Annotated in this window: 45 protein-coding genes (1 of these 45 running past the window's edge); 27 read left to right on the plus strand and 18 right to left on the minus strand. The window is 38.9% G+C overall.

The genetic code is table 11. The annotated features are described in order from the left end of the window. Nucleotides 1-30: 30 nt before the first annotated feature. The 3 genes from IQ215_RS10085 to radC form a co-directional block, all read right to left on the minus strand. The gene (locus tag IQ215_RS10085) at nt 31-2,508 is read right to left on the minus strand and encodes a TonB-dependent receptor (protein WP_193801187.1); all 2,478 of its coding nucleotides are present in this window, start codon (nt 2,506-2,508) and stop codon (nt 31-33) included. Nucleotides 2,509-2,635: 127 nt separating this feature from the next. Next, on the minus strand, nt 2,636-3,637 hold the full coding sequence (locus IQ215_RS10090; RefSeq protein WP_193801188.1) for a helix-turn-helix transcriptional regulator: 1,002 nt from the start codon (nt 3,635-3,637) through the stop codon (nt 2,636-2,638). Nucleotides 3,638-3,738: 101 nt separating this feature from the next. After that, the gene (gene radC / locus IQ215_RS10095) at nt 3,739-4,458 is read right to left on the minus strand and encodes a RadC family protein (protein WP_193801189.1); all 720 of its coding nucleotides are present in this window, start codon (nt 4,456-4,458) and stop codon (nt 3,739-3,741) included. A gap of 288 nt (nt 4,459-4,746) precedes the next feature. Between radC and rpsT the strand changes: the two genes are divergently transcribed. The 5 genes from rpsT to IQ215_RS10120 all read left to right on the plus strand — a co-directional run bounded on the left by rpsT (nt 4,747) and on the right by IQ215_RS10120 (nt 14,564). Then, on the plus strand, nt 4,747-5,043 hold the full coding sequence (rpsT, locus tag IQ215_RS10100; RefSeq protein WP_193801190.1) for a 30S ribosomal protein S20: 297 nt from the start codon (nt 4,747-4,749) through the stop codon (nt 5,041-5,043). 163 nt (nt 5,044-5,206) lie between these two features. Beyond that, nucleotides 5,207-5,983 (plus strand): TatD family hydrolase, encoded by a 777-nt coding sequence (locus IQ215_RS10105; RefSeq protein ID WP_193801191.1) that lies wholly within the window; start codon nt 5,207-5,209, stop codon nt 5,981-5,983. A 142-nt stretch (nt 5,984-6,125) separates the two neighbouring features. After that, on the plus strand, nt 6,126-9,389 hold the full coding sequence (rpoB, locus tag IQ215_RS10110; RefSeq protein WP_193801192.1) for a DNA-directed RNA polymerase subunit beta: 3,264 nt from the start codon (nt 6,126-6,128) through the stop codon (nt 9,387-9,389). Nucleotides 9,390-9,541: 152 nt separating this feature from the next. Continuing rightward, nucleotides 9,542-13,408, plus strand: coding sequence for a DNA-directed RNA polymerase subunit beta' (locus IQ215_RS10115; RefSeq protein WP_193801227.1), 3,867 nt, complete (start codon nt 9,542-9,544; stop codon nt 13,406-13,408). A gap of 130 nt (nt 13,409-13,538) precedes the next feature. Next, nucleotides 13,539-14,564 carry an ABC transporter ATP-binding protein gene (locus IQ215_RS10120; protein WP_193801193.1) on the plus strand — a complete coding sequence of 342 codons (1,026 nt, stop codon included), beginning with the start codon at nt 13,539-13,541 and terminating at the stop codon, nt 14,562-14,564. Nucleotides 14,565-14,934: 370 nt separating this feature from the next. On the opposite strand, the gene IQ215_RS10125 is transcribed toward IQ215_RS10120, so the two are convergent. Beyond that, nucleotides 14,935-15,591: an SIMPL domain-containing protein gene (locus IQ215_RS10125; protein WP_241735301.1), complete on the minus strand. Its 657-nt coding sequence runs from the start codon at nt 15,589-15,591 to the stop codon at nt 14,935-14,937. A gap of 244 nt (nt 15,592-15,835) precedes the next feature. Then, the gene (locus tag IQ215_RS10130; RefSeq protein WP_193801195.1) at nt 15,836-16,228 is read right to left on the minus strand and encodes a gamma-glutamylcyclotransferase family protein; all 393 of its coding nucleotides are present in this window, start codon (nt 16,226-16,228) and stop codon (nt 15,836-15,838) included. Nucleotides 16,229-16,380: 152 nt separating this feature from the next. Between IQ215_RS10130 and IQ215_RS10135 the strand changes: the two genes are divergently transcribed. After that, nucleotides 16,381-17,166, plus strand: coding sequence for an ABC transporter ATP-binding protein (locus tag IQ215_RS10135; RefSeq protein ID WP_193801196.1), 786 nt, complete (start codon nt 16,381-16,383; stop codon nt 17,164-17,166). Nucleotides 17,167-17,221: 55 nt separating this feature from the next. Here the strand turns inward: IQ215_RS10135 and ybeY are convergent, their stop codons facing one another. Then, complete coding sequence (gene ybeY, locus IQ215_RS10140; RefSeq protein WP_193801197.1) at nt 17,222-17,743, minus strand: rRNA maturation RNase YbeY; 522 nt, start codon at nt 17,741-17,743, stop codon at nt 17,222-17,224. A gap of 74 nt (nt 17,744-17,817) precedes the next feature. Beyond that, complete coding sequence (locus tag IQ215_RS10145) at nt 17,818-19,578, minus strand: S8 family peptidase (protein WP_193801198.1); 1,761 nt, start codon at nt 19,576-19,578, stop codon at nt 17,818-17,820. Nucleotides 19,579-19,839: 261 nt separating this feature from the next. Here IQ215_RS10145 and ndhI point away from each other — a divergent pair, with 261 nt between their 5' ends. The 5 genes from ndhI (at nt 19,840) to bioU (ending at nt 24,723) form a co-directional block, all read left to right on the plus strand. Beyond that, a complete protein-coding gene (ndhI, locus tag IQ215_RS10150) occupies nt 19,840-20,376 on the plus strand; it encodes an NAD(P)H-quinone oxidoreductase subunit I (RefSeq protein WP_193801199.1) in 537 nt (178 codons plus the stop codon). Nucleotides 20,377-20,438: 62 nt separating this feature from the next. Further along, on the plus strand, nt 20,439-21,044 hold the full coding sequence (locus IQ215_RS10155; RefSeq protein WP_193801200.1) for an NADH-quinone oxidoreductase subunit J: 606 nt from the start codon (nt 20,439-20,441) through the stop codon (nt 21,042-21,044). A gap of 25 nt (nt 21,045-21,069) precedes the next feature. Further along, nucleotides 21,070-21,381 carry an NADH-quinone oxidoreductase subunit NuoK gene (gene nuoK / locus IQ215_RS10160; protein WP_193801201.1) on the plus strand — a complete coding sequence of 104 codons (312 nt, stop codon included), beginning with the start codon at nt 21,070-21,072 and terminating at the stop codon, nt 21,379-21,381. Nucleotides 21,382-21,459: 78 nt separating this feature from the next. Continuing rightward, nucleotides 21,460-23,463: a DNA sulfur modification protein DndD gene (gene dndD / locus IQ215_RS10165; protein ID WP_193801202.1), complete on the plus strand. Its 2,004-nt coding sequence runs from the start codon at nt 21,460-21,462 to the stop codon at nt 23,461-23,463. A gap of 273 nt (nt 23,464-23,736) precedes the next feature. Further along, a complete protein-coding gene (bioU, locus tag IQ215_RS10170) occupies nt 23,737-24,723 on the plus strand; it encodes a (S)-8-amino-7-oxononanoate synthase BioU (protein ID WP_193801203.1) in 987 nt (328 codons plus the stop codon). A gap of 41 nt (nt 24,724-24,764) precedes the next feature. Here the strand turns inward: bioU and IQ215_RS10175 are convergent, their stop codons facing one another. Further along, entirely contained in the window at nt 24,765-25,424 is a 660-nt protein-coding gene (locus IQ215_RS10175; RefSeq protein ID WP_193801204.1) for a hypothetical protein, read from the minus strand. 134 nt (nt 25,425-25,558) lie between these two features. Between IQ215_RS10175 and IQ215_RS10180 the strand changes: the two genes are divergently transcribed. Beyond that, complete coding sequence (locus IQ215_RS10180; protein ID WP_193801205.1) at nt 25,559-27,643, plus strand: M3 family metallopeptidase; 2,085 nt, start codon at nt 25,559-25,561, stop codon at nt 27,641-27,643. A gap of 72 nt (nt 27,644-27,715) precedes the next feature. Then, nucleotides 27,716-28,285, plus strand: a complete 570-nt coding sequence (locus IQ215_RS10185; RefSeq protein WP_193801206.1) for a Uma2 family endonuclease — start codon at nt 27,716-27,718, stop codon at nt 28,283-28,285. Between the two features lie 204 nt (nt 28,286-28,489). Here the strand turns inward: IQ215_RS10185 and IQ215_RS10190 are convergent, their stop codons facing one another. Continuing rightward, on the minus strand, nt 28,490-29,449 hold the full coding sequence (locus IQ215_RS10190; protein WP_193801207.1) for an orange carotenoid-binding protein: 960 nt from the start codon (nt 29,447-29,449) through the stop codon (nt 28,490-28,492). Between the two features lie 187 nt (nt 29,450-29,636). Here IQ215_RS10190 and rpiA point away from each other — a divergent pair, with 187 nt between their 5' ends. The 5 genes from rpiA to IQ215_RS10215 all read left to right on the plus strand — a co-directional run bounded on the left by rpiA (nt 29,637) and on the right by IQ215_RS10215 (nt 33,939). Continuing rightward, the gene (rpiA, locus tag IQ215_RS10195) at nt 29,637-30,347 is read left to right on the plus strand and encodes a ribose-5-phosphate isomerase RpiA (RefSeq protein ID WP_193801228.1); all 711 of its coding nucleotides are present in this window, start codon (nt 29,637-29,639) and stop codon (nt 30,345-30,347) included. A gap of 51 nt (nt 30,348-30,398) precedes the next feature. Then, nucleotides 30,399-30,752, plus strand: a complete 354-nt coding sequence (locus IQ215_RS10200; RefSeq protein WP_241735302.1) for a hypothetical protein — start codon at nt 30,399-30,401, stop codon at nt 30,750-30,752. 87 nt (nt 30,753-30,839) lie between these two features. After that, nucleotides 30,840-31,853, plus strand: coding sequence for an L-histidine N(alpha)-methyltransferase (gene egtD / locus IQ215_RS10205; protein WP_193801208.1), 1,014 nt, complete (start codon nt 30,840-30,842; stop codon nt 31,851-31,853). A gap of 359 nt (nt 31,854-32,212) precedes the next feature. Beyond that, the gene (psbB, locus tag IQ215_RS10210; protein WP_193801209.1) at nt 32,213-33,754 is read left to right on the plus strand and encodes a photosystem II chlorophyll-binding protein CP47; all 1,542 of its coding nucleotides are present in this window, start codon (nt 32,213-32,215) and stop codon (nt 33,752-33,754) included. A gap of 89 nt (nt 33,755-33,843) precedes the next feature. Further along, entirely contained in the window at nt 33,844-33,939 is a 96-nt protein-coding gene (locus IQ215_RS10215) for a photosystem II reaction center protein T (RefSeq protein ID WP_015222195.1), read from the plus strand. A 59-nt stretch (nt 33,940-33,998) separates the two neighbouring features. Here IQ215_RS10215 and IQ215_RS10220 read toward each other — a convergent pair whose 3' ends face one another. Both IQ215_RS10220 and IQ215_RS10225 read right to left on the minus strand, forming a co-directional pair. Further along, nucleotides 33,999-35,345: a GTP-binding protein gene (locus IQ215_RS10220; RefSeq protein WP_193801210.1), complete on the minus strand. Its 1,347-nt coding sequence runs from the start codon at nt 35,343-35,345 to the stop codon at nt 33,999-34,001. 211 nt (nt 35,346-35,556) lie between these two features. Next, entirely contained in the window at nt 35,557-36,309 is a 753-nt protein-coding gene (locus tag IQ215_RS10225; protein ID WP_193801211.1) for an LmeA family phospholipid-binding protein, read from the minus strand. A gap of 173 nt (nt 36,310-36,482) precedes the next feature. On the opposite strand from IQ215_RS10225, the gene IQ215_RS10230 reads away from it, so the two are divergent. The 4 genes from IQ215_RS10230 (at nt 36,483) to IQ215_RS10245 (ending at nt 39,227) form a co-directional block, all read left to right on the plus strand. Continuing rightward, nucleotides 36,483-37,034, plus strand: a complete 552-nt coding sequence (locus IQ215_RS10230) for a DUF192 domain-containing protein (protein ID WP_241735303.1) — start codon at nt 36,483-36,485, stop codon at nt 37,032-37,034. Between the two features lie 679 nt (nt 37,035-37,713). Further along, on the plus strand, nt 37,714-37,905 hold the full coding sequence (locus IQ215_RS10235; RefSeq protein ID WP_193801212.1) for a DUF2949 domain-containing protein: 192 nt from the start codon (nt 37,714-37,716) through the stop codon (nt 37,903-37,905). Between the two features lie 70 nt (nt 37,906-37,975). Further along, nucleotides 37,976-38,719: a DUF561 domain-containing protein gene (locus IQ215_RS10240; protein WP_193801213.1), complete on the plus strand. Its 744-nt coding sequence runs from the start codon at nt 37,976-37,978 to the stop codon at nt 38,717-38,719. Between the two features lie 151 nt (nt 38,720-38,870). After that, complete coding sequence (locus IQ215_RS10245) at nt 38,871-39,227, plus strand: iron-sulfur cluster assembly accessory protein (RefSeq protein ID WP_193801214.1); 357 nt, start codon at nt 38,871-38,873, stop codon at nt 39,225-39,227. A gap of 74 nt (nt 39,228-39,301) precedes the next feature. On the opposite strand, the gene IQ215_RS10250 is transcribed toward IQ215_RS10245, so the two are convergent. Together IQ215_RS10250 and psbA are read right to left on the minus strand one after the other, a co-directional pair. Beyond that, nucleotides 39,302-40,282, minus strand: a complete 981-nt coding sequence (locus IQ215_RS10250) for a hypothetical protein (RefSeq protein ID WP_206688573.1) — start codon at nt 40,280-40,282, stop codon at nt 39,302-39,304. Nucleotides 40,283-40,696: 414 nt separating this feature from the next. After that, entirely contained in the window at nt 40,697-41,764 is a 1,068-nt protein-coding gene (gene psbA / locus IQ215_RS10255; protein WP_193801215.1) for a photosystem II q(b) protein, read from the minus strand. Between the two features lie 325 nt (nt 41,765-42,089). Between psbA and serA the strand changes: the two genes are divergently transcribed. Beyond that, the gene (serA, locus tag IQ215_RS10260; protein WP_193801216.1) at nt 42,090-43,670 is read left to right on the plus strand and encodes a phosphoglycerate dehydrogenase; all 1,581 of its coding nucleotides are present in this window, start codon (nt 42,090-42,092) and stop codon (nt 43,668-43,670) included. Nucleotides 43,671-43,972: 302 nt separating this feature from the next. Beyond that, nucleotides 43,973-44,854 (plus strand): 50S ribosomal protein L11 methyltransferase, encoded by an 882-nt coding sequence (prmA, locus tag IQ215_RS10265; protein WP_193801217.1) that lies wholly within the window; start codon nt 43,973-43,975, stop codon nt 44,852-44,854. Nucleotides 44,855-44,867: 13 nt separating this feature from the next. On the opposite strand, the gene IQ215_RS10270 is transcribed toward prmA, so the two are convergent. The 4 genes from IQ215_RS10270 to IQ215_RS10285 all read right to left on the minus strand — a co-directional run bounded on the left by IQ215_RS10270 (nt 44,868) and on the right by IQ215_RS10285 (nt 50,623). Further along, the gene (locus tag IQ215_RS10270; RefSeq protein ID WP_193801218.1) at nt 44,868-45,587 is read right to left on the minus strand and encodes an ABC transporter ATP-binding protein; all 720 of its coding nucleotides are present in this window, start codon (nt 45,585-45,587) and stop codon (nt 44,868-44,870) included. A gap of 192 nt (nt 45,588-45,779) precedes the next feature. After that, nucleotides 45,780-48,179, minus strand: coding sequence for a BamA/TamA family outer membrane protein (locus IQ215_RS10275; RefSeq protein WP_206688574.1), 2,400 nt, complete (start codon nt 48,177-48,179; stop codon nt 45,780-45,782). Nucleotides 48,180-48,241: 62 nt separating this feature from the next. After that, nucleotides 48,242-48,985: a phosphoribosylaminoimidazolesuccinocarboxamide synthase gene (gene purC, locus IQ215_RS10280; RefSeq protein WP_193801220.1), complete on the minus strand. Its 744-nt coding sequence runs from the start codon at nt 48,983-48,985 to the stop codon at nt 48,242-48,244. A gap of 378 nt (nt 48,986-49,363) precedes the next feature. Then, nucleotides 49,364-50,623, minus strand: coding sequence for a dihydroorotase (locus IQ215_RS10285; RefSeq protein WP_193801221.1), 1,260 nt, complete (start codon nt 50,621-50,623; stop codon nt 49,364-49,366). Between the two features lie 198 nt (nt 50,624-50,821). On the opposite strand from IQ215_RS10285, the gene IQ215_RS10290 reads away from it, so the two are divergent. The 3 genes from IQ215_RS10290 to IQ215_RS10300 all read left to right on the plus strand — a co-directional run bounded on the left by IQ215_RS10290 (nt 50,822) and on the right by IQ215_RS10300 (nt 56,964). Beyond that, nucleotides 50,822-51,022, plus strand: a complete 201-nt coding sequence (locus IQ215_RS10290) for a hypothetical protein (RefSeq protein WP_193801222.1) — start codon at nt 50,822-50,824, stop codon at nt 51,020-51,022. 174 nt (nt 51,023-51,196) lie between these two features. After that, a complete protein-coding gene (gene cysS, locus IQ215_RS10295) occupies nt 51,197-52,642 on the plus strand; it encodes a cysteine--tRNA ligase (RefSeq protein ID WP_193801223.1) in 1,446 nt (481 codons plus the stop codon). 95 nt (nt 52,643-52,737) lie between these two features. After that, entirely contained in the window at nt 52,738-56,964 is a 4,227-nt protein-coding gene (locus tag IQ215_RS10300) for a response regulator (RefSeq protein ID WP_193801224.1), read from the plus strand. Here IQ215_RS10300 and IQ215_RS10305 read toward each other — a convergent pair. Further along, nucleotides 56,961-57,671, minus strand: the 3' portion of a protein-coding gene (locus IQ215_RS10305) for an ABC transporter ATP-binding protein (protein WP_193801225.1). It continues 24 nt past the right edge of the window; 711 of the gene's 735 nt are visible here — the last part of the coding sequence; its start codon lies off the right edge, out of view — the gene reads right to left on this strand; its stop codon occupies nt 56,961-56,963. The two genes, IQ215_RS10300 and IQ215_RS10305, sit on opposite strands and share 4 nt — an antisense overlap.

The raw sequence follows: 57,671 nt of genomic DNA on the forward strand, positions 1-57,671 counted from the left end.
TCATCCCCCCATCTCCCCATCCCATCATCTCTACCAAGAAATGGAATATTTTAAACTAACAGTACGTCCACTTCCTGCACTGTTAAAAGTTTCCGAAAATCCTTTAGTCCTTTGGGCATAGGCAGGAAAATAAAAGGTATCCAGGAGATTTTCAACACCTATTTGTAATGTACCCTGTCCGATTTTTACACTACTGATGAAATCAAGAACAATATAACTATTGATAGGGCTAGGATCTACCCCTTCATTAAATGCCGAAGTGCGATCGCCTATAAACATTGCCTGAAGTCGATTCGTCCAATTAGGAGTCGTTTGATTTTGTACATAGGCAGTTAATTTTATAGGACTAATACGGGCGCTACTTAGGGCAACATAATTGCCATCATTTCCTAAATCTGCCTCCCCATCAGACCAACTTAAAGACCCCCCCACAGCCCATAAATCATTGATTTGAGCATCTATCGTACCTTCAATACCGTAAACCCTTTCAGGAGCTCTGACAATGTCAAATAACCCCGTATCATTATTAAAATCAAAAGCCGAACCAAAATCAGAAAAATTATAAAAACCCGTCAAACTAGCTTGAATATTAGCCCAATTTCCCCTAACTCCCAACTCAAACTCATTCACCTTTTGGGGTTGAGTAATATCCACATCCTGCCCCACGGAAAAACCCGGATCTGGAAAACCAAACACAATACCAAAATCAGGTACAGAAAAACCCTGAGAAAAATTGGTAAATAAAGTTATCTCCTCACTAGCCCGATAACTAGCACCAATATTGAAAAGGAAATCATCAAAAGAATCGTCACCCCCTTCAATAAAATCACCAAAGAAAGTAGTATAGTCTCCCACCGATACATCAATATTTTCGTAGCGTAACCCACCGTTAAGGGTCAAATTTTCCGTGGCATTCCACTGTAATTGTGCCAATAACCCTAAACTACTTAAATCATAGGAAGGCACTAAAATTCTTTCTTCTATGAGAGTATTTACCCGACCATTACTAGCATCAAAATCATCAGGATCAAATAAATTGAAAGTATTAGAGGTAGTTTCTTTATCATAATCCAAACCCCATAACACCCTTAATTGAGGATTTATCGGAGTATCAAGACTCAAACGCCCTCCCCAATTTTGAGAGTTTAAATTGCCCTGAAAAATACCAAAAGCACGGGGGCGGCGATCGCGCGGATCTGTACGACTGACATTATCTCGGTAGTAAATCTGACTATTCAAGACATTTCCCCCCAAATCTTGATGGGAATAACTGACATTAAACAAAAAATTCTCGTCTAACTGAGGCCCTCCCCCCGCAGGAAATTCCAACTCTCCCACTTCCAAAGCCCTCGCCTTTTGTACTCCCGGAATCTCATCCACAATGGGATCAGCAATAAAAGCACTTTCACGGCGATCATAAAAATAATTAGCCGTTAATTGCAACCTCTGATTTTCGTCCAACTGCACCCCCAATTTACCCAAAATATTGTAGGTATCACTTTCATCATTACCTTGAATAGTTGGGATGCGATCGCCCTGTGCATCAAAAGAAGCCCCCGAATCATCCCGAGAAAAATCAACCACAAAATCCACATTGTCTTGCTTACCCGATACCCCGTAGCGGATAAAATTACCAAAACTATCTCCCTCCAAACCACCTAAAGCCGCATCTATCCCCACTTCAAAATTAGAAACAACCCGATCTTCCTCTCCACGGCGAGTAATAATATTGATAATACCCCCCGTCGCCTCACCACCATAAAGCGCAGAAGGCCCCCTCACCACCTCAATTCGCTCCACCGCATTAGGAGAAATAGTTTGTAACTCCCGATCAAAATCTCGGTTATTAACATTCAAAGGCACTCCATCAATCAAAATAGAAGCCCCTCTACCCCGCAAAGAAGAAGCCGTAAAAGCCCTTTCCGAAGCAGGGCCAAACCCCGGTACCAACTTCCCTAAAATTTGTCCAAAATCACTCGTTAACGCCGTCTGTTGTTGAATTGTATCTCGATCAATCACCGTCACAGAACGAGAAACACGGGTAATATCCTCCTCCCGACGATTCGCCGTCACAATCAAATCAATGGTATCTACTTCCCCCGTCGATGCCACAGGAAAAGCACTAATCATTAATGCCCCCTCAACATCTTCCACAAATACACTAGGGGGATTCTCTTTACCTGTAATTCTTATCTGTACGCTATTATCTCCCCTTACCACGTCCACCGAATCAATTAGCCCATCAGAAATAGAGCGATTTAAACTATTCTCATTCGCTTCATCAAAATTAACCCCAAGAATTTCAATAACTGTAGTATTACCCTCGATATATTCTCGTAAATCAAGAGATTCATCCGTTAAAGTCTGAAAACGAATCTCTACACCCGTTACCGTTTCTTGAATTTGAATATCAAAAATTAGATTATTCTGAGCTTGAACAGGTTGTATCACTACCACAGAAGCCAAAGCACCCAACAACAACCTACCATTATTAAAATTTTGATTCATTTCCTTCACACCACTAATTGAAAAGATTTCCTAAAAAGATTCAATTTTCTATGGTAGGGCAGGGATTGGAATAATATTTATCGAAAACGGATTTTTTTTTCTTTCAAACGGATTTAATCACCTCCACTCAACCATGACATTGTTGTTGATAACTCTTTGGAGAAATGCCAAATTCAGCTTTAAAGGCAGAAGAAAAACTACCCAAACTTTTATAACCCACTTCCAACGCTACCCTACCAATGGAAAAATCATATTCTCGAATTAGTTTTTGAGCTTCCAATAAACGATAATATCGAAGATAACCAAATACAGTCATCTGAAAACACTGTAAAAAACCTTTTTTTAACTTATAATCATTTAATCCCACTTTTCTAGCTAAATCTATCAAAGAAGGAGGATTTTTATAATGACTAATTAAAATATCTTTGGCGTGATAAATTCTTTCTATATCATCTTTAATTAATTTACTATTTTTCAAGTTATTTGTATTGGTTATTTGTTCAAATTGTAAAGTTATAAGTTCTAATATTTTACTTTCCCAATACATTTGAGCAAAACAACCTTGATAGGGACAATTGATAATTTGTCTGAGTAATTTTTCTATATTAATATCTGTCTGACAACTATATAAAAAAGATGATATATCTTCTCCTTGTACCCATTTTTGTAACTGTTTAGCCAAGTGATGGTCAAAGTCAAAACAAATATTATGAAGAAATTTTTCACTAATAATTAACTTAATTGCCAAAATATTTTTATGGGCAGGAAGTTCATCTTTTTCCACAGAATTTTTGATTAAAAATAGATGATTATTTTGAGGGGTTATTTGTCGAGATGAATGAAGACAATTTACACAGGAAGTATAAGAACCAGCTAAATAAAAACTAGATACTAATTGATTATGATCATCCCCCTCATCTAGTTCAATCATTGGTTGATGATAATAATAATCTTGGATCAGAATATTGAGTCCATTTCTTAAAGCTATTTCTCGCCAAAAACCCTCCCCCCATTGGGGAGGAAATTCGGTAATGGTTTCTATATTATTGGAGTATTTTTTTATTTTTCCTTGATTTATTTTTTCTTGCCATAGGGCATAAAAATCTTTGCTGGAAATAGAAATAGTCATTTTCTACTTTTATTCCTACATACTTATTGATAATATTTATTATTATCATACATATCCTATGGATTGTCTCTACTATCTATTTGGATTAATGGGCTTCAGTGTCAGAGATTATCCCAAAGATTACTATTTTCCCTCATGCTGAAATGATCACCATTACCAATAATTAAATGGTCTAGGATAGGAATACCAATAATGGTAGAAGATTCTAATAACTTTTCAGTCAAAGAAATATCCTCCGTAGAAGGCTCAAGATTACCAGAAGGATGGTTGTGAGCGATAATAATATTAGTAGCTGATTGACGAATGGCTTCCCTGAAAACCTCTCGAGGATGGGCTAGGGTTTCATTGGCAATGCCAATGGTAATAATATGATTTGCAATCAAACTATTTTTACTATCCAATAGTAACACCGCAAAACGTTCTTGAGATTGCCACATTAATTCATGGCTAAAAGCTGAGGCGGCTGCCTGAGGGCTATCAATGATGGCCCTGGCATTAGGGCGAAATTGAAACGTCCTTTTACCTAATTCTACCCCTGCAAGGATTGTGGTCGCTTTTGCTGGCCCTACCCCAGGAATTGTCATTAACTCTACGGGGGAAATATCTCTTAAAACATCTAAGGGGTCTCTTTGGTATAAACTCAATTGATTAAGGATATATTGCCCTAGCCCTACGGCTGATAATTTTCCTTTACCTTGCCCCGTACCTAACAAAATAGCTATTAATTCCGCTGTAGAAAGATTCTTTGCTCCGCTTTCCATTAATCTTTCCCGGGGGCGCTCGCTCAGGGGAAGATCTGCTATCCTAAGATGGTAAACCATTGTAATGATTAGATTAACTGAAAATATTTATTTTTGCTATTAATCTTATGAGTTAATCAAGTATTTTTTATCTTTTAGCATCAATTTTTAACATATCATCTACATTTACTCTTGAAAAATAACACTACCGCAAAGATGTGTTAAGTTATTGTTCATTGTCAATTGTCAATTGTCAATTGTTACCCCCTTGTCAAGAAATAACTTGTACGGTTACAATAGATAGTCTGAGTGTATAGGAAAGAATCCTAAGTTAAACTATTTAAAGTAAATCATTATAAGTATAAGATAGTGGCCAATTCTAAATCAGCAATCAAAAGAATTCAAATCAATGAGCGTAACCGTATGCGTAATAAGACTTATAAGTCTGCGGTTAGAACCTTAATGAAAAAATACTTCCAAGCCGTGGAAGTCTATTCTGTCAATCCTAACGAAGATCAAAAGAAAGTAGTGGATGCTTCTATGTCTGCGGCCTACAGTAAAATTGATAAGGCTGTGAAAAGAGGAGTATTCCATAAAAATAATGGAGCTAGAAAAAAAGCTAGACTAGCAAAAGCTCTAAAAAATGCTCTCCCTCAATCAGCCTAAATTATTAATAGAAAAATTTTCCCGAAGATGAAGGGGTGGTCTAATGGTGTTTTTTGTCTGCCAGTATCATAACAAAGTGACAAGTTACGCCCGATCGCCCTTATATTGTGGTGTAAAATTATAGAGATAGTTAGTTCAATCCCTGAAGTAAATAAGCAAGGTTATGCAATTAATAGATACCCATGTCCATGTAAACTTTGATCGATTCCAAGGGGATTTAGAAGAGGTTTCCCATCGTTGGCGGGAAAAAGGAGTTAGCAAATTAGTTCATTCCTGTGTTCATCCCGACGAATTTGAGACCATTAAAAAATTATCTTTACAGTTTCCAGAGCTATATTGTGCCGTAGGTTTGCATCCCCTAGATACCCAACGCTGGGAGGGAGAAAAAACAGCTCAAAAAATCCTCCACTTTGCCCAATCCTTCTCCAAAGTAGTAGCTATCGGGGAAATGGGCTTAGACTTTTATAAGGATGATAATAGCTCAGTGCAAGAGGAAGTATGTTGGCGACAACTAGAAATTGCCCATCAACTCGATAAACCAGTGATCATTCACTGTCGAGATGCTGCCAAGGCAATGGTTAAACTACTCCAAGATTTTTTTAAGAGCAAAGGAAAAGTAAACGGCGTAATGCACTGTTGGACAGGAAATCCGGAAGAAACCCAGTGGTTTTTAGAACTCGGAATGTATGTAAGTTTTAGCGGAGTGGTTACCTTCAAAAACGCCCATAGCGTCCATGAGAGTGCCAAAATAGTACCTTCTGAGCGTCTTTTGATTGAAACCGACTGCCCCTTTCTTGCCCCTGCCCCCTACCGAGGTAAACGCAATGAACCTGCCTACGTCCTCCATGTGGCCGAAAAACTAGCCGAGCTTAGAAAAGAAGCCTTAGAGGCGATCGCCTCTACCACCACCGCCAACGCCCACAAACTGTTTAAACTATAAATCTTTTTCCCCATGGGAGAAAAAAAGGGCTAAGGGAAACCTGCCGAATCAGCTTAAAAAAAGGCAAAATAAGCGTTATGATGAATAGACGCTGTTTTATTGCCCCATCGAAATACCAGAATCAAAAACCTGAAACCGACTTATGAGAACCCAAGAACTGTTACCCGATTTAATCGAAATTCAACGCTCTAGCTACAAATGGTTTTTAGAGCATGGCATTATTGAAGAACTCAACAGTTTTAGCCCCATTACCGACTATGCAGGAAAATTAGAACTACAGTTTATCGGTGAAAAATATCGCCTCAAAGAGCCAAAATATAACATCGAAGAAGCAAAAAAAAGAGAAGCCAGTTACGAAGTTCAAATCTACGTCCCCACCCGTTTAATGAACAAAGAAACAGGGGATATTAAAGAACAAGAAGTATTTATCGGACAACTACCCCTCATGACAGACAGGGGAACATTCCTCATTAACGGTGCAGAAAGAGTCATCGTTAACCAAATAGTGCGATCGCCAGGGGTTTACTTCAAATCAGAACTAGATAAAAACGGTAAAAGAACCTACTCCGCCTCCGTCATTCCCAACCGAGGAGCATGGTTAAAATTTGAAACCGACAAAAACGGAGTCGTCTGGGTAAGAATCGACAAAACCCGTAAAATTACCGCCCAAGTGCTACTCAAAGCCATGGGCTTGAGCGATCGTGAAATATTAGACCGCTTCCGTCATGCCGACTTCTACCAAAAAACCATGGAAAAAGAAGGCAATCCCAGCACAGACGAAGCCCTAATGGAGCTATACCGCAAACTAAGGCCTGGTGAACCCCCCACCGTAAGTGGCGGTCAAGCCCTCCTAGAAACCCGTTTCTTTGACCCCAAACGTTATGACTTGGGCAAAGTAGGACGCTACAAAATGAACAAAAAGCTACGGTTGAGCGTTCCCGAAAACATGAGAGTATTAACCATCGACGATATTCTTTCCACCGTCGATTATCTCATTAACCTTGAATTTGACATCGGTAGCACCGACGACATCGATCACCTTGGTAACCGTAGGGTAAGAAGCGTGGGCGAACTTCTACAAAACCAAATCAGAGTCGGGTTATCTCGCCTCGAGCGCATCATCAAAGAAAGAATGACCGTAGGCGATCCCAACACCCTCAGCCCCACCGCCCTGGTGAACCCCAAACCCTTAGCCGCCGCCATCAAAGAATTTTTTGGCTCATCTCAGTTATCCCAATTCATGGATCAAACCAACCCCCTAGCGGAATTGACCCATAAACGTCGTATCTCCGCCCTAGGACCTGGAGGTTTAAGCCGTGACAGAGCAGGGTTTGCCGTGCGAGATATTCACCCTAGCCACTACGGTCGTATTTGTCCTGTGGAAACCCCAGAAGGCCCCAACGCAGGTTTAATTGGTTCTTTGGCTACCTATGCTCGGGTTAACGAATATGGCTTTATTGCCACCCCTTACTATAAAGTTGAAAATGGTAAGGTGCGCTGGGATTTAGCTCCCGAATACCTCACCGCCGACGAAGAAGACGATAAAAGAGTCGCCCCAGGAGACCTTTCCACCGATGAAGAAGGATATATCCTAGGAGAAAGTGTACCTATTCGTTACCGTCAGGAGTTTTCCACCACCAGCCCCGATCAGGTGGACTATGTAGCCGTATCCCCCGTACAAATCGTTTCCGTGGCTACCTCCATGATTCCCTTCCTAGAACATGATGACGCCAACCGTGCGCTGATGGGATCTAACATGCAACGTCAGGCAGTCCCCCTTCTTCGATCCGAGCGCCCCTTAGTGGGTACAGGATTAGAAGGACAAGCCGCCCGAGACTCAGGAATGGTAATTGTATCCAGAGATCATGGCACTATTAGTTATGTGGACTCCAAAACCATCAAATTAGTCACCAAGGAAGGGGTAGAGATTGTTTACAACCTTCAAAAATACGAACGCTCTAACCAAGACACTTGCTTAAACCAGCGCCCCTTAGTGGATGAAGGAGAAGAAGTAGTACCGGGTCAAGTATTAGCCGATGGTTCAGCCACCGAAGGGGGAGAACTCGCCCTCGGTCAAAATATTACCGTAGCTTATATGCCCTGGGAGGGTTACAACTACGAGGATGCTATTCTAATCAGTGAAAGATTAGTCCAAGAGGATGTTTACACCACCATCCACGTGGAAAAACACGACATCGAATCCCGTCAAACCAAATTAGGGCCAGAAGAAATTACCCGAGAAATTCCCAACGTCGGTGAAGATGCCCTTCTCAACCTCGATGAAAACGGTATTATCCGTGTGGGTGCATGGGTAGAAGCAGGGGATATTTTAGTAGGTAAAGTTACCCCTAAAGGAGAATCCGATCAACCCCCCGAAGAAAAACTCCTACGCGCCATTTTCGGCGAAAAAGCCAGAGATGTAAGGGATAACTCCCTTCGTTTACCCAACGGGGAAAGAGGTAGAGTAGTTTATGTTCGTGTTTTCACCCGTGAACAAGGAGACGAATTGCCCCCCAACACCAATATGATTGTCAGGGTATATATCGCCGAAAAACGGAAAATACAAGTGGGAGATAAAATGGCAGGGCGCCACGGAAACAAAGGAATTGTATCCCGTATCCTACCTCGGGAAGATATGCCTTACTTACCCGATGGAAGCCCCGTGGACATCGTTCTTAACCCCCTTGGGGTACCTTCTCGGATGAACGTGGGACAGGTATTTGAGTGTCTGTTAGGATGGGCAGGAGAACACCTCGGTTATCGTTTCAAAATGACTCCCTTTGACGAGATGTATGGGGAAGAAGCCTCCCGTAATACCGTTAATGGTTTACTCCGTGATGCAGCGAAAAAACAGGGTAAAGATTGGGTATTTAATGAAAATCACCCCGGTAAAATTCAGGTCTATGACGGACGCACAGGAGAGCCTTTTGATAACCCTGTGACCATTGGTAAAGCCTATATGTTGAAACTGGTTCACCTTGTCCAGCATAAGATTCACGCCCGTTCTACCGGTCCTTACTCCCTCGTTACCCAACAACCCTTGGGCGGAAAAGCTCAACATGGTGGGCAAAGATTTGGGGAAATGGAAGTATGGGCTTTGGAAGCCTATGGCGCCGCCTATACCCTCCAAGAGTTGTTAACGGTCAAATCCGATGATATGCAAGGACGTAATGAGGCGCTAAATGCGATCGTTAAGGGTAAATCTATTCCTCACCCCGGCACTCCTGAATCGTTTAAAGTGTTACTCCGTGAGTTACAATCCCTCGGCTTAGATGTATCGGTTCATAAGGTAATTGATGGTAGTGAACACGTGGAAATTGACTTAATGGATACCACCCAAAGAGCCCCTAAACGTCCTACCTATGAAAATTTAGCTAGTCTTGGTCAAGAGGATGACGAATATTAAATACCTTGATAGTTAACTAATTTTTGGGGTGAGTACAATTTTTTGGAGGAAGAATGATTATCAATGAATATATTGACGGTTTTTCCTTCACCCTAATTCCCCTTCTAAAAGGTAAATCATAGCCAATACCCATTACCAACTAATAAAAGATGATGTCTCAAAATAAAGAACAAAGCAAAAAACCCCAAGTCTTCTACAACAGAATTATTGATAAAGGGGCTTTAAAAAAACTGATTGCCAAAACCTTCACCGAATATGGCTCGGCTCGTTGTGCCGCAGTGTGTGATCAGTTAAAAACCATGGGTTTCCATTACGCAACCCAAGCCGCAGTATCCATCAGTGTGGAAGATTTGAAAGTACCTGAAGCCAAAAAGAATATGTTGGCCGAGGCAGAAAGCACCATAAAAACCACCATGAATCGTTATGCCAATGGGGAAATTACTGAGGTAGAACGTTTCCAAAAGGTAATTGATACTTGGAATGATACTTCTGAGTCTCTTAAAGATGAAGTGGTGCGTAACTTCCGTCAATCTGATCCCCTTAACTCGGTTTATATGATGGCATTTTCTGGGGCTAGGGGTAACATTAGTCAAGTTCGTCAGTTAGTGGGTATGCGGGGTTTGATGGCCGATCCTCAAGGGGAAATCATTGACTTACCCATTAAAACTAATTTCCGTGAGGGTTTGACGGTAACAGAATATATTATTTCTTCCTACGGAGCCAGAAAAGGTTTGGTAGATACCGCCCTAAGAACCGCTGACTCTGGTTATCTTACCCGTCGTTTGGTGGATGTGTCGCAGGATGTAATTATCCGTGAAACCGATTGTGGTACCCATAAAGGGGTCTGGATTGAACCGATGAAAGATGGCGATCGCACCTTAATTCCCTTAGGAGATCGTCTCTTAGGTCGTGTGTTAGCCGATGATGTGGTACATCCTATTACAGGGGAAGTGATTGCCGAGCGCAACCAGGCCATCGATCAAGACTTAGCCAAAATTATTGGTAAAACCGTCGAAAAAGTAAAAGTAAGATCCCCCCTCACCTGTGAAACCGCCCGATCTGTATGTCAAAAATGTTACGGTTGGTCATTGGCCCATGGGGAATGGGTAAACATGGGAGAAGCCATTGGTATTATCGCAGCCCAGTCCATCGGTGAACCAGGTACTCAGCTTACCATGCGTACTTTCCACACAGGGGGTGTATTCACAGGGGAAGTAGCCCAGCGTATTATCAGCCCCGTAGATGGATTAGTTAAATTTGATAAAAAATTAAAAGTAAGGGAAAACCGTACCCGCCATGGAGATCAAAAACTATTGGTAGAGGTAAACGGTAATATCATCGTGGGTGATAAAAAAGTTCCCGTTCCCGTAAACAGCTTACTAGCCATCCGAGAAGGAGACGAAGTAACTAAAGATCAACTTCTTGCCGAAGTAATGCCCCAGAAAACCCGTTCCACCGAAAGGGTTACCAAAGATGTCCCCTCCGATTTAGCAGGGGAAGTTATTTTCCAAGACGTAGATCCCCTTACCACCACCGACAGACAGGGTAACAGCACCATCACAGCCTCCCGTAACGGTCTGATTTGGGTACTTTCTGGACAGGTTTATAACCTACCCCCCAACGCTGAACCCGTGGTTAAAAACGGCGAGAAAATCAAACAAGGATCAGTCCTTGCCGAAAGTAAGTTAAAAACAAAAAGTGGCGGGGTATGCCGTTTTGAAGAAGGTAGCAGGGAAATTGAAATTATTACCGCTTCTGTATCCCTAGATCAAGCCGATATTTTCCTCGAACACCACGGCAACCAGCAACAATACGTTATCCATACTCCTAAGGGCGCTCGTTTTGCCCTCAAAGTTAGCCCAGGTACCAAAGTACAAAATAATCAAATTGTCGCCGAATTAATTGACGATACCTTCACCACAGAAACAGGGGGTATCATGCGTTATGCAGGGCTAGAAACTGGACGTGGTAATAAAAAACAAGGATATGAAGTAACCACCGAAGGAACTTTAATTTGGATTCCCGAAGAAAGCCACGAAATTAACAAAGACATCTCCCTATTGATGGTAGAAGATGGACAGTATGTAGAAGCAGGAACAGAAGTTGTTAAAGATGTATTCTGCCAATCTAGCGGTGTGGTCGAAATCATCCAAAAGAACGACATCTTAAGGGAAATTATCATCAAGCCAGGTAAGCTATACATGGATTTAGATCCTGAGCATATGGCAACCCTAGAAGATGGCACTATTCTTTCCCCGGGTACCGAAATCATGGCAGGTATCACTACCGAACATGAGTGCATTAGCGAATTTGTTGATACCAACGAGGGTGTCGGTTTATTACTACGCCCCATGAAACAGTATGAAGTCATTAACACCACCCAATCACCTTCCCAAGAGTCTTTAAATAGTGCAGGGGGTAAAATTAACCTTCGCCCCGTATTACGTACTTTCTTTAAAGATGGTGAAAGGGTGAAAAGTGTTGAAGGGGTACAGTTAGTTACCACTCAATTAGTTCTCGAAACCAGCGAAGGTATGAGCGCTGACATCGAATTAATTGAAGATGAAAATCATGAAGACTGTTTTCGCTTACAAATTGTGGTTCTTGAGTCGGTAATGTTACGCCGTGAAATAGAAACCGAACCTAATATTGTTACCACCGTCACCGTCACCGATGGCCAAGAAATTATGCCAGGGGATGTGGTAGCCACCACTCAAATTCTCTGTCAAGAAAACGGTATCATCCGTGGTATCCGTGAAGGGGTTGAAGCTATTCGTCGTATCTTGGTAGTCAGGGAAAATGACATCTTGGAAATAGAGACGAAGGGTAATTTACTCAAAAAAGAAGGAGATTTTGTTACTCAGGGAGAATTAATCGCTGAAGGTGTTAGCGCCCCTGACTCTGGTTATGTGATGGAAACCCAAGGTAATACAGTTAGTTTGCGTAATGCTCGTCCTTACCGTGTATCTACGGGAGCTATTTTACATATTGAACAGGGTGACCTAGTGCAACGGGGTGATAACCTTGTACTATTGGTATTTGAAAGGGCAAAAACTGGGGATATTGTTCAAGGTTTACCGAGAATTGAAGAATTATTGGAAGCCCGTAAGCCCAAAGAACCTGCTATCCTTGCCCGTCGTCCTGGGGTGTGTCAGGTAGAGTATAAGGATGACGAGGCGATCGATGTGAAGGTAATTGAGGATGATGGCACTATCTCTGAATATTCTTTAGGTCCTAACCAAAATATCATTGTGGGTGATAATCAAAGGGTGAATACGGGAGATTCTCTTTCCGATGGTTTAGTTAGTCCCCACGAACTTTTGGAAGTCTTTTATGATTATAATAAGGAGCATATGGGAGCTTATGAAGCTGCTTTAGGTGCGATGCAAAAGGCTCAGTTATTCTTAGTTAATCAAATCCAAGGGGTTTATCAATCTCAGGGTATTGATATTTCTGATAAACATATTGAAGTAATCGTACGTCAGATGACTTCTAAGGTTCACATCGATGATGGGGGCGATAGTATTCGTTTACCAGGGGAGTTGGTAGAGTTGCGCGACATCGAGAAGGATAATGAAACTTTGTCTTTAACCGGTGGCGCTCCTATCGAATATACTCCTAAGTTGATGGGTATTACGAAATCTAGTTTGAATACTGATAGTTTCATCTCGGCGGCTAGTTTCCAAGAAACCACGAGGGTATTAACAGAAGCAGCCATTGAAGGTAAGTCTGACTGGTTAAGGGGTTTGAAGGAAAACGTAATTATTGGTCGTTTAATTCCTGCGGGTACAGGGTTTAATGCCTATGATGAAAATCTTGACTGGGAAGATACCGAAGTGGGTGCGGGTAATTCTAATTATCTTGGCATCGGCGATGTTAGTGAGGAGTATGAGGAACAAAATTATATTCTTCCTGATTCGGAGGATGTGATTATTGATGATAAGACTGCTCGGGCTTTATCTCCAGAGGATGCGGCTATTATGGATGATGATTTGATTGATGATAATTATCAGAGTTAGTATCTTATTGTTTACTTTGAGATCGTAAAGAGTCATAGGGCTTGGATATAATGGGAGGGGGCTTTTAAAGAACTTAAAAGGTTCGGCAAAAGCTCCTTGTCTGTTGTATGAGCAAAAATCATTAACTGTCATGAAAAATATAGTCGAAATTAAAAAACTGCAAAAAAGCTATGGCAAAATAGAGGCTGTTAAAGATATTTCTTTTTCGGTGCAAAGTGGGGAAATTTTCGGCTTGTTAGGACCTAATGGGGCGGGAAAAACTACGACTATCCGTTGTCTGACTACCCTTGCTCAGCCTGATGGGGGAGAAATTTGGGTGGATGGGGTATGTGCAATGAAACAACCTAAGCAGGTGCGACAGAAGTTGGGTTATGTGGCCCAAGAAGTGGCTATTGATAAGATGTTGACGGGTAGGGAGTTGTTAGAGTTACAGTCGGCTTTGTATCATATTCCCCCGAAAATTGCTTCTCAACGTATTGAGCAGTTGTTGGATTTGTTGGATTTAGAGGAATATGGCGATCGCAAAAGTGGCACTTATTCGGGGGGCATTCGTAAAAGGTTGGATTTGGCTTCTGGGTTATTGCATCAACCACAAGTGTTGATTTTGGATGAGCCTTCGGTGGGTTTAGATATTGAGAGTCGGATGATTGTTTGGGAGTTTTTGAAGGAGTTGAAAAAGGCTGGTACTACGGTGTTAATTACTAGCCATTATTTGGAGGAAATTGATGCTCTTGCCGATCGCCTTGCTATTATTGATAAAGGGGTAGTTATTGCGGAGGGTACGCCTTCTAGTTTAAAAGATAGGATCGGGGGCGATCGCATCACACTCCGTATTAAGGAATTTTTACCCACCCCAGAGGCCGAAGATAGTAAAGTCAAATTAGCTGAACTTCCTTTTGTTAAGGAAATTATAATTAATCAAGCTCAAGGTAATTCTCTTAATTTGGTGGTTACCCCCAATAGTAACCCCATTAGTCAAATTGAAAATACCCTCAAGGAAATGGGTTTACCTTTATTTAGTATTAGTCAATCACGACCTAGCCTTGATGATGTTTATCTTGCCGCCACGGGGCGTACCCTCCTTGATGCGGAAATGGAAGCTGTTACAAAAAGGGATTTGAAAGCGGAGAAAAAACAGGCGATGAAAAGTAAGTAGGGATGATGGGGAGTAACGGTGTTAGGTATCGGGTTAAGGAATTTGCAAAAACTGTATTTTATATCGAGTTCGCTAAATTCGTTATCAATAGATTATATCTTCGTAGCCCCACCGTTTAATGAATTATATCAAGTTCGGATAATTTGTAATCAATAGATTTTATGTTCGCAGCTGCCCCACCGTGTAATGAATTACACGGCTAATGGTAGTTCGTTCAATAAATTGAACTAAAGTATTAATACTGCTAATTTATAAGTGATCAAGGGGACTTGATATTAATTAATTTTCTGGTATTTAGTGGGGTGATGGGGAGTAAAGGTGATGAGGAGTAGGGATGATAATAGTTTAATTATCAATGGTTAATTGTTTTTTAATATCTAATCTGTAAGGTAACAGATGCTCTCACATCCTGTTCTCCTCCAACCACAGGGGTAGAGGCGATATTCGATGATAAGGCGCGATCGCTCATACTTTCCATCATCAAAGGGCGAGGGGTATTAGCTCCATTTACATTAATGGTAATCACTTCTTGGGGGGTGAGGTTTAATGCCCTTAACACCGCTTGAGCTTGTCTTTGGGCATCATTGGTGGCTTTTTCTAAGGCTCGGCTTTGGGCTTGACTGATAGCCATTTCCGTGGCACTGAAACTAACGCTATCGATACGGGTAGCGCCCACATTTACAGTTTCATCTAAAATACTACCCACTTGCTCAATATCTGTTTCAAAGCTAACTATGTTTGTAGCGGTATAGTTAACTAATTGACGACGATTATCATTGTATGAATAATTAGGTCGTAGTTGAATTCCTGTGGTTTGTAATTTATTCACATTATTGGAACGTAATATTTCTAGTAGGGCGGTGGTGCGCTCGGCTACTTCTTGTTGAATTTGGGCAGGATTTTGTCCTTCTATTTCCACTCCTAATTGCACTGTGGCGATGGTGGTGGCAATGGATTCGATGCCTTGCCCTGTCACAGTGATAGTTTTTACTACTTGTTCTTGTGCTATCACTGGAGATGCTAACATTAGGGTTGAAATACTAAGGGGTAATAAGGTTTGAACGGGTTTGATGAAAAACATTATTTTGTGATTTTTTGATAATTTATCTTCAGATTAAGGGGCGCTGGTTTAGGTTTAAAATCCTAGAAGTCCATAGATATGAAATTGAGATATTTATACATTAAAAGTTTGATTAATTTTCAATGATCATCAATTATCCTTTTGTTTTCTATTCAACCTGATGGACTATTCCAGCGCACCTTACACCAGTTTAATGGCTTTTCCACTCTCCTGATGAAATTAATATTCCTTGATAAAAGTTAATCTTCTCTTGAGTCATAAAATAAGTCCATGCCTCATCGATCGCCCTGTTATCATAATCATATACCATTACTTTTTCCCTCTGATAATCATTAAGATGAGGTTCTCTATTTTCCTGATAACCTTCTAATTGATCAATTTTTTCTAAGGCAGATGAATCGGGGAAAGTGAGTAAATATCCTTGTACCTTATTTTGACTTTTGAGCATAGCAGGATAACCAAGAGATAGAGAATAAATATCTCCATAAGTCCAACATTTTTGCTCATAAATGGTTTTTTGAGCGCAGTATAAATAGTAATTCACTTCTTGGGGTTTGAGAGTGCCATAAACAAAAATTTTCATTGCCGAAGATTAATTTATTTGCTCATTTTTTCCTCATCACATATTACCCAAGGATTTCTCAAAACCACACCGAGAAAGTAAAAAAAATATCTAAATCAACAGATGGTTTGCTATATAATAATTACCTACTGATTTGCAAAAGGAATTTTTTCATGAGTCAAGGGCAGATAGTGAGCCAATCTGATTATATTTTAGAGGCAACAAATTTATCTAAGAGTTTTGGTGGACTTAAAGCTGTTGACAATGCCAGTATTAGGGTTGATAAGGGTGCTATTACAGGATTGATAGGGCCCAATGGCGCTGGAAAAAGCACCTTATTTAATCTGCTTTCTAATTTTTTAGTGGCAGATGAAGGAAAAGTTATTTTTGACGGAGAAATAATTAATGATGTTTCCCCCCATCGTATTGCAAGGAAAGGATTTATTCGTACTTTTCAAGTGGCGAGGGTTTTATCTCGTTTAACCGTATTAGAAAATATGTTGTTGGCCACTCAAACTCAGACAGGGGAAAATTTGCTACGGGTATTTTTACAACCCCATAAAATTAGAAAAGAGGAAAAAGAAAATAAGGAAAGGGCGATCGCAATTTTAGAATCTGTCGGATTACTTGAAAAAGCCCATGACTATGCGGGGGCATTATCTGGAGGGCAAAGAAAATTACTAGAAATGGCTCGAACCTTAATGACTAACCCTAAGTTAATTCTACTCGATGAACCTGCGGCGGGGGTTAATCCCACATTGATTAATCAAATTTGTGAACATATTGTCACATGGAATAAACAGGGGATTTCTTTTCTAATTATCGAACATAATATGGATGTGATTATGTCTTTGTGTAATCATGTTTGGGTATTAGCCGAAGGCTCTAATCTTGCCGATGGCACTCCTGAATTTATCCAATCCAATGAGCAAGTTTTGGAGGCTTATTTAGGAGGATAGGATTATGATATGCCAAAACTATGGATATTTCTTATTTATCAACCATTAAAACTGATCAAAAAACTTTCAGAAAATCCAGACTAATTTTATCAATACCCACACTATCAAGGAGTTTTTGTTGCTCTGCTAACATTTCTGTTAATAAATCATCGTTAGGATGATCCCACCCTAAAAGATGTAAAAAACCATGGGATGCTAACCAAGCTAGTTCATTTTTAAGGGAATGATTTTGTTCTTGTGCTTGTTTTTGGGCAGTTTCAATGGAAATAATTATATCGCCCAAAGAGATAGTATCAACCATGGGCAAAGGAGCAAATTCATCATCAACACTAGCAAAGGATAAAACATCGGTAGCTTGATTTTTTTGCCTAAACTGACTATTTAGTTGTTTAATTTCTTCATCGTTGGTGAATATTAAACTAATTTCATAGTTTTCGTTCTCATCAAAATCATGGTCTGTAATTTCTAACCAAGTGGCAAACCACGATCGCCATTTATCCTCCATGATAGGGCAAGATTGATTATTAAGCTCAAAAAAATTATCCTCAAAATAGAGATCGATATTATATTTATTCATCAAAATTAATGGGTTTGAAACCTCGTCCGTGACTGACGGCTTTATATTATCAATTATCCATTCTCAATTTTCCATTAAGTTACTACTTGATCATTTTTACTGGCTAAATATGCCAACCCAAAACAGATAAGAGCATTAATAACTAGAAAGCCTTGAGCCATCATACCCGTACCCAAACCCCAAACATGGGGATGAGAAAAAGCAGAAATCCCTAAACAAGAGGCAACCCCCAAACAAGAGCCAATAGCCACCCATTTAAGGGTATTATGTCCTAAAAATAGGGCAATGAGAATAAAGGGAATTAAAGCACTAGCAAAGATGGGATTAAGGCTATTAGTACCCATAACTACGTTACCTAATTCGGGGAGGGAACTACCCATTAAACGCAACGGCCATTGGGGTAAATCAAAGATATATAATCCTTGTAAGATAAATAATCCTGAACTACCAAACACCATGCCACTAGCAAGACTCATGTTAAATACAAGGTAATTGCGGATAAACCAAGCAAGGAGATATGAACCAACTACCATACCTAGTTTGGGTAAAAGCATAATCGTGCCACCATCAATCCAAAATCCAGGGTTAAGATAACCGCTATCCCGCAACCAGCGCAAAAAGTCTTTGACAGTAATTTTACCTTTAAGGGCGAGTTGTACCGCTCCCCCTGCATCTAAACGTCCTGCACCGTAATGGTTAAAAGGGTCTTCAGCTACTTCACGGGCCGACTCGATCAAGATTTGTCGTACTTCCTCGGGATCTTTTATGCCTGTGGCTTTGATGAGGGCTGCTACCCCTGCCACGTGGGGGGCGGCCATACTTGTACCTTGAAAGCCTTCAAAGGAGGGTTGTTGATTATTTCCTGTGATGGTTTCTTGGATGATTAAACCCTTTTCGCTTCCCCCTGGGGCGCTGATGTCAATTCCTGCTCCAAAGTTTGAATAGGGCGCTTTTTCGCCGATCGCATCTAGGGCAGAAACACTAATTACCTTAGGATAACGGGCGGGATAACTGGCGGAATTGTCATTTTCATTTCCCGCCGCCGCAATAATAACAACTCCTTTTTTGTGGGCATAATCGATGGCATCACGCATCAAATGGCTATCACCTCCACCCCCTAAACTCATATTAATCACATCAGCCCCATTATCGGCCGCAAAGCGTATGGCTTCCGCAATGTCGGCCACCGTACCACCACCAAAACCCAATACCTTGAGGGGCATTATTTTCGCCTTATAAGCAATTCCTGCTACCCCATAGTTATTATTAGTAGATTGAGCGATTGTACCTGCTACATGGGTGCCATGGCCCACATCATCAAGGGCTTCGGTGCGATCGTTAACAAAATCATAGCCTTCCACAAACTCAGTTTGTTCCAAATCAGGTACACGGCTTACCCCCGTATCAATAACCGCAACGGTAACCCCTTCCCCTTTACTATCAGCCCACGCCCTCTCAAGGTTAATCGCCCTTAAATTCCACTGTTTACTATAATCAGGATCATTGGGGATGTCGAGGGTATGATAAATATAGTTTGGTTCAATATATTCTATTTTTTCTCGAAGCCCAGACCTTCTCAATGTTTTTAAGGTTTCTTTATTTCCCTCCAATACATATACATTTCTATCCCCAGAAAACGAACTATTAAGGGTAGGGGTATCATTAACTTTGAGAGAAATTTGATTTAAACTTTCTTCTAGTTGAGTAAGGGCAATATCATCTTTAAAATTAACGATAATAGATTGATATTCACCCCCCATGTTAAATATTTTGAAGGTAAAAACTGCTAACCACAGCCCCACCAAAAATGCTGAGAACAAAAATAATTTTTTCATGGGCTTTTATTTCAGTTAGTAAAGGGGTATGAAAGTTATTATAACAAGATCTATTTCCTCTCGATTTATTCTTAAAGCCAGAGGTTTTTAATTAAATGAATTCTTATACAGTATAGGAAAAAGCACCATTGACGATAACATTTTTTTCTCGATGCTCCAAGACTTTGAGGAGAATGGATTATAATTCAACTTTGATTATCTGACCGTAAACGACAAACTATAAGATAAAATATACCCAAATAGCACTTATAGCAACAGACTATGTTTAAATTTCTCAAACAAGTAACCGATTACGCCAAAGGAAGTGTTGAAGCCGCCAAATATATCGGGCAAGGATTTGCCGTCACCTTCGATCACATGAAAAGGCGCCCCGTCACCGTACAATATCCCTATGAAAAACTTATCCCCTCTGAAAGATATAGAGGTAGAATTCACTTTGAATTTGATAAATGTATCGCCTGTGAAGTCTGTGTGCGAGTTTGCCCCATCAATCTTCCTGTAGTAGATTGGGAATTTAACAAAGAAGTTAAGAAAAAAGAATTAAAACATTATAGTATCGACTTTGGTGTATGTATCTTTTGCGGTAACTGCGTCGAATATTGTCCTACCAATTGTCTATCCATGACAGAGGAATACGAACTAGCTTCCTATGACCGTCATGAATTAAACTACGATAACGTAGCCCTTGGACGTTTACCGACAAAAGTGACTGAAGATCCCATGGTAACACCTCTCAAGGAATTAGGATACTTACCTAAGGGAGTAACTGATCCCCATGATGTGGTTAAAAAGAAATAAACCATAGACAACCATCAATAGTATTTTAACCATACCCATAAAAAAAGGAGAAATAAAAAACAGTGGAAATATCACAAGGAGTTCAATTTGTTACCTTCGCCATTCTGGGGGTAATGATGATAGCATCAGCCCTAGGAGTAGTTTTATTAGAAAATATTGTTTATTCTGCTTTCTTGTTAGGGGGAGTATTTATCAGCATTTCAGGATTATATTTACTCTTAAACGCAGATTTCGTCGCCGCCGCTCAAATTCTTATCTATGTTGGTGCTATTAATGTATTGATTCTTTTTGCCATTATGTTGGTGAATAAAACCGAGAATTTTGCCCAAATCAAAGGCAGATGGATTCGTAAGGTGTCCACGGCGATCGTTTGTACTGGACTTTTTGCTTTACTCAGCACCATGATTTTATCCACATCTTGGGATATATCAACCATTTCTGCCGCTGTGATAGAAAACACTAGCATTGAATTAGGAAAGCATTTATTTAGTGACTTTTTACTTCCCTTTGAAATAGCTTCCGTATTACTACTCATCGCTATGGTGGGGGCTATTATCCTTGCAAGAAGAGATTTTATTCCTTCTGCTACTAAAACCAATGAAGGTTTTACCACTTCTTTAACCCTTCCTGAACAACCTAGGGAGTTGGTTTCTGCTGAAGATAAATAAAATTATAAAGATTAATTTAACAATTATGGAACTACAATTACAGTATTTTTTATTATTGGCCGCTGCTTTATTTTGTATTGGTATTTATGGCTTGATTACCAGTCGTAATGCCGTCCGAGTATTAATGTCCATTGAATTGTTACTCAATTCGGTTAATATTAACTTGATGGGATTTTCTAATTATTTAGATCCTGATAACATTAGAGGTCAAGTATTTACTATATTTGTACTAACCATTGCGGCCGCAGAAGCAGCCGTCGGTTTGGCTATTATTCTCGCCATTTATCGTAATCGTGATACCATCGATATGGAAAAATTCAATTTACTTAAATGGTAAATGTTCGTTGACCCAATAATAATTATATTGGATGTCATGATGATGGTGGGTTCTGCCCACCTTTGCTATTATTAAACAATGATTTTTAAAGAGTTAATTTTAGAAAATTTTGGTCCTTATCAAGGAAGAAATATTATTGATCTGACTCCTGACACTGAGCAAAATGGCGCTTCAATAATTTTAATTGGTGGCATGAATGGAGGGGGAAAAACTACCATTATTGATAGTATTAAATTAGCTTTGTATGGGCGTAGAGCGGAGTGTTCTAATCGTCAAAGTTTGAGCTACAATGACTTTTTATTGGAGTGTGTTAATCGTGGATCAAAAATCACTGATGTTACTAAAATAGAACTAACTTTTGAGCATCTTATCAATGAACAATGGATTGAGTTAAAAGTTATTCGTCATTGGCAGGGTAGTGTGAGAGATGGTAAGGATAATTTGGTTATTTTTGAGGGAGAATTTCCCGATCTTAGTTTAACGGAAAATTGGGATGAGTATATAGAAGATATTTTACCTTTAGGTATTTCTAATTTATTTCTTTTTGATGGTGAGCAGGTAAAGGAATTGGCTGAACAAGATATTCCTAATCCTTCTGTGGTAGATGCGATGAGGGTTTTATTAGGGTTGGAGTTGGCTGATAAATTAGCTAGTGATTTACAAATTTTAGTTAGTCGTAAAAAAAAGAGTTTAGAGAATACTAAGGAACAAAAAGAGTTATTAAATATTGAAGAAGAATTGAGGTTATTAGAAAAAGATAAGTCTTTTATTTTACATGATTTGCAGGGAGTAGAAAAGAAGTTAAAAATTGCTTCTAAAAACTATCGTTTGGCTGCTGATATTTTACGTATTGAGGAAAAAAAAGTATCTGATCAACAATATCAATTGAAGCAGAAAGTTGATTCTTTAAGTATCGAAATAGATAGGGTTCGTCATAATTTAAATAATGTTTTTTCTCAATATTTACCTTTAAGTTTAGTTCAGCATTATTTATGTTCTATTAAGGTTCAATTAATACAGGAAATTAGGGTAAATAAGATTCAAAGTTCCTATGATATTATCAGAAAAAAAGATCAGGAATTATTAGATTTTTTAGCTACTTTATCTATGGATGATATTAATTATCAAAAAATCAATGGTTTTTTAGAATCTGCCAATGAGCGTTTAGAAGGAGAAATTAATGATGTTAATATTTATTTGCATGGGCAGGAAAAGAATTTAATTGATTTGGAAAATATTCTTGATAATTTTTTGCCGAATCAACAGGCAATGGCTGGAGAATATGTGGCGAGATTAAGGGCTCTCGAGGAAGATTTGATTAATGCTGAGGTGATGGCGGCTAATGTTGAGGTGTCGAAAAGGTATGAAACCTTGGAGGAGGATTATCAACAAAAACAGCAAGGGGTTATTGATTGTAAGGCGGAGGTGACGAGGTTACAAAAGATGTTGGAGTCGGTGGAAAGAGATATACAGTCTAAGTTAAAACAGTTGGGGAAATATAGCGATCGCACCATAGAAGATTTACAGGGAGATCATTTATTAAATGCGATGCCAAAAGTAGAAAAAACCCTAATTCTTTTTAAAGAAAAACTAACTCTTAGGAAGTTAAACAGGTTAGAAAATGAGGTAACAAGCTGTTTTCGTTATCTTTTACATAAGTCTAATTTTGTGGGAAAAGTCATTATTAATACTGATAATTTTGCCCTCAATTTATACGATAATTTAGGTAATTTAATTACTAAAAATAGATTATCAGCAGGGGAAAAACAGCTATTGGCGATCGCACTTTTATGGGCATTGGCAAGGGTATCGGGAAGACAATTACCTGTCGTGATTGACACTCCTTTAGGGAGGTTAGATTCTTCCCACCGTAATAATTTATTAGAGCGTTATTTTCCCACCGCTTCCCATCAAGTGATTTTATTATCCACCGATACAGAAATCGGAGAAGCGGAAGTAGAATTGCTTCGTCAACAAAATGTTATTGCTAAAGAATATTTACTAGACTACAATTCTCCCCAAAATCAAACTACTATTAAATCTGGATACTTTACCGACACTCTCAGACAGATGGGCAGATAGTTAATTAACTTGAGTTCGGAATAAAATGTATAATCTTTAAATCTGTGAACAAATAAATAACCTCAATCGCTCCCCGTACAATGAATTACAAGGCTAAGAGTTTATGATTCAATAAATTAAACTAAGGTATATTTTGACTAAGGAATTTAGTATAAAGTATAGTTTTTTGTAAATCCTTTAACCCAACACTTTGACAAGACTATAAATTCTATTTGGGGAAAATGACTCAGAAAATACTATGATTAAAGATTGACTGTGTAAAGTGAAGATTTTATGAGTAATAAAAAAATTAGAGTAGGTTTATTAGGTTTTGGCGGATTAGGACAAGCCGCAGGAAGAATTTTACAACCTAAATCAGAAATGGAATTAGTAGCGGTTGCCGATCGCCACGGATACGCTTACAATAACTCAGGGTTAGATATTGATCAATTAATTCACACCTACCACGAAAAAGGCTCTACAGGATATGCTCAAGGTGGTGTAATCAGTGATAACAGTATCGCCGAATTAATTAACCAAGCAGATGTGGACGGTTATTTTCTCGCCCTGCCCAACTTACCCAATACCTTCATGGCAGACGTTACCCGTGAATTTATTAAATCTGGTTGGCAAGGAGTATTAGTAGATGCCCTCAAACGTACTAGCGCCGTTGAACAATTATTAACCCTCCACGAAGACTTACAAAAAGCAGGAATTACCTATTTAACAGGTTGTGGCGCTACCCCTGGATTACTCACCGCCGCCGCCGCCGTTGCCGCCCAAAGTTTTGCCGAAATTCATAACGTTAAAATTACCTTTGGGGTAGGTATAGCTAATTGGGAAGCCTACCGCGCCACCATTCGAGAAGACATTGCCCATATGCCAGGGTTTGATGTAGATAAGGCTAACGCCATGAGTGATGGGGAAGTAGAAGCATTTTTGGATAAAACCAACGGTATTCTAACCCTTGAAAACATGGAACATGCCGATGATATTATGTTAGAACTAGCGGGTATATGCGATCGCACTCAGGTATCTGTTGGAGGTGTTGTCGATACCCGTAACCCCAAAAAACCCCTTAGCACCAATGTAAAAATCACAGGACGCACCTTCGAGGGCAAAATCTCCGCCCATACCTTTACCCTAGGGGATGAAACCAGCATGGCAGCCAACGTATGTGGCCCAGCCTTCGGTTATCTCAAGGCAGGTGTACAATTAAGACAGAAAGGTATCAATGGTTTATTAACCGCTGCCGAGGTAATGCCTTTGTTTGTAAGATAAATGTACGGTGGGCATTGCCCACCTAAATCTAAGAATCTTGATTAAGATTGCTCATCTTGATTTTTGCGCTTTTTCTTTCTTCTCCGATCAATCCGATCTTTTATCTCCGTTCCACGTTTAAAATGTTGTTCACTTTTAATAAAATTTTCCTCACTTTTATCCTGTTCACTTTTTTTTTTGGCATATACATTGCTTAAGAAAAAATGCGCTTGATAACTTTCATATAGCTTCATAGCCTCTAATCCACACTGTTCAGCCATTGATAAATTGCCTAAATCAAGAAATGCTCCCCCTCTTGTCGTTAAAATAGCACTTTTTACCCGTGCATCAGCATAGACTTTTTTCTTTAAGAAATCATCAGTTAATTTAAGAACTTCTTCAGGATTTCCGAGCTTTCGCAAACATCCACATATTTGTGTGATAATCCAAGTCTTTTTGGTCTTTTCATATAGCTTTTCGTAATAAATTACTAAAGTTTCATATAACCTATGATCCTCTAGCCATTGAATCTCATCAATTGCGTCAACATCGGTAGTATTTTGATGATGATTTTTTCTCATAAGTTCATCGTCTGAATCAATTTTTATAAGAATGGGATACAGAGGGCTAGATAGTGACTCACTTTTATAGGTTTGTGCCTTATACTTCTTCTTCAGTTTAATAAAATGCTTAATTTCTGAATCTTTAAAATTTTCTTGCATATCAATATATTTTATTATGGTTATACTTCATATATTAACCGTCAATTCCCAATTGTGTAGGGCAATCTACACCCAAACAACCGCCTAAATCCCTTAATATAAAATGTAAAGAGATATTAAGAGAAAATTAAAATATGACCACAACAACGGTAAAAAATCCCCTGCTTATTGGTAAAGGATTACCCCCCTTTGCAGACATCAAACCTGAGCATATTGTGCCAGGCATAGACGAATTATTAACAGAGTTAGAGACAGAATTAACCAAGCTAGAAGAAAATATAACCCCTACATGGGAAGCATTAGTAAATCCCCTTAATAATATTGAAGAAAGACTGCGCTGGAGTTGGGGCATTATCGGGCATTTGATGGGAGTGAAAAACAGCCCTGAATTGCGCGCCGCTTATGAAACCGTACAACCAAAATTAGTACAGTTTGCCAGTAGATTAAGCCAGAGTAAGCCAATCTATGAAGGTTTTACCAAAATACAAGCTAGTGCAGACTGGGATAAATTAGAATCCGCCCAACAGAGAATTATTGAGTCTGCCATCAAAGAAGCGGAATTGTCAGGGGTTGCCCTTGAGGGTGAAAAAAAAGAGCGTTTTAATGAAATTCAGTTACAACTAGCGGAATTGTCTACCAAGTTTTCTAATAATGTTTTAGATTCCACCAAGGCTTTTCAGTTAAAATTAACAACTCCTGAAGAAGTCGATGGTTTACCTGCTAGTTTATTGAGCCTAGTTGCCCAAACCGCCAGAATGGAAGGGGAGGAAGAAGCCACTGCAGAAAAAGGCCCTTGGATTATCACTTTAGATTATCCCAGCTTTGGCCCTTTCCTTAAATTTAGTACCCAAAGAGACTTGAGGGAAAAAGTTTATCGTGCTTTTGTTACCCGTGCCAGTGAGGGAGACACTGATAATAATCCTCTAATCAACAAAATTTTAACCCTCAGACAAGAACAGGCGGATATTTTAGGTTATGCTAACTATGCACAAGTGAGCCTTACCCGTAAGATGGCTGACTCGGTGGAAGCCGTGGAGAAACTGTTAGAAGAATTAAGGGTAGTTAGTTATGATGTTGCAAAAGAGGAGTTAGAGGAATTAAAGACTTTTGCGAAAACTGAGGATTTACAACCTTGGGATGTGAGTTTCTGGGCGGAGAAACAAAGGGAGTTTAAGTTTAATTTTACTGAGGAAGAGTTACGCCCTTATTTTTCTCTTGAAAGGGTGTTGGATGGTTTATTTGGTTTGGCGAAAAAGATTTTTGGGGTGACGATTACCCCTGCTGATGGAATAGCGCCTGTGTGGCATGGGGATGTGAAATATTTTCAGGTGGCGGATGAGAATAACGAAACCATGGCTTATTTTTATCTTGATGCCTATTCTCGCCCTGCGGAAAAAAGAGGGGGCGCATGGATGGATGATTGTGTAGGTAGGGCAAGGATTGAGGAGAATGGGATGGTAACCACTCGTTTACCTGTGGCTTATCTTACTTGTAATCAGTCTCCCCCTGTGGATGGTAAACCTAGTTTGATGACTTTTGGGGAGGTGGAAACTCTTTTCCATGAGTTTGGCCATGGTTTACAGCATATGTTGACTAAAATTGACTATATTGGTGCTTCTGGTATCAATAATGTGGAATGGGATGCGGTAGAGTTACCGAGTCAGTTTATGGAAAATTGGTGTTTGGAAAAAAGTACCTTGTTTGGTATGGCGAAACACTATGAGACTGGGGAGACTTTACCGAATCATTATTATGAGAAGTTGGTGGCTTCTAAGAATTATATGAGTGCTTCTGCTATGTTACGTCAGTTGCATTTTAGTTTATTGGATTTGGAGTTACACGCGCGTTATAGTCCTAGTGATGAGGTTTCAGCCCATGATGTGGCAAGGAAGTTGGCAGAGAAAACCATGGTAATGTCTCCTTTACCTGAAGATAGATTTTTATGTGCTTTTGGGCATATTTTTGCGGGGGGGTATGCCGCTGGTTATTACAGTTATAAATGGGCTGAGGTGCTTAGTGCTGATGCTTTCTCTGCTTTTGAGGAGGTTGATTTGGAGGATGAAGGTGCGATCGCCCTTATTGGTAAACGTTTTCGTGATACTGTATTAGGATTAGGTGGTAGTTTATCACCCATGGAAGTATTTAAACAATTCCGAGGAAGAGAACCCCAAACTGAGGCATTATTAAGACATAGTGGATTATTAGCAACGGCTAGTTAATAAATTATGGGGTGGGCATTGCTCACCCCTACTACTTTATAATCGATAAAAGAGACAAGGGAGAATATAACTATGGTTGCCCAACTCACAAAACAGCAATACACCATCGATGAATATTTGGAATTAGAAAGCCAAGCAGAAGTTAGGCATGAATATATAGACGGAGAAATACTAGAAATGGCAGGAGGTACAACAAACCATAATTTAGTCACAGGAAATATTTATATCGCCCTCAGACTGGCCTTGAAAGGAAAAAACTATCCTGTTTTTATTGAAAATGTACGTTTATGGATTTCTTCGGCAAAAATGTTTACCTATCCTGATGTGATGGTAATAGCCGAAAACCCTGAATATTACGGAGAAAATAAAACTACTGTTACCAATCCCATCATTATCATCGAGGTTTTATCTAACTCCACCAGAGACTATGATTTAGGTCGTAAATTTGAATATTATCGTAGTTTAAATTCTCTCCAAGAGTATATTTTAATCGACCCTGAAAAACCCTTAGTAATGAGTTATAACAGAAATAATAATCAACAATGGTCATTAACTATTCTCGAAAGTATTGATGATAAATTAAACTTAAACTCAGTACCTGTAGAGCTTATTTTGAAAGATACTTATGACGGTATTTTGTAAAACTTTTATTCCTAAAAAAGAAATTATATAATTATTACTTAAATTGTTTTTAAGACAATAAAAACCTTATCTAAATATTTTAGGATTCAATAGGTTTTATTCTAATACTTATTTACCATGTTTTAGGGCAATTAAATCAAACAAAAAAAGAGTTTCCCACCTAATAGAAAACTCTTTCATCTACTAATTAAACCCTAGCAAAAATTAACGAATTAAATTTAATAACTCCTTAGGGGAAGCGAGTAAATCGATCGCAACGAAGAATATTTTACCTTCAGGGTTGATGAGGAAACGCCAAGCAATGTTCATGCCCACATTACCACCAAACCAAGGAGTTTGTACCTTACCTGTTACCTTAATTTGAGTATATCCATCGTCCGCAGGTTCAGTAACACCCCTTTCAGGAATTAGCTTGAGGTTTTGACACTCTTCTTTGAAGAAACGAAAAATATTTTCCTTACCCACAATAGGACGTTTAAAAGGAGGTTGGAGCGCTCCATCAGGGGTAAATAAAGTAATTAAAGTATCAAAATCATTGGCGTTGAGATTGTCCATGTAATCAAGGACGGTTTTGTTGGTAACACCTTCAATGGATACGTTTGTTCTTTGGTTCATATCCTTAGGAGGGGCCACAGGCTCAGATACAGGAGTATAATTTTCTAGCTTACTGACATCACATCCCATGTCCACCACTGCATTACGTAGAACAGTGATTTGTTGACCAGATTCTAAACCTTTGATAGTATTTAAGACTGAATTAGCGTTAGCAGATAGCTTATAACCTTCAGGAATAGGTGCAACGATACCTTCCTCCATAAACTTACCTAACTGATACCAAAAACCTAATTTAATATTGGGAGACCATCCCCCATAGGTACGACATAAAGGGGTATCCGCACGGTTGGCTAAGTCACACATTGCCTGAGATTGTTCTTGAAAACTCATTTTTTTGATTTCTTCAAGGGTGGACTCTGCCAATACCATACTGGCGGCCCCTGGGGCTGCGATGGTGATAGTTTTTCCCATTTCCAAATATGCAAACCAAATTAAAGCGAGTTGGTCTTCTGCATTTAATTGGTTAAATCGAGCGATGGTGGCAGGTACTGCATCCGCTGATAAGGTACTAGGAAAGATGTTTCTGGCTGAATCAATGGTAAAAGGCATAAATTGCTCCGTTTTACTAACTAATAATTCAAATTTAACATAAGCTCTTTAAGGTAAATTTAAGATTAAGGTGTGGATCTTGCACCAAGTATTTAGACTCAATTTATGGTAGAGAAAATAAAATATTTGCCTAATCAATGGTTAATCCCTGATAATTGAGGATTGACTATTAAAACGAAGATAAAAAATAATTATGACTACAGATCCAGTTACCTTAATGAAACAAGAGGTGGGTAAGGCTGCCGCAGGGAGAGTCAAATCGGATTCTATCGTTGGTTTGGGCACAGGTTCAACTACTGCCTTTGCTATTCAGTATATTGGTGAGAGATTGGCCAGTGGAGATTTAAAAAATATTGTGGGAGTGCCTACCTCTTTTCAGGCCGAGGTTTTGGCAAAAAGATATGGTATTCCCCTTACTACCCTGGATGCGATCGCCCATATTGATGTTGCCATCGATGGGGCGGATGAAGTTGACCCCCAAAAAAATCTAATTAAGGGGGGAGGGGCCGCCCATACCCGTGAAAAGGTAGTTGATAGTTTGGCGAAAGAATTCATTGTGGTGGTAGATGGCGGTAAGCTCGTGGATAAGCTCGGTTCTACCTTTCTTTTGCCCGTGGAGGTTATTCCCATGGCGGTTACCCCTGTTATGCGTAAGTTAGAGGAGTTAGGGGGTAAACCTGATTTGAGAATGGGGGTTAAAAAAGCTGGCCCTGTGGTCACAGATCAAGGAAATTTGGTTATAGACGTTAAGTTTGATGATATAGCAGATCCTGCCAGTCTTGAAGCTACCATTAATAATATTCCAGGAGTATTGGAAAATGGTTTATTCGTGGGGGTTGCCGATGTGGTTTTAGTGGGAGAAATTATTGACGGTAAACCCAACATACGGGAATTTTGATAAAATTATTTTAGAAGTGCAGGGGGTTTTACCCCTTGTTAAGTAAAAGGAATGGTTTATAAGATGTTTTCTTTTCGCCCCAGATTTCCTAAAAAAAATAATAATATTCCTACCCCTGTTATTAAAGAGAAACCCAAAAGATTGGTTAAGATCCCCTATCATTTTCAGAAAAATGATATTATTACTTATTCTAATCGGGATATAAAAAGAGAGTTAAATAAATATCCAGGATTACTAAAAACTTTGGGTCATGCCTATGGTTATCAGATTATTTATACAGGGCCTGATGGTAGCATCGATTATTGGTTTTGTCGGGATTTACCGACGACGACAAAGTTATTAAAATACTTAAATCAGCAGGGATGGACGGTGGATTGGCAAGAAAAGCCTTTCAAATTACACTAAGTATGGTTGCAGGTATCAATTATGTTTTGGTTAGGAGTCAGTTTCAGCTAAAATTGCCTTAGCCATGATTTATAGATTATTGTATTAATGTTATTTGCTAATCAAGGGAAAAAAGTAGAGATTAAGTATTTACCGAATATCTCCCCGATTCAAGACAATGGCGAAGATGTTATTGAGGGTTTGAGTGGTAGCCCAAAGGTATTACCTCCGAAGTATTTTTACGATCGCACTGGTTCACTTTTATTTGAGAAAATATGTGAGTTACCAGAATATTATCCTACTCGTACAGAAACCACAATTTTAACTAATTTTGCCTCGGAAATCGCTTCTTTAACAGGAATTTGTGAGTTAGTGGAGTTAGGAAGTGGTAGCTCTACCAAAACAAGGTTGTTATTATCTGCCTATGAAAATATGGGTAAACCTTGGCGTTATATTCCCATTGATGTTAGTGGGGAAATGTTAAACCGCAGCTCTTTACAGTTAGCAAAAGAATATTCCTTATTATCGATTTTGGGTTTAGTGGGTACTTATGAACAGGCTTTATGGCATTTACCGCCAAAAGAGTTATCCTCAAGGATGGTAGTTTTTTTGGGTAGTAGCCTAGGTAATTTTACGGGGCTAGAGTGCGATCGTCTTTTTACCGAGATTGCCGAAGTATTGGAGGAAGGAGATTATTTTCTTTTAGGTGTAGATTTACAAAAACCTGTTTCAATTTTAGAAAACGCCTACAATGATTCTCAGGGAGTCACAGCCGAGTTTAATTTAAATATGCTATCCCACCTCAATCAACGCTTTGACGGCAACTTTAGAGCCGATTTATGGACTCACAAGGCGATTTATAATCAAGAACTGAATCAAATTGAAATGTATCTACATTGTGACAAAAAACACCAAGTATCGTTGAAAAGTCTTGATTTAACGGTGGATTTTAGCGATGATGACTTTATTTTAACGGAAATTTCCCGTAAATTTGACCTAACGGAAATGGAAGATTTTTTACAATCCCATCATTTAAATACTATTCAATTTTGGACAGATGAAAAACAATGGTTTGGTCTAATTCTCGCCCAAGTCAGGAAGGGAATGGGGAACAGTTTATAATTGATAAGTTAGTCATCTCTATTTCACGTTAACGAATAGATATTTGATCTAACAAGAATTTGGTAAATTAGACTCTGCTAGATAAGTATCAAAAAACACTTATCATTATCCATTCTCAATTCTCCATTACCCATTCACCTCAACACTTTTTCATCAAACCCCAGATAATTAATAACCCCCTATGGTATAATTTTCTCTAATAGTAGTTATTACCAAAAATAGCTAAAGATAAAATCAAACATATAGGAGTAAAAAATCGTTAGAAATAACGGTTGGAGACTCTAAAAGGATATAAAGGATATAGTAAACTAAAAATATCCAAGCAAAAAACGATTAATACAATAGGAGGCGTGTAGTCAATGGGACTACCTTGGTATCGAGTACATACAGTAGTAATTAACGATCCAGGTCGCCTAATCTCTGTTCACTTAATGCACACCGCATTAGTAGCAGGTTGGGCTGGATCTATGGCTCTTTATGAGTTAGCAGTTTTTGATCCTAGCGATGCCGTTTTAAACCCCATGTGGAGACAAGGAATGTTTGTTCTTCCTTTCATGGCTCGTTTAGGTGTCACTGGTTCTTGGGGTGGCTGGAGTGTCACCGGCGAAACTGGTGTTGATCCTGGTTTCTGGTCTTTTGAAGGAGTGGCGATCGCCCATATCGTACTCTCTGGTTTATTATTCCTAGCCGCTGTATGGCACTGGGTATATTGGGATTTAGAACTATTTACCGATTCTCGTACTGGTGAACCCGCATTGGATTTACCAAAAATGTTTGGTATTCACTTATTCTTATCTGGCTTACTCTGTTTCGGTTTTGGTGCATTCCACCTGACCGGTTTATGGGGTCCTGGAATGTGGGTATCTGATGGCTATGGTTTAACAGGTCATGTGCAACCGGTTGCCCCTGAATGGGGTCCTGCTGGGTTTAACCCCTTTAATCCTGGTGGTGTAGTTGCTCACCATATTGCCGCAGGTATCGTTGGTATTATCGCTGGATTGTTCCACCTCAGTGTTCGTCCCCCCGAAAAACTTTATAAAGCTCTTCGTATGGGTAACATTGAAACTGTACTTTCTAGTAGTATTGCCGCCGTATTCTTCGCCGCTTTCATCGTCGCTGGAACTATGTGGTATGGTAGCGCTACTACCCCCGTAGAGTTATTTGGACCTACCCGTTATCAGTGGGATCAAGGTTATTACCAAGAAGAAATTCAGCGTCGTGTTCAAAGTGCGATCGCCCAGGGATCTACTCCCCAAGAGGCTTGGGAATCCGTACCTGAAAAATTAGCCTTCTACGACTACGTAGGAAATAGCCCCGCTAAAGGTGGTTTATTCCGTACCGGACCTATGAACAAAGGTGATGGTATTGCTCAAGGTTGGTTAGGACATCCCGTCTTCAAAGACAAAGAAGGCAGAGAATTATCCGTTCGTCGTCTTCCTAACTTCTTTGAAACCTTCCCCGTAGTTCTTAGCGATGCTGATGGTGTAGTTCGTGCCGATATTCCTTTCCGTCGTGCAGAATCTGCCCTTAGTGTAGAGCAAACTGGTGTTACTGTTTCCTTCTTAGGTGGAGAATTAGATGGTCAAACCTTCTCCGATCCCCTTGATGTAAAACGTTATGCCCGTAAAGCTCAATTAGGTGAACCCTTTGAGTTTGATACCGAAACCCTCAATTCCGATGGTGTATTCCGTACTAGCACCCGTGGTTGGTTTGCTTTTGGTCATGCTTGTTTCGCCTTATTATTCTTCTTCGGTCACATTTGGCATGGAGCCCGTACCTTGTTCCGTGATGTATTCGCTGGTATTGACCCAGACTTAGATCCTGAACAGGTAGAGTGGGGTTTATTCCAAAAACTCGGAGACAAATCTACTCGTACTGCTCCCCGCAGTGAGTCTGCTTAATTGTTAAGATGGAATCAGGGTTTTATTAATTTAATATTTCCCTGATTTCATTTTCGGTAAATTTTCTAATCAATTGAGGAAAAAAAATTATGGAAAGTGTTGCATATATTCTTGTATTAGCAATGGCGATCGCAGTTTTATTCTTTGCCGTTGCTTTCCGTGAACCCCCCAAAATTCAAAAATAGATTTAATTAACAACTTAATTTTTGATTGAGCATCTCTAAAACATTTTAGGGGTGTTTTTTTATTCACTACTCAAACGGGAAATAATGGAATCTGCGGGTACTTGAGCAATAATTTCCCGAATTACCGAAGAAGTACCAAAATTACCCCAAGTGCAACCATTCTTCAAATATACCTGAGCCGCTTTACCCACTAAATAAGAGCCATATCCTGCGATACTCCCCTGGGCCAACCCTGCCCCCGCAAAAGCCGTAAAATTAGCAGGATTTTCCCATAAACTATTTATAGCCGTACCCGTTTTTGCAAAACCGAGCATAATCATGGTAACAATTTCCCCCACAATTAAACCCATCAAACTCTTAACAATGGTTTGCCACAACTTCCCCGCCTCATAACTGGTAATCGGTAAACCATACAATCTCGCTAACGCCCTAATCATAGTCAAATCGGCGATCGCCCCTACCAACAAATCGATAAAAACAATAGGATTAACAGCCACCATCAAAGCCTTATATTTAGCATATTGCCAGATAATTTTTTCTGCCTCCTTCTCCCGCAACTCCACCGTTTTATGGGCAATGTTTTCTTGGGCTGTTTTCGCCTGATTAAGAGCATTTAACGCCAATAACGCCCTACCTTCCCGATTAAGAATAACTAATATTTTTTCCTTTAAACTATCCACCCGAGGGGGTAAAACCTCCCATTCTTCCCTGAGACTGCCATCAGGTAACTCTACCCTTACCTTTAAAGGCTGGGGCTGTGCCGCCACCATTACCACCTCATCAGGGGAAACTAAAGGTTTATTCATCTCATCACTCAATTGCTGTAACTGCTGATAAATACTCCGAATATCAGTATCAGGATACAAATCTATCTTATTAAACACCAATAACAAAGGCTTGTGATAATGACGTAACTCCAACAATGCTAAATATTCCGTCCTCGTAATATCTCCCGCCACCACAAACAAAATTAAATCTGACTGTTGACTAACTTCCCTAGCCATTTGCGCCCGACTTTCCCCATCAATCTCATCCAATCCTGGAGTATCAATAAACTCAATTTCCACCTTCCCCGTCGGTGGTTGCCAACGAATAGACTTAGGCCATTTTGTCACCCCATTAATAGCCCCCGTTGCCAAGACATCTTCCCCCAACAAAGCATTAATTACCGTTGATTTTCCTCGGCTGACTAAACCAAACGCAGACACCTTAATAACTTGTTGCTCTAATTTTTCCAACGCCCCCTTAAGGTTACGCAAATCATCCTTAACAGCCCCTTGTAACTTAGCATCAGGAGGATAATTCCAATGACGGCGACTACTGGCATACCATGAGAGGGATTGTTGTAAACTGGCACGGGCTAAACCGATAACCGATGATACATGAGGAGTTGTTTTTGGTGTCATTTTATTTGAAGAAAACCATTCTAATATGATAATTGATGTAGTTAGGTTTTAGGTTGCAGGTCATACTTTACACCTTTACAAGACTATAAATTTTATCCTGAATTTAGATTATCGTAGTTCAATAAATCAAACAAACTACAGTTAGCCTTGTAATTCATTACACGGTAAGGGAAAATACAATCTATTGATAACGAATTATCTGAACTTGGTATTACTTATTACCCATGGGAAAATGACTAATTCCCGCTAAAGCCGATACTTTTAACATCCCTCCCGAAAAATCGAGACTATTTACCTGTAAAGAAATACCATCAATGACAAAATGATCTAAATTAAAAACATCACAAATTTGAGAAGTAAAAGCATCAATGATAATCGGTGATAATTCTTTGCCCTCAAGATAGTCTAAATTATCTAATAAAACTCCATTTCCTTGATCACAAATAATCGGTTTAAATGAAAGGCTAATTCTTTCAATGGAGTTTGTTTCTTGTAACAATACTTCCGCTGTGATCATGATGCGATGATCCGCTAAGATATTGCAGTGGATATTTTCAAATTTGATGTGGATAGGCTGATTATTGACAGATACATCATAGTTCGAGGTAATTCCATTTAAATAACCAATGTTTAATGCGGTACAAATATCTTTTTCCGTCAGAATTATACAAGCGTTACCTTCACTGGGTTTTGTTAATTGTACATTACCCATTAAAGCCTTGAGGGGATTAACGCCTATTTCGTAGAGATTAATATTCATTTGCTCTAAACTTAAGCCTCTTTTCATGATTAAACCCTCACCATTAATTTCTAAGGATTCAAGAATACCTTTACGTAAGTTTTGACGGTTGACTTTGACATTAACACTTAATTCCCTTGCTTGAGTTACTTGAGTTTCAAAGGCTTTAGTCGCAATTTTATTAATGGTTGTTTCCCCGAAATTATTAAGGTTTGGTAATGCCATGGTTTTCTAAGTATTTGCTGAAAATGATTAAGTATTGTAACATTGTTTTTAGTTATTAATTAAAACTGTAACAATCTTGAGAGCATTTGAATTCTTATGCTTTCTTTTTTTTAAGATTTATTGAGTATATATGCTTAAAATAAATCCATCGCAATTATTGATAATTCTTTTTTATGATTAGGAAATATGTAACTTTTGTGCATAAAAAATATGATTTGTTCATTTATGTTTTAAGTTGTTTTGTGTTGTTATCTTTTCCGTTAATGGGATGTGAGTTGGATTCTTCCAAGGCTGATTCTCCAAAAGTTGAAGTAGAAAACCCGACTAATGTTAATGAGTTACCTATTACGGCTATGACTATTATTAATGGGGAGCAAATTGATTTAGAGGTAGCGACAACATCTGAGCAACAAGCTCAAGGATTGATGTATCGTCAGTTTTTGCCCTCTAATCGAGGTATGTTATTTCCTTTTGAGTTTCCCCGTCGGGCTACTTTTTGGATGAAGAATGTTAATATGCCCCTTGATATGATTTTTCTTTATCGAGGTAAGGTTGTTTCCATTGAAAACAATGTTCCCCCCTGTGAGAGTGAGCCATGTCCTATTTATGGACCAGAAGCTATAGTAGATCAGGTTTTGGAGTTGGCTGGTGGCAGGGCTAATGAGTTAAATTTACAACGGGGCGATCGCATCTATATCCAATTTTTAGAAAATAATGTAAGATAGGTTACACAAAATCCCAAAAATAATTTATAATATATCTTCCAAAGTTGGAAACAAAACACATTTTTTTAAATAATTGATTTTAGGTTTACCTTATCGGTTGTTTATTTATGGTCGGAATTGATCTGTTGATTAAGTTAAATGAACTTAAATGAGGTTTTATTTACAAAAAACTTAAAACTATGGAATTTTAACAGTCAACTGATAAGTTTTGTGACTAAAACAAGAAAAATAAGATAACTAGATTTATCCTAAAGTCTAATTAATTTTGACTATCAATTATTATCCTAGTTTTGCTAACTGCAATAATATTAATTAAGCTCAAAAATATTGAGATAATTAGTGATTAATAACTATAAAAATTCCACAGTAAATTAAATATTTATGGGAATCATTAAACAATAGTTAAAAAAAAGATAACATGATATTTAAGCTGTTAATATGATGTTCATCTTAGGGTTATAAATCTAGGAAATACAAGGGGTGAGGTTAATCATAAAATGTCCTTAAATCAATTGGAGCGAAGGAATAAGGACAAAATAAATAAAACTCTCACAGAACCCAAATTTTTTTAAAGAATGGTGTGAACGAGGAAATATTGCTCTACTTATAAAGCAACAAAAATAAAAAGTTTTGAAAAAAAATATTTTTAGCACATTAAAAGAACATAAAAAAATAAATTATGCCACCTACCATCTATTCTCATTTTATTGAATTTCTCAAAGACGAAATCAATCTTTCTCCCGATTCTATTGCTATTGCAAGGCGCTCAGTCAAACAAAATACTGAGTTGATGCCGATGGTATTATGGCAATATGGTTTAGTAACCATTGAACAATTAGATCGCATTTATGATTGGCTAGAAAAGTTTTAAAATCTCCATCGAAGTAGTAATTTCTTTCTTCTGATATAATTAATTTCTTAAACACTACCATGGAATATGTATGAGTCTTAAGAATTTAAGAGATGCGATCGCCCATAAAAAAGCCCTTAAAGTAATTAGTGGTTTAAACAATTTTGATGTTGCCAATGTGGTTGCAGTGTGTAGAGCCGCCCAATTAGGGGGAGCTACCTTTGTGGATATTGCCGCCGATGTAGAAATCATTAAAGCGGTAAAAGAATCCATTGATTTACCCGTGTGCGTCAGTGCCGTTGAGCCCCAATTATTTGTCAGTGCCGTTGAAGCGGGAGCAGATTTAATCGAAATCGGAAACTTTGATAGTTTCTATGCCCAAGGTATTAACTTCAGTGCTGAGGACGTTTTAAGCCTCACCCGTCAAACCCGTGCTTTGTTACCCCATGTTCTTCTTTCCGTCACTGTACCCCATACCCTTCCCCTCGATGAGCAGGTAGAGTTAGCTCAAAAATTAGAAGCAGAAGGAGCAGATATAATCCAAACTGAAGGTGGTACAAGTTCCAACCCAAATCATAGTGGTATTTTAGGCTTAATTGAAAAAGCCAGTCCTACCCTTGCCGCGGCCCATGCTATCTCCAGAGCGGTACAAATTCCCGTGCTTTGTGCCTCTGGTTTATCTGATGTGACTGTTCCCATGGCGATCGCCACTGGTGCATCGGGAGTAGGAGTCGGCTCGGCGGTAAATAAACTTAATGATCAAGTAGCCATGATTGCAGTGGTACGTAGTCTTGTAGAAGCCCTCAACCGTAGTGCTAGTCAGGCGGTAGTTTAGTTCTTCCATCAACGATAATCGCCATTCCCACGCCTTGTTTTACCCTGATAAATGGACGAGCGTGGGATATATTTTTCTCAAAAAATTGTTGCCTAGAGAAAGCAAGATGTAGAATAGAGTTTATAACAAGCAGTTAAATGGTCAAAGGTTTATGACAACAGCAACTATTTCTAATCAAGGTATTCAATTAAGTCAAAAGGCTCTCGAACACGTTCTTAAACTTAAAGAACAACAAGGAAATGAAGATTTATGTTTGAGGGTTGGAGTTAGACAGGGGGGTTGCTCTGGCATGTCCTATATGATGGATTTTGAGAATATTAATAATGTTACTGAACATGATGATGTATTTGACTATGAAGGTTTTAAGATAGTGTGCGATCGTAAAAGTCTTTTATATCTTTATGGACTGATGTTAGATTATAGTGATGCCATGATTGGGGGTGGATTTCAATTCACGAACCCCAACGCTAACCAAACCTGTGGTTGCGGAAAATCTTTCTCTACTTAATAAGTATTTTATTTCACTTTTTTAGTATATTTAACCCCCCTATACTTTTGAGCAGTAAGGGGGAATTTTTTTGACTAATTTTCCCCTAAGAGGGGTTGTAAAAAAGTTTTAAAGAAGCACTTTTTAATAATAGATTTAAAGTCGCTAACGGTATTACTAATTTCCTCGGCTAAACTATCTGCAAAATTATCGATTTCATTATCTTCATTTAAAGATATTGTTTTTAAATCTTCTTGCCATTTTTCCATCACTTGAGGGTTAATTTTTTCTATATTTTCTTCTTCTTGATCTTTATTATTCATACCCCCATCTTTATTAATAGTTACTTCGCCTCGAAAAACTTGAATTAATAATTTTTCTACAGAAACACCATTTTCTATGGCTTTAATTTCAATTTCTTCTAATACTTTTAAGGGTAATTTTAATGTTCCTTTTTCTGCATATTTTTCTCCATAAATCATTTTTTTGATTTTTTTAGCCGTGATACTATGAAAAGGATAAGTATCCAAGACTTCTTGCCATTTTTCGTATAATTCATCCTCCGTTAGTGTGACTAAAGGACGGGCTTGAGCTTCATTTTGAGGAATAATTCTGAATCCATATTTAATTAGTTGAATAGCAACTCTTGAGGCTTTAATAATTTTGTTTGCTCTCCATACGGGATAATGTATTTCTTGCTCACAATAGTCTTTAAAGGAATTGTAGGATTCTTTATATAGTTGATAATACTTCACTTGGTGAAGTTGCACACCTAATTTTATATAATTTAGTTTGTCATATTTAATATTATTAGTAATTTGATTTAATTTTGTATATTTTCTATCTTCTGCCACTAGATAGCAGTCTTCTAAAATTGAGCGGTATGGTTCTGATATATTTTCCCAAAATAATTCATTAATATTTTCTTCTCCACAACTATAAAGAAGGGCGATCGCCGATGGTTGTACATAGTGTAAGTTATTTTTTTTCCCTAATAAATATTGCTCATATCTTGGATTTTTATACTGCGTAGCAGATCTTTTTAAAATAGACTTTTGGTCAGTGATCTGATTCATTGGTGGATTGATTAGTTAATTTGCATTAATAGTACGCCCCTAATACATCTGATGGCTGGGCATTACATTATACATCTTTTTTTATCCTTAACAATCTAGTACAAAAATATCTAATTTTAGTGTTTATTCCTGATTTTATTGTGATAAAAATCTATTTTTTTTGAATATTTTATTAACCACAACTAATTATTATGAAACTCAAAAGAATTTACTTATTAATCAAGTGTAATGATGAAAATACACATTATAAAAATTTTCTAAAATAGATTATGCTCAAGACAAAAAGGCTTTAAGTAGTGAATAATACCAAGAAAATATTAAATATTGCATCCTCAGTAATCCTTCCTATAAATAATAAAATACTCCCCTAAAATAGAGAAGTATAATATTTTATTTAGTTAGATTATAAGCAAATTAACCATTAATAATTGGAGCAGAAACAGGCTCGGCACTAGCTAAATCTAGGGGGAAGTTATGAACATTGCGTTCGTGCATTACTTCAATACCAATGTTGGCACGGTTAATCACATCAGCCCAAGTGTTGATGGCTTTTCCCTCACTGTTAAGGATAGAGTGGTTAAAGTTAAAACCATTAAGATTAAAGGCGAAACAAGATACCGCAAGGGCGGCAAACCAAATGCCCACCACAGGCCAAGCACCTAAGAAGAAGTGTAAAGCACGGCTGTTATTGAAGGAAGCATATTGGAATATGAGGCGACCAAAATAACCATGGGCAGCTACGATATTGTAGGTTTCTTCTTCTTGTCCAAATTTATAACCTAAACTTTGAGATTCAGTTTCAGTGGTTTCCCGAATTAAAGAAGATGTTACCAAAGAGCCGTGCATGGCGGAGAATAAAGCCCCTCCGAATACTCCCGCGACACCTATCATATGGAAGGGGTGCATTAATACATTATGTTCGGCTTGAAGAACAAACATAAAGTTAAAAGTACCACTAATACCTAAGGGTAAACCATCGGAAAAAGAACCCTGCCCAATGGAGTAAATTAATAAAACGGCGGTGGCTGCGGATACAGGGGCGCTGTAGGCAACGCAAATCCAAGGACGCATACCAAGGCGGTAAGATAATTCCCACTGTCTGCCCATATAGCAAAAGATACCAATGAGGAAATGGAAAATAATTAACTGGTAAGGGCCTCCGTTATATAACCATTCGTCGAGGGTGGCGGCTTCCCAAATGGGGTAAAAGTGTAGGCCGATGGCATTGGAACTAGGTACTACGGCGGCAGTAATTATATTATTACCATAAAGTAATGCACCCGATACAGGTTCTCGAATTCCATCAATATCCACGGGGGGAGCGGCGATGAAGGCAATGATAAAACAGGTGGTTGCTGTTAACAATGTGGGGATCATTAATACTCCAAACCAGCCTATATATAAGCGGTTTTTTGTAGAGGTAATCCATTGACAGAAATGTTCCCAGCTCGAAATTTTTCCTTGCTGTAGTATTGTTGTCATGATTTCTTTATTTGTGGTGTATTTTTTGTATAGCCTATATATTGCTATATTCTTATATTACTTTATAGCGATATAATTGTCAAGTATGATTAGGATAATTTTTACTTATGATATGGGAGAAAAGGCGATCGCCCTTAATCTGAAATGGAGAAGATTTTTTTAATACCGTGGAATTCGATAGATTAGAGGTTGAGGGGGTAAATTTTTTAAACAGATAAGGATAGAGAATAATGATAATATTACAAAGGCGATCAGTGAATGATCTATAAAAGCTGATCCAGGGGCGATCGCCCTTAGTACAATTAAGATTATTTATATATTTAGTATGGCAAAAGTTCTAGTATCAGACTCTGTCGATGAGGCAGGTATTAAAATTCTCACCCAAGTAGCCCAAGTTGACATCAAAACAGGATTATCCGAAGACGAATTAACCGCCATCATTCCCGAATATGATGCCTTAATGATTCGCTCAGGCACAAAGGTTACAGAAAAAGTAATCCAAGCGGCCGATAACCTGAAAATTATTGGTAGAGCAGGGGTTGGAGTTGATAACGTCCATGTGCCATCGGCTACCCGTAAAGGGATTGTGGTGGTAAACTCCCCCGAAGGAAATACCATCGCAGCGGCTGAACACGCTTTGGCCATGATGTTGTCTCTTTCCCGTCACATTCCCGATGCCAATCAGTCAGTAAAAGAAGGAAAATGGGATCGTAAAAGTTATATCGGTTCTGAGGTTTACAAAAAAACCCTCGGGGTAGTAGGTTTAGGTAAAATCGGCTCCCATGTGGCAAAGGTTGGTAAAGCCATGGGTATGAAAATTTTAGCCTATGATCCTTTCATTTCCCAAGAAAGAGCCAATCAATTGGGTTGTACCCTCGTAGATTTAGACATTCTTTTCAGTGAATCTGATTATATTACCCTCCATATTCCTAAAACCAAAGAAACCGCTAACTTAATTAACGCCCAATCCCTTGCCAAAATGAAGCCCCACGCCAGAATTATTAACTGTGCTAGGGGTGGTATCATCGATGAAGATGCCCTTTATGAAACTCTTAAGGAAGGTAAAATAGGCGGTGCAGCCCTTGATGTGTTTGCCTCTGAGCCTTTAGGGGAATCTAAATTAAGGGAATTGGGTAATAATATTATTTTAACCCCTCACCTTGGTGCATCCACCGCCGAAGCTCAAGTAAACGTTGCCATTGACGTAGCCGAGCAGATTAGGGATGTATTACTCGGACTTCCTGCCCGTAGTGCGGTGAATATCCCAGGATTAAGCCCCGATGTCATGGAAAAATTACGTCCTTATATGCGTTTAGCTGAAACCCTCGGTAATTTGGTAGGACAATTAGCGGGCGATCGTGTGGAGAGCTTAAATGTTAAACTACAAGGAGACTTAGCAGATAATAGTAGTCAACCCCTTGTTACTGCCTCCCTCAAAGGTTTACTATCCAAAGCCCTCCGGGAAAGAGTTAACTATGTTAACGCCGCCATCGAAGCCAAAGAAAGAGGCATCCACCTAGTAGAAACCAGAGACGCCACCATCAAAGATTACAGTAACTCCATTTACCTCGAAGCCGTTGGCACTAAAGGCACTCACGCTGTAACTGGTGCTTTATTAAACGATGGCGAAATCCGTATCACCAGCATCAACGGATTCCCAGTCAACGTTCCCCCCAATACTTATATGTTATTTACCCTCCACCGTGATGTACCAGGTATTATTGGTAAAATCGGTTCTTTGTTGGGTAACTTTAACGTTAACATTGCCAGTATGCAAGTAGGGCGTAAAATCGTCCGTGGGGACGCTGTCATGGTACTCAGTATCGATGATCCTTTACCTGAGGGCGTTTTACCTGAAATCCTCAAGGTAGGCGGTGTTACCGATGCTTATACCGTAAGTTTATAAGTCATTGTCATTATTCAACGCAAGGGGGTTAAAGCCCCTTGTAAAAAAACACAGTAGCCACATCGTGTAATGAATTATACGGCTAACGGTAGTTCGTTGAATAAATTGAACTAAAATATTGATATTGCTAATTTGTAAGTGATCAAGCGGACTTGATATGAAAACAGCTTTTCAGTTCCTCTTATAGTTACTTCAATTGTGTTTAAGACACTTTGCTTTTCTGAAAGCCTCATCATATAAATATTGTGGTATTCGATAGCCTTTCATTCCAATTTTGATTAACTATATCTAATAACTAATATATGAATTCTTCTTGGTGGGAAATTAAAATAAAAAATGTGCCTGATTTAGAGGATACTATCTTTTGGCATCTACAGGAGTTTGGTTGTAAAGGTTCGGCTCTGATTCAGGAAGATGGTATCTGGTATGTTAAAGGATATGTACCTAAAATTGATGTTACCGAAGCTCAGTTAGATATTTTAAGTAATACCATTAGGGATGATTTTGATGGTCAAGAATTTGATTTTTCCTATGAATCCATGGATGATCAAGATTGGAGTAGTAGTTGGAAAGATCATTGGCAACCCATGGAAATTGGTCAGAAAATGGTTGTCTATCCCGCTTGGATTGATGTACCCCCTGAGTGCGATCGCCACGTAATCCGCTTAGATCCAGGATCTGCTTTTGGCACAGGGGTTCACCCCACCACTCAACTATGTATGGAAGCCTTAGAAAGACAATTAGAGCATAAAAATAAACCCTTAACCATGGCCGATATTGGTTGTGGTACAGGAATTTTATCCTTAACCGCTCGTTTATTGGGGGTAGAAAAGATAATTGCTAGTGATATTGATTCCCTTGCGGTGAGGGCTACCGAAGAAAATATGCAGTTTAACAATATTGATAATATCGAAGTTTATCAAGGTAGTATAGATAAAATCAAAAAAGTAACTAATCAAAAATTTGATGGCATGGTGTGTAATATTCTCGCCGAAATTATTAAAACCATGATCCCTGATATGGGAGATATTATTAAACCCCAAGGATGGGTAGTTTTAAGCGGTATCTTAGTCACTCAAGCCGATGATATAAAACAAATTCTCAAGGATAATAATTGGCAGATCACGGGTTATAATTCCAAAGAAAACTGGTGTTCCATTGAAGCTAAAAAATCCTCGGATTAATCTGTTGGAAGACTCAATCATGACGAGTCCCAAGATATAACTCACCCACCAAAGGATTATCTAATAAATCAGAACCCTTACCCTCGATCGCATCTTTGCCACTTTCTAAAACGTAGCCCCTATCGGCCATCATAAGGGCTTTTTTGGCATTTTGTTCCACCAAAACGATTGCCTTTCCCGTAGCATTAATCGCCTTAATTTGTTCAAAAACATCATTAACCAAAATAGGCGAAAGCGCCGCCGAAGGTTCATCCAACAACAGCAAATCAGGATCTAACATCAAAGCCTTACCCATGGCCAACATTTGCCTTTCTCCCCCCGACAAAGTTCCTGCCTTTTGCCTCAAACGTTGCTTTAACTTCGGAAACATGGTGTAAACCATCTCCTTTTGCTTTTTACAAGAACCAGAAAGAGTATAAGCCCCCATTTCCAAATTTTCCTCCACCGTCAAAGTAGCAAAAACATTAGAAATCTGGGGAACATAACACATCCCCAACTTAACAATCTCATTGGACTTTAACCCAGCAATATTACGATCCTTAAAAATAATTTTCCCCTGATTAGGAGTCAATAACCCAAAAATCGTTTTTGCAAGGGTGGACTTTCCCGCGCCATTAGGCCCAATTACAGTGATTAACTCCCCCGGTTCAATGCGAAAATTAATGCCCTGTAATATATTCAAGTCCTTAATATATCCTGCATAAACATCTTTTACTTCTAGTAAATTAGTCATGAATTATAAATAGAAATAGGGGTTAACAAAAAAAGATTTGGTTAGGATAGGGAACGGGGAATAGGCAATAGGGAATGGTTTTTGTGTCCATACCTTATACTATTGTTAAGGTTTCTATGTTTCTACCTATAATCTATTCAGTTTCCCCCCAAATTAGCAAGACAAAATCAATCTAGTTTCATTGTCCATTGCTTAGAATCGCTCACCGATACCGAAGTGAATACGGTTATCGCCCTCATCATTAACACCATAATCAATACGGATAGGGCCTACGGGAGATTGAATTCTAACCCCCAAACCATAACCATAACCAGTACCATTTAAACCTCTCACCTCCGCAGGTTGCCCAGGCACCGATGAACCAGAACCAAGATCGCTACCAAAATCGAGGAATAAAGCACCCCCCACAATGGAAAAAATGGGGAAACGATATTCCGCACTAGCTTGAATAAAAGTACGTCCATTACCTAAATCCCCTTCCCCATAGCCCCTAACGGAGTTACTACCCCCTAAAACGAAGGCTTCATAGGGTGGTAAATCTCCAAGGACAGTACCTGCTTGAACATTAAAAGCAAGGGCTTGGGGACCTTCTGCAAAATCAAAATCAAGGAAATTAACAGGGATATAGTGACTATAGTTAGCACGAATGCGATTAAATAGAATATTACCAGAACCAAGGGGAACAGTTTGCTCCATACCCACAAGGAAGAAACTGCCCTCAGTGGGTTGTAAGCGGTTGTTACGGCGATCGCGCGCGGCGTTAAAACGAACCAAGAAAAGATCATCCTGCCCAGATTCACTAATGGATAATAACTCATTACCAAATTCAGCGGAAGATCGAGGGCTTAAATCTCCATCGGTGTTTTTAATTTCCACCCTTTGATATTGTAAACCTGCGCTCAGTGTCCATTCTGGACGGGTGAAAGGATCTTCGGCAAGGGGGCGAGAAAAAGTGATTCCCGTACCCGTACGCACTACCCTAGGGCGGGTGTCTCCCACTTCCGTTCTAATACTCTCGGTATCCGTACCATCAAACACAAGGGAAATAGAACGACGACGGAAAATATTAGCAATGTATGAGGTGCGATCGGGAGTTGTCGCAATCCAAGGATCTCTTAAACTTAAATCAAATAATAATTCCCTTTCCCCTAACTGAAATTCTGCTCCCAGATTTTGATTATTACCCCCAAGGTTTTGTTCCTGATAACTCAACGTTCCAAAAAAGCCACTATTAGAACTAATACCGGCCCCGGCGGCGATCGATCCTGTATTACCTTGTACTACCTCAATATTCATAACCACCTTGGAAGGATCTTCAGCCTCACTAAAAGAAAGACGAACATCTTGGAAAATACCTAAACCAAATACCCTTTGTAAATCCCTTTGTGCCGTATTACGATTAAAAATATCTCCCGGTTTTAGCTCTACTTCCCTAGTAATAATAAATTCCCTAGTTTTACCGTCAACCTCCTCGTTATCCTCATTAAAATATTTAACTTGGATGTCCTCAATTTCCCCTTCCGCAATTATCAAAGTCACAACCCCATCGGGTGACACTTGAGGAGAGCTAACCACCTGAGCTAAATCAAAGCCATTGTCACTATACCAAGTATTAATCCCAGAAATACCTTCTTGTAAATCCCTTAGATTAATGATTGAACCATATTGCTCCCCAAATAGTTCATCTACTACTTCTGGGGGTACTTGGGCTTCGGGGCTTGTGCCTGAAACCGTTTGTAATTGCACTCTTTGTAATACAGGGTTGGGAGCTACAGTATAAGTAATTCTCACCCCCAAAGGAGTATCACTAGGCACGACATTGGCATCACTAAAAAAGCCCGTAGCAAAAATAGCGTTAATATCTTCTTGTAGTTGGCTTCTGCTGGTGGTACGCCCCGGGGCGGTTCTAATGACGTTATAGACTAAGTCTTCTAATTCTCCCTCTACTCCTTCTACGACAACTTCTGCCACTAATACCCTTGCTTCTTCTTGGCTTGATGATGGATTATTTTGGGCTAAAAGGATTTGTTGGGGGGAAGAAGATTGAGAGTCAATATTGATTTCTAAGTTAGGGGAGATGATTTCTTGATTACTTTTGTCTTCAACTGCTATTTCTAAGTTAGGGGATATTTCTTGGTTACTCTTGTCTTTAAGTGCTATTTCTAAGTTAGGGGATATTTCTTGTGGCTTATTTATACCTTCGGTAAAAGTTTCTAATGGCTGGTTACTTTCTGTAACAAAATCTTCTGGTGTTGGGGCTTGGTTTATTTCTACATTTTGAGGGAGAAAGTTAGGGGGCTGGTGGGCAACGGAGCTAAGATTAAATTGTAAATTGGTTGTTGGGGAAGAATTGTCTTCTTTTTCTACTTCTGCATTGGCTGATAAGGGTTGACTTACCATAAAAGTAGTTAAAAAGAGAAGGGCAGAGAGAATGGGAAATTTTGTTACTAGGTTTGCCATGGATGTTTTATGGATAGATACACCATGACCATTGTTATTAGTAACTTTAAAAAGTAGGGTCATGTTATCTGCCTTTGGGACGATGTTCTTTTTTTGCACCACAGAGTTATAATTTAATTTTTTTTTGCTCATTTGATTGTTGCTCACAGCCACACACCAGTTTTTTTATAATAAAAATAATTCTCTTTAATATACTAGCTATTTTCGAGTTTTTCAATTTGATTTAGGACTCTAGTTAATACTTTTTGATAGGCTGATTCCACCTCTCCTAAGTCTTTCCTAAATCGATCTTTATCCATGACTCTTTTTTCTTTATCTTGTTCCTGAGTATCCCATAAGCGACAGGTATCAGGGCTTATTTCATCGGCGAGTAAAATATTATTTTGATGATCTAAGCCAAATTCGAGTTTAAAATCAACGAGGGTAATTTGACAACTCTTAAAAAATTCGATGAGGTGTTGATTAATGGTTTTGGCAAGGGTTTGTAGTTGTTTAATTTGCTCGTTGGTGGCAATATTTAATAGTGCTAATCTATCGGGGGTTAGTAAAGGATCTTGTAGGGCATCGTCTTTGAGGTAAAATTCTACTAGGGGTTGGGGTAATATTTGTCCTTCGGGTAATCCTGTTTCTCTACATAAACTCCCGGCGGCGATGTTTCTTATTACTACTTCGAGGGGAATTATTTTCACTGCTTTAACTAGCATTTCCCGCTCGGATACTTTTTCGATGAAGTGGGTAGGGATGCCTTTTTTTTCGAGGTAGGTTAACAAGGCAGAGGCGATCGCACAGTTAACCTTTCCTTTATCGGTAATCGTACCTTTTTTTTGGGCATTAAAGGCAGTAGCCGAATCTTTATAATAGGTTAGGTAAACCCGTTCATCATCGGTAGGATATATAATTTTTGCTTTGCCTTCGTACAGTTTTTCTTTGGTTGTCATGATGTTTATTTGATAATTTATAATGTTAATAAAATTTTTTGGTTAAGGTGGGGAACGGGGAACGGGGAACTGGGAACAGTTTTCGATGTTTTATAGTTATAAATTGATAATATAAACATTTTTAACTACTTCTTATTAATTCTGAAAATCGCAAAACTCTGTATTCTTTTAGTAGCAAAGGTTTAAGCGGTTTTTCCTACTTTGAATCACCACTTCAAGGGTTCTGGGGACTTTTATCTTAAAAGATTCAGTCAAATTCAATATATTTAGTATATTCTTAGTCCTGTTTGTTTCATAACCAATATAGTGGCTGGTAAATAATTACCAGATTAGATAAAGCCCAATGAGGTTAAATTGTCCATTGTCCATTGTCCATTGTCAATTGCTTAAGATTTTCCCCCTAATTTCTTGATTTAACCAATAGGTATTACTAGATAAGGATTTTAAACTTTGGGGGGTAACTTGCCAAGATTGTTGGGGTGCAAATAAGATTAACTCTGCTTTTTCTCCTGCTTGTAAACTAATGGGCTTTTGATTAAAACACCGTAAAGGATTCACGCTGAGTGCTTCCCAGAGTTTAAGGGCGCTCAAAGTTCGGGTATTTACCAAATTATCCCACAACAAAGGCAAGATTAACTCATAACCGATCGCCCCAGGGGGTGATTCTGAAAAAGCAACGGTATTTTCTTCATAGGTGTAGGGGGTATGGTCAACGGCGATGGCATCGATAACCCCATTTTTTATGCCCTCAACGAGGGCTAGACGGTCATTTTCTGCCCCTAACGGGGGGTTTAACTTCAAATTGGGGTCGTAACTCTCTACCGCCTCGCTATTAAGTAAAAGATGATGCCAATTAACACTGGCGGTGATGGGTAAACCTTCCTCCTTGGCTTGGGCGATTAATTTTACCCCCCTTTCGGTGGAAACCCTCATTAAATGAACCTTGGTTCTAGTCAGGGCTACTAATTCAATGATAGAGGCGATCGCAACGGTTTCACTAATAGCAGGACAACCCACCAAACCAAGACGCACAGAAGTACTATTTTCCCTCACCACCCCAGCCCCTCGCAACTGCATATTACTAGGGGAAAGAGCCACGGGCAAATCAAAAGGGTGAGCATACTCCAACATCCGTCGCAACAACAAAAGATTGTCACAGGGTTGATTATCCGTAAAACCCACCACCCCCGCATCAGCCAAAGAAGCCAATTCCGCCATGACATCCCCCTTCAAACCATTCGTTAAAGCACCCCATAAATAAAAATGAGCAGGTAAATCCCTCCCCCGACTCTCAATCAAAGCACAAATAGCAGGATTATCAATCACAGGATTAGTATTAGGCAAAATTGCCCCTCGACTAAAACCCCCTGCCCTCATGGCTTCACTCAGACTCATAAGGGTTTCCCTATCCTCATATCCAGGCTCACCACTACTGCTATATATATCCACCAGTGCCGGGGCAACAATCAAATTATCTCCCTCAACCACTTCCGTCGCAAGATGATCATAGCTCAGATTTTGTCCAATTTTATCAATCTGCCCATCTATCACCAATACATCAGTAATATCATCCACTGCACACACAGGATTTAAGATTCTCACCTGTCGATAAATTTGAGAATTAGGTTTCACCGTCATTAACACTTTTACTTATGAGGGAGCAGAAAATCTTTTTTCTCTTCCTTGTCCGACTTACCATTTTACGCTCAAATCTCCTTCTATCCAAGATTAATTTTTGTAACTTTTTAGTTAAAATGTAGCATTTTATACAGAAATAATGTTTAAATAGGATCAATTAAGAAAAACTTTTAAATTAATTGACTAGGAGAAAGAATTATGAACACTGAAAGCCAAGCCCGTCGTCTCATGATGCGTCACCACCACGCCATCAAAAATCGTCAGCAATCCATGTTAGGTAGAGTCGCATCGGAAATCGGCATGGATATTAATCCGGGGGAATATTCTGGAGGTACTCAGGGTAAACCCAATTCTAGCTTTCGTGTCAGTTACGATCGCAGCGGTGCTTCCTTAAGCTAGAAAATATATATTGATTGATTATTTTTTATTACTGTCAAATTCCCATTCATGATGACTAATTTACCCTAGAGACGTGCTATTCTGCGTCTCTGTTTTTTTGTGAAAATGGTAATCCATAGCCGTTGTTAAACTACTGTAAAATAGTAAGTATTGCCTTTAAAAAATAACGGGAAAATGATTAACAGTAAAATCACCTTATACAACAGTCTTTCCAATCGAGAAGAAGAATTTAATACCGTCACCGAAAACGAAGTAAAAATGTATTGTTGCGGTATTACTGTATATGATTACTGTCATTTAGGTCATGCCCGTACTTGTATTGTTTGGGATGTAGTGAGAAAATATCTACAATGGCGCGGCTATAAAGTTACTTATATCCAAAACTTCACAGACATCGATGATAAAATTTTAAACCGTGCTAGGCAAGAAAATAGCTCCATGGAAGAAGTTTCAGAGCGTTTTATTAAAGCCTATTTCGAGGATATGGAAAAACTCAATGTTACCCCTGCTGATGCCTATCCTCGAGCCACCCATGCCCTTGATGGTATCAAAAAATTAGTCTGGGAATTAGAACAAAAAGGCTATGCCTATGAAAAGGGCGGCGATGTTTATTATTCTGTTAACAAGTTTAGCCCCTACGGTAAATTATCAGGACGTAAATTAGAAGACTTACAAGCGGGGGCAGGGGGTAGAGTTAATCAATCGGGGGTAGAAAAAGAAAACTCCTTCGATTTTGCCCTTTGGAAATCCGCTAAACCCGGTGAGCCTAGTTTTGATTCCCCTTGGGGTAAAGGGCGCCCCGGATGGCACATTGAATGCTCGGCCATGGTGCGAGAAATGTTGGGGGAAACCATTGATATTCATGCAGGGGGTAATGATTTAATTTTTCCTCACCACGAAAACGAAATCGCCCAATCGGAGGCGGTGACGGGTAAATCCTTGGCTAACTATTGGATGCACAATGGTATGGTAAAGGTTGAAGGGGAAAAGATGTCTAAATCTTTGGGTAATTTTATCACTATCCGAGAATTGTTAGAGCAATACGAGCCGATGGCGGTAAGGTTGTTTGTTTTACAGGCTAATTATCGTAAGCCCATAGATTTTACCAAGGATGCCATGGAGTCAGCTACCAATGGTTGGCATACCTTCGCTGAAGGTTTACAGTTTGGTTTAAAACATGGTGAAGCCTTAAATTGGACACCAAAGACCCAGCATAGCATCATTAAATCTGTTCAGGAGCGTTTTTGTCAAGAGGTTGACCGAGATTTTAACTTTGCTGCGGGTATTGCCATTTTATTTGATTTGGCTAAGGAGTTACGAAAAGAAGCAAATATTTTGATTCATGAGGGCAAAACTACCATATCATCCCAAGAGTTGGGGGATAAGTGGTACACCTTAACGAGTTTGGCTCGTGTGTTAGGCTTAGAGGATAATTATGATGAGTCTGAGTCTATTTCAAATCAAATGAGTGATGAGGAAGTTGAAGCCCTTGTTCAAGAAAGGATTGTTGCCCGTCAAAATAAAAATTATGCACAGGGCGATCGCATTCGGGATATATTAAAAGAGCAAGGTGTTACCCTCATTGATAGTCCTGGAGGTGTGACAAAATGGCATCGTTAACATAATTTTCTGCCGTTGGAATCGAGACAAGTATGGTTAGGTAATTTTATTTTTAAGGTATTGCTTGTTCGATATTTTTCCGTTTATTTTTTACTATGAAGAATAAAGTTAAACAAATTAATGTTGGTTTATTTGCCCTAATAATTTTGGCCTATTTGGGTAACTACTTTAATTTGAGATTATTTTTTGGTGTTGACTTTATTTTTGGTAGTATTTTTGTTTGGTTAATATCCTATTATTATGGCAAGTTTTGGGGGGGGATTAGTGGTTTTATTGCGGCCATACATACCTATTTTTTATGGGGACATATTTATTCAGTAATTATTTATAGTTTGGAAGCATTTTTTGTTAATTTTTGGTGGCAAAGAAAGTCAAAAAGTCTAGTTTTATTAAGTGCTTATTTTTGGATTGTTGTAGCTGTTCCCTTAATTTTTGTATTTTATTTTTACATTCTTAAAGTATCTTTTTTAGGGGTCTTATTGATAATTCTAAAACAAGCTATAAATGGGATATTAAATGCAATAATAGCTAGTGTTTTTATCTATTATTTACCTATTGATAAATGGTTAAAAATTTCTCCTAAAAAATTAATCTTACCCTTCGAGCAAACCCTTTTTAATATATTAATTATCTGTACTTTTATACCTTTATTGTTGTTTAGCATTATCGCCAGTAATCATCAATTACAAGAAATAGAAAGTCAGATCGTTTCTCGCTTAAATCAAGTGTCCGAAAGTTTAACTAATAAAATTGTTTTATGGCAAGAAGATAATAAAAGGGCGATCGCTCTTTTAGCCCAACAAGAATCGAATAATCTCGTAGAAACAAATTTATCAAAAATATTGGAAATCTTACCTTATTTTGACAAGATTTATATTACCAATCCACAAGGAATAATAACCAATGTAGTAACCAATCAAGAAGAAAAAATAGAAGAATTATTAGGATTAGATATTAGCAACACAGAACAATTTATTGTTTCAGAATTTAATCAAGAAAATCTAATTACCGAACTACATAGCGACATTGCCAATAAAACTTTACACATTGGTTTTGTCAGTTCCATTATTAAAAATAATCAATGGTCAGGGTTAGTTTATGGAGCAATAAATGTCCAAACCTTAGAAACCTTTATCAACGATAACGCCCAAATTTTTCAAACAGATATATTTCTCCTTGGCTCTGATAACAAAATAATATTAAGTTCTAGTTCCCATCATATAGAAAATCGTTTTTTTACCCTACAAACCAATAACGATTATGAAGTGCGTGGGGTGGAGCAAACTCCTGTGCGATCGCCCAGTTACCCAAGCCCATATCCCGACGAAAATATATATCATTCCCTGCCCATAATGCCAGGCACGCCAATTATGTCAAGATGGCGACAATCAAGCTACTTCCAACAAATTCCCCTTCCCGAAACCATACCCCTAAGAATAATAACCAGTGTAGCTACCCAACCCTACGTCGATAACTTACAAAGATATTATGTAAGACTCTTAGCGATCATGATGATTATCGTCCTAATCACCTTCTTCGTTGCCTATAAAATTAGTCAAAACATCGTACAACCCATCAAAACCCTTACCACCATAACCACCGACTTACCAGAAAAAATAACCTCAGACCAAGCCATAGAATGGCAACAAACCACCATCGAAGAAATAGAAATCCTCAGTAACAACTATCAATCCATGGTAATGGTTCTCAGGGAAAAATTTACTCAACTAAGAGAATCAAAAGAAAATTTAGCCATCAGGATAGCAGAGCGCACCCAAGAACTACAACTAAACACCCAAAAACTAGAACTCCAGATAGAAAAAAAACAACAAATAGAACAAAGACTCAGAGAAAAAGACGAACGCTACGAACTAGCCGTATCAGGCACCAACGACGGCATCTGGGATTGGAACCTAAACACCAACGAAGTATATTACTCCCCCGCATGGATGCGTATCATTGGCTACGAACAAAATCCCTTACCCCCCACCCTAGACACATGGTTTGAGCGTATTTATAGCGAAGACAAAGAAAATAACCTCCAAGAAATTTATTTATACCTCAACAACAAAAAAGAACTATATCAAAATATTCACCGTCTCCAACACCGTGACGGCAATTACGTTTGGGTACAAGCCAAAGGAAAAAGAGACTTTGACAGCGAAGGTAAACCTTATCGTCTCGTGGGTACAATCACCGACATTACCGATAAAGTAAAAGTAGAGCAAGAATTGAGAATTGCCAAAGAACAAGCCGAAGCCGCTAACCTTGCCAAAAGTCAATTTTTAGCCACCATGAGCCATGAAATCCGTACCCCCATGAATGCCGTTATCGGTATGACAGGATTACTACTCGACACCGAATTAACCCCCGAACAACAAGAATTTACCGAAATCATCCGCACCAGTAGTGATAGCCTTCTAAGCATCATAAACGACATACTAGACTTCTCCAAAATTGAATCAGGAAAACTTGAACTCGAACAACAACCCTTCTCCCTCTATCAAGTAGTAGAAGAATCCCTCGACTTATTAGCCCCCAAAGCATCCCAAAAAAATATTGAATTAGTCTATTTTCTCGATCCCGAAATATCACCTTCTATCATTGGTGACGTTACCCGCCTAAGACAAGTATTAGTAAACCTCCTCAGTAACGCCGTCAAATTTACCCCCAAAGGAGAAGTGGTTTTATCGGTTAATATCCATTCTCCTCACCTTTCCGATAGTCAATTAGGTTACCTACTCTTTGTGGTAGAAGACACAGGCATTGGCATCCCAAGTAACCGCATGGATAAACTATTTAAAGCCTTTTCCCAAGTAGATGCCTCCACCACCCGCAACTATGGTGGCACAGGATTAGGTTTAGCCATCTGTCAGAAATTAGTTAACTTAATGGGTGGTAGTATGTGGGTAGAAAGTAAAGGTCATGTGGCAGGGGATTGCCCCCCTGGGTGGCAGATTACTTCCCATAGTGAAACCCTTGGTTCAAAATTTTGTTTCACCATCAAAACCAGATTTTCTAGCGATAATCCCACCGCTATCGAAACTCAAAATTCTTTATTACGAGGGAAAAAAGTTTTAATCGTTGATGATAATGAAATTAATCGTCGTATGTTGCTTACCCAGTGTCGTAAGTTTGGGTTAGAAGTGTTAGTAACCGCTTCAGGAAAAGAAACCCTAGAAGTGATTCAAGGACAACCAGATATTGATTTGGCTATTCTTGATATGCAAATGCCCAAAATGGATGGGGTTACCTTGGCTAAGGCCATTAGTGCCATGGAAAAATATCATCATACTCCCCTTATTTTACTAAGTTCCATTGGACACGCAGAAATCGAAAAAGCTCTCGGGCAGGTAAATTGGGCGGCAACCCTCATTAAGCCCATCAAGCAGTCAAGACTATATTATGTTTTGTCAAAAATAGTTCAAAATCCCCATTTAAAAGCCAAACCTAATCAGTTAGCGAATATTTCTTTGACTGATACCATGGGAGGGCAAGAATTAGCCCTGACAACTCCCCTTAAAATTCTCATCGCCGAGGATAATATTATCAATCAAAAGGTAATTACTAATATTCTCAAGCGTTTGGGTTATCGTGCTGATGTGGTTGCTAATGGGTTGGAGGTTTTAGATACTTTACGCCGTCAGTCTTATGATTTAATTTTGATGGATGTACAAATGCCAGAAATGGATGGTTTAACGGCTACTCGTCAAATACGTACCCTTTGGAATAGTTCTAATAATGATTTCCATGGACAACCGCCCCATATTATTGCCATGACGGCTAATGCCATGGAAGGGGATAGGGAAAGATGTTTGGAGGCGGGAATGGATGATTATTTGTCGAAGCCTGTGAGGGTAGAAGCATTAATTGAAAAGTTAAAAACCGTGAGAAGATCCGATTCTGCCGTTATATTTAATAGTAGTTACCAAAAGGAAAAACCCGTTATTAAGCGTTCGATGACTGAATTAGATCAAAATATAATTGCTGAGTTAAAGGATATGATAGGGGAGGAGGATTTTGAGGAAGTTTTTCAAGACTTAATCAATTCTTATTTAGAGGATAGTCCTAAGTTGGTAGAGGATCTTAAAGTTGGGGTGGAGAAAAAGGATTTGGCACAAATTAAGATTAATTCCCATACCCTCAAGTCTAGTAGTATTACCCTTGGGGCTAGTTACCTGTCCGATTTGTGTCGGCAGGTTGAGGGGCATTGTCAGGATGGCAATATGGAGGCCATTGGGGAGTTATTGCCTTTGATATTGGATGAGTATGCCCATGTGGAGGATTTGATGGAGGGGGAGTTGGAAAGGCTCGATTCTTAAGCTCTTGGTTGAATTAGGTTGGAGGTTTTATGGTTCTGATGAATGATTTTACCGTCAGAAAATTGGATGATTCGATGGGTAAGTTCGGCTACTTCATGTTCATGGGTGACTAAAATTATGGTCATTCCTTCTTTATTCAACTGAGCAAAGATTTCCATTACTTCTTGGGTGGTTTCTGTGTCTAGGGCTCCGGTGGGTTCGTCGGCTAAGAGGATCAGGGGTTTATTGACTATGGCACGGGCGATCGCCACTCGCTGTTGTTGTCCTCCCGAAAGTTGATTAGGACGGTTATAAAGACGATTTTCTAATCCTACTTTTGATAAGGCTTCTACGGCCCTAGTTTTTTGCTCCTCAGGGGATACCCCCGCATATTTCATGGGTAAAATAACGTTATCCAATGCACTGAGTTGGGGGAGAAGATGAAATTGTTGAAATACAAAACCAATGCTCTGATTACGAATTATGGCCAGTTGCCGAGATGACAAGGAAGCCACATTATCTCCGTTAAGATAATATTCTCCCTTAGTAGGTCTATCTAAACAACCTAAGATATTCATCATGGTAGATTTACCAGAGCCTGAAGTTCCCATAATAGAACAGTATTCCCCCGACTCAATGGTTAAGTTAACCCCTGACAGGGCAACTACTTCTGTGTTACCACTGCCATAGATTTTATAGATATTTTCTAACTTAATTAAAATATTATC

The organism is Cyanobacterium stanieri LEGE 03274, assembly GCF_015207825.1.
GTDB classification, from domain to species: Bacteria; Cyanobacteriota; Cyanobacteriia; order Cyanobacteriales; family Cyanobacteriaceae; genus Cyanobacterium; species Cyanobacterium stanieri_B.

What these genes read in the sequence shown, in the direction of transcription:
- IQ215_RS10085 (WP_193801187.1), bottom strand. Translation starts at nt 2,508, where the DNA reads ATGAATCAAAATTTTAATAATGGTAGGTTGTTGTTGGGTGCTTTGGCT.
- IQ215_RS10090 (WP_193801188.1), bottom strand. Translation starts at nt 3,637, where the DNA reads ATGACTATTTCTATTTCCAGCAAAGATTTTTATGCCCTATGGCAAGAA.
- radC (WP_193801189.1), bottom strand. Translation starts at nt 4,458, where the DNA reads ATGGTTTACCATCTTAGGATAGCAGATCTTCCCCTGAGCGAGCGCCCC.
- IQ215_RS10105 (WP_193801191.1), top strand. Translation starts at nt 5,207, where the DNA reads ATGCAATTAATAGATACCCATGTCCATGTAAACTTTGATCGATTCCAA.
- rpoB (WP_193801192.1), top strand. Translation starts at nt 6,126, where the DNA reads ATGAGAACCCAAGAACTGTTACCCGATTTAATCGAAATTCAACGCTCT.
- IQ215_RS10115 (WP_193801227.1), top strand. Translation starts at nt 9,542, where the DNA reads ATGTCTCAAAATAAAGAACAAAGCAAAAAACCCCAAGTCTTCTACAAC.
- IQ215_RS10120 (WP_193801193.1), top strand. Translation starts at nt 13,539, where the DNA reads ATGAAAAATATAGTCGAAATTAAAAAACTGCAAAAAAGCTATGGCAAA.
- IQ215_RS10125 (WP_241735301.1), bottom strand. Translation starts at nt 15,591, where the DNA reads ATGTTAGCATCTCCAGTGATAGCACAAGAACAAGTAGTAAAAACTATC.
- IQ215_RS10130 (WP_193801195.1), bottom strand. Translation starts at nt 16,228, where the DNA reads ATGAAAATTTTTGTTTATGGCACTCTCAAACCCCAAGAAGTGAATTAC.
- IQ215_RS10135 (WP_193801196.1), top strand. Translation starts at nt 16,381, where the DNA reads ATGAGTCAAGGGCAGATAGTGAGCCAATCTGATTATATTTTAGAGGCA.
- ybeY (WP_193801197.1), bottom strand. Translation starts at nt 17,743, where the DNA reads ATGAATAAATATAATATCGATCTCTATTTTGAGGATAATTTTTTTGAG.
- IQ215_RS10145 (WP_193801198.1), bottom strand. Translation starts at nt 19,578, where the DNA reads ATGAAAAAATTATTTTTGTTCTCAGCATTTTTGGTGGGGCTGTGGTTA.
- ndhI (WP_193801199.1), top strand. Translation starts at nt 19,840, where the DNA reads ATGTTTAAATTTCTCAAACAAGTAACCGATTACGCCAAAGGAAGTGTT.
- nuoK (WP_193801201.1), top strand. Translation starts at nt 21,070, where the DNA reads ATGGAACTACAATTACAGTATTTTTTATTATTGGCCGCTGCTTTATTT.
- dndD (WP_193801202.1), top strand. Translation starts at nt 21,460, where the DNA reads ATGATTTTTAAAGAGTTAATTTTAGAAAATTTTGGTCCTTATCAAGGA.
- bioU (WP_193801203.1), top strand. Translation starts at nt 23,737, where the DNA reads ATGAGTAATAAAAAAATTAGAGTAGGTTTATTAGGTTTTGGCGGATTA.
- IQ215_RS10175 (WP_193801204.1), bottom strand. Translation starts at nt 25,424, where the DNA reads ATGCAAGAAAATTTTAAAGATTCAGAAATTAAGCATTTTATTAAACTG.
- IQ215_RS10180 (WP_193801205.1), top strand. Translation starts at nt 25,559, where the DNA reads ATGACCACAACAACGGTAAAAAATCCCCTGCTTATTGGTAAAGGATTA.
- IQ215_RS10185 (WP_193801206.1), top strand. Translation starts at nt 27,716, where the DNA reads ATGGTTGCCCAACTCACAAAACAGCAATACACCATCGATGAATATTTG.
- IQ215_RS10190 (WP_193801207.1), bottom strand. Translation starts at nt 29,449, where the DNA reads ATGCCTTTTACCATTGATTCAGCCAGAAACATCTTTCCTAGTACCTTA.
- IQ215_RS10200 (WP_241735302.1), top strand. Translation starts at nt 30,399, where the DNA reads ATGGTTTATAAGATGTTTTCTTTTCGCCCCAGATTTCCTAAAAAAAAT.
- egtD (WP_193801208.1), top strand. Translation starts at nt 30,840, where the DNA reads ATGTTATTTGCTAATCAAGGGAAAAAAGTAGAGATTAAGTATTTACCG.
- psbB (WP_193801209.1), top strand. Translation starts at nt 32,213, where the DNA reads ATGGGACTACCTTGGTATCGAGTACATACAGTAGTAATTAACGATCCA.
- IQ215_RS10215 (WP_015222195.1), top strand. Translation starts at nt 33,844, where the DNA reads ATGGAAAGTGTTGCATATATTCTTGTATTAGCAATGGCGATCGCAGTT.
- IQ215_RS10220 (WP_193801210.1), bottom strand. Translation starts at nt 35,345, where the DNA reads ATGACACCAAAAACAACTCCTCATGTATCATCGGTTATCGGTTTAGCC.
- IQ215_RS10225 (WP_193801211.1), bottom strand. Translation starts at nt 36,309, where the DNA reads ATGGCATTACCAAACCTTAATAATTTCGGGGAAACAACCATTAATAAA.
- IQ215_RS10230 (WP_241735303.1), top strand. Translation starts at nt 36,483, where the DNA reads ATGATTAGGAAATATGTAACTTTTGTGCATAAAAAATATGATTTGTTC.
- IQ215_RS10235 (WP_193801212.1), top strand. Translation starts at nt 37,714, where the DNA reads ATGCCACCTACCATCTATTCTCATTTTATTGAATTTCTCAAAGACGAA.
- IQ215_RS10240 (WP_193801213.1), top strand. Translation starts at nt 37,976, where the DNA reads ATGAGTCTTAAGAATTTAAGAGATGCGATCGCCCATAAAAAAGCCCTT.
- IQ215_RS10245 (WP_193801214.1), top strand. Translation starts at nt 38,871, where the DNA reads ATGACAACAGCAACTATTTCTAATCAAGGTATTCAATTAAGTCAAAAG.
- IQ215_RS10250 (WP_206688573.1), bottom strand. Translation starts at nt 40,282, where the DNA reads ATGAATCAGATCACTGACCAAAAGTCTATTTTAAAAAGATCTGCTACG.
- psbA (WP_193801215.1), bottom strand. Translation starts at nt 41,764, where the DNA reads ATGACAACAATACTACAGCAAGGAAAAATTTCGAGCTGGGAACATTTC.
- serA (WP_193801216.1), top strand. Translation starts at nt 42,090, where the DNA reads ATGGCAAAAGTTCTAGTATCAGACTCTGTCGATGAGGCAGGTATTAAA.
- prmA (WP_193801217.1), top strand. Translation starts at nt 43,973, where the DNA reads ATGAATTCTTCTTGGTGGGAAATTAAAATAAAAAATGTGCCTGATTTA.
- IQ215_RS10270 (WP_193801218.1), bottom strand. Translation starts at nt 45,587, where the DNA reads ATGACTAATTTACTAGAAGTAAAAGATGTTTATGCAGGATATATTAAG.
- IQ215_RS10275 (WP_206688574.1), bottom strand. Translation starts at nt 48,179, where the DNA reads ATGAGCAAAAAAAAATTAAATTATAACTCTGTGGTGCAAAAAAAGAAC.
- purC (WP_193801220.1), bottom strand. Translation starts at nt 48,985, where the DNA reads ATGACAACCAAAGAAAAACTGTACGAAGGCAAAGCAAAAATTATATAT.
- IQ215_RS10285 (WP_193801221.1), bottom strand. Translation starts at nt 50,623, where the DNA reads ATGACGGTGAAACCTAATTCTCAAATTTATCGACAGGTGAGAATCTTA.
- IQ215_RS10290 (WP_193801222.1), top strand. Translation starts at nt 50,822, where the DNA reads ATGAACACTGAAAGCCAAGCCCGTCGTCTCATGATGCGTCACCACCAC.
- cysS (WP_193801223.1), top strand. Translation starts at nt 51,197, where the DNA reads ATGATTAACAGTAAAATCACCTTATACAACAGTCTTTCCAATCGAGAA.
- IQ215_RS10300 (WP_193801224.1), top strand. Translation starts at nt 52,738, where the DNA reads ATGAAGAATAAAGTTAAACAAATTAATGTTGGTTTATTTGCCCTAATA.